Source organism: Psychrobacter sp. NPDC078631 (genome assembly GCF_050268165.1).
In the GTDB taxonomy this organism is placed as follows: domain Bacteria; phylum Pseudomonadota; class Gammaproteobacteria; order Pseudomonadales; family Moraxellaceae; genus Psychrobacter.
The window spans coordinates 1-57,671 of record NZ_JBNNGG010000006.1 but is presented as its reverse complement, the minus strand read 5'-3'; the positions used below and the strand labels follow the sequence as shown (position 1 = coordinate 57,671).

At 43.5% G+C, this 57,671-nt stretch carries 51 protein-coding genes and 1 rRNA gene (1 of these 52 running past the window's edge); 19 read left to right on the top strand and 33 right to left on the bottom strand.

What is annotated here, in order from left to right; translation table 11 throughout:
• The 3 genes from phoR to dtd form a co-directional block, all read right to left on the bottom strand.
• Positions 1 to 642: the 5' portion of a phosphate regulon sensor histidine kinase PhoR gene (gene phoR, locus ACQKCP_RS12530; protein WP_191114286.1), read on the bottom strand. The gene continues 450 nt to the left of window position 1, outside the view; only the first 642 of its 1,092 coding nucleotides appear in the window; it begins with the start codon at positions 640 to 642; its stop codon lies beyond the left edge, outside the window.
• A 58-nt stretch (positions 643 to 700) separates the two neighbouring features.
• Positions 701 to 1,405, bottom strand: coding sequence for a phosphate regulon transcriptional regulator PhoB (gene phoB / locus ACQKCP_RS12525; RefSeq protein WP_057761786.1), 705 nt, complete (start codon positions 1,403 to 1,405; stop codon positions 701 to 703).
• Between the two features lie 112 nt (positions 1,406 to 1,517).
• Positions 1,518 to 1,970, bottom strand: coding sequence for a D-aminoacyl-tRNA deacylase (gene dtd / locus ACQKCP_RS12520; RefSeq protein ID WP_427612542.1), 453 nt, complete (start codon positions 1,968 to 1,970; stop codon positions 1,518 to 1,520).
• 274 nt (positions 1,971 to 2,244) lie between these two features.
• On the opposite strand from dtd, the gene asd reads away from it, so the two are divergent.
• Positions 2,245 to 3,081, top strand: coding sequence for an archaetidylserine decarboxylase (gene asd, locus ACQKCP_RS12515; protein WP_101205332.1), 837 nt, complete (start codon positions 2,245 to 2,247; stop codon positions 3,079 to 3,081).
• A 94-nt stretch (positions 3,082 to 3,175) separates the two neighbouring features.
• Here asd and ACQKCP_RS12510 read toward each other — a convergent pair whose 3' ends face one another.
• The 4 genes from ACQKCP_RS12510 to fadB form a co-directional block, all read right to left on the bottom strand.
• Positions 3,176 to 3,805 (bottom strand): HD domain-containing protein, encoded by a 630-nt coding sequence (locus ACQKCP_RS12510; protein WP_427612541.1) that lies wholly within the window; start codon positions 3,803 to 3,805, stop codon positions 3,176 to 3,178.
• Between the two features lie 233 nt (positions 3,806 to 4,038).
• Entirely contained in the window at positions 4,039 to 4,614 is a 576-nt protein-coding gene (locus tag ACQKCP_RS12505; protein WP_101205330.1) for an isochorismatase family protein, read from the bottom strand.
• A gap of 283 nt (positions 4,615 to 4,897) precedes the next feature.
• Positions 4,898 to 6,070 carry an acetyl-CoA C-acyltransferase FadA gene (fadA, locus tag ACQKCP_RS12500; RefSeq protein ID WP_057761795.1) on the bottom strand — a complete coding sequence of 391 codons (1,173 nt, stop codon included), beginning with the start codon at positions 6,068 to 6,070 and terminating at the stop codon, positions 4,898 to 4,900.
• A gap of 230 nt (positions 6,071 to 6,300) precedes the next feature.
• Entirely contained in the window at positions 6,301 to 8,460 is a 2,160-nt protein-coding gene (fadB, locus tag ACQKCP_RS12495) for a fatty acid oxidation complex subunit alpha FadB (RefSeq protein ID WP_427612540.1), read from the bottom strand.
• A gap of 880 nt (positions 8,461 to 9,340) precedes the next feature.
• Here fadB and ACQKCP_RS12490 point away from each other — a divergent pair.
• The 4 genes from ACQKCP_RS12490 to ACQKCP_RS12475 all read left to right on the top strand — a co-directional run bounded on the left by ACQKCP_RS12490 (position 9,341) and on the right by ACQKCP_RS12475 (position 13,220).
• Positions 9,341 to 10,417, top strand: a complete 1,077-nt coding sequence (locus tag ACQKCP_RS12490) for a polyprenyl synthetase family protein (RefSeq protein ID WP_427612539.1) — start codon at positions 9,341 to 9,343, stop codon at positions 10,415 to 10,417.
• A gap of 71 nt (positions 10,418 to 10,488) precedes the next feature.
• A complete protein-coding gene (locus ACQKCP_RS12485) occupies positions 10,489 to 11,307 on the top strand; it encodes a DUF72 domain-containing protein (RefSeq protein WP_427612538.1) in 819 nt (272 codons plus the stop codon).
• 73 nt (positions 11,308 to 11,380) lie between these two features.
• A complete protein-coding gene (locus ACQKCP_RS12480) occupies positions 11,381 to 12,187 on the top strand; it encodes an HNH endonuclease (RefSeq protein ID WP_427612537.1) in 807 nt (268 codons plus the stop codon).
• Positions 12,188 to 12,479: 292 nt separating this feature from the next.
• Positions 12,480 to 13,220 (top strand): SDR family oxidoreductase, encoded by a 741-nt coding sequence (locus ACQKCP_RS12475; protein ID WP_427612536.1) that lies wholly within the window; start codon positions 12,480 to 12,482, stop codon positions 13,218 to 13,220.
• A 127-nt stretch (positions 13,221 to 13,347) separates the two neighbouring features.
• On the opposite strand, the gene ACQKCP_RS12470 is transcribed toward ACQKCP_RS12475, so the two are convergent.
• On the bottom strand, positions 13,348 to 13,977 hold the full coding sequence (locus ACQKCP_RS12470) for a superoxide dismutase (protein WP_101205324.1): 630 nt from the start codon (positions 13,975 to 13,977) through the stop codon (positions 13,348 to 13,350).
• A 552-nt stretch (positions 13,978 to 14,529) separates the two neighbouring features.
• Between ACQKCP_RS12470 and rdgB the strand changes: the two genes are divergently transcribed.
• Positions 14,530 to 15,183, top strand: a complete 654-nt coding sequence (rdgB, locus tag ACQKCP_RS12465; protein ID WP_427612535.1) for an RdgB/HAM1 family non-canonical purine NTP pyrophosphatase — start codon at positions 14,530 to 14,532, stop codon at positions 15,181 to 15,183.
• Between the two features lie 545 nt (positions 15,184 to 15,728).
• A complete protein-coding gene (gene tig / locus ACQKCP_RS12460) occupies positions 15,729 to 17,072 on the top strand; it encodes a trigger factor (protein WP_427612534.1) in 1,344 nt (447 codons plus the stop codon).
• Positions 17,073 to 17,285: 213 nt separating this feature from the next.
• On the opposite strand, the gene ACQKCP_RS12455 is transcribed toward tig, so the two are convergent.
• The 7 genes from ACQKCP_RS12455 to ACQKCP_RS12425 all read right to left on the bottom strand — a co-directional run bounded on the left by ACQKCP_RS12455 (position 17,286) and on the right by ACQKCP_RS12425 (position 24,132).
• Positions 17,286 to 18,038, bottom strand: coding sequence for a HupE/UreJ family protein (locus tag ACQKCP_RS12455; protein ID WP_427612533.1), 753 nt, complete (start codon positions 18,036 to 18,038; stop codon positions 17,286 to 17,288).
• A gap of 50 nt (positions 18,039 to 18,088) precedes the next feature.
• Positions 18,089 to 18,778, bottom strand: a complete 690-nt coding sequence (gene ureG, locus ACQKCP_RS12450) for an urease accessory protein UreG (RefSeq protein WP_427612532.1) — start codon at positions 18,776 to 18,778, stop codon at positions 18,089 to 18,091.
• A gap of 57 nt (positions 18,779 to 18,835) precedes the next feature.
• Positions 18,836 to 19,630: an urease accessory protein UreF gene (locus ACQKCP_RS12445; protein ID WP_427612531.1), complete on the bottom strand. Its 795-nt coding sequence runs from the start codon at positions 19,628 to 19,630 to the stop codon at positions 18,836 to 18,838.
• Positions 19,620 to 20,270 (bottom strand): urease accessory protein UreE, encoded by a 651-nt coding sequence (ureE, locus tag ACQKCP_RS12440; RefSeq protein WP_427612530.1) that lies wholly within the window; start codon positions 20,268 to 20,270, stop codon positions 19,620 to 19,622. The genes ACQKCP_RS12445 and ureE overlap by 11 nt, the downstream gene beginning before the upstream one ends.
• Before the next feature lie 166 nt (positions 20,271 to 20,436).
• Positions 20,437 to 22,626, bottom strand: coding sequence for an urease subunit alpha (gene ureC / locus ACQKCP_RS12435; protein WP_427612529.1), 2,190 nt, complete (start codon positions 22,624 to 22,626; stop codon positions 20,437 to 20,439).
• Positions 22,627 to 22,682: 56 nt separating this feature from the next.
• Positions 22,683 to 22,985 (bottom strand): urease subunit gamma, encoded by a 303-nt coding sequence (gene ureA / locus ACQKCP_RS12430; RefSeq protein ID WP_057761815.1) that lies wholly within the window; start codon positions 22,983 to 22,985, stop codon positions 22,683 to 22,685.
• Between the two features lie 118 nt (positions 22,986 to 23,103).
• On the bottom strand, positions 23,104 to 24,132 hold the full coding sequence (locus ACQKCP_RS12425; RefSeq protein WP_427612528.1) for an urease accessory protein UreD: 1,029 nt from the start codon (positions 24,130 to 24,132) through the stop codon (positions 23,104 to 23,106).
• A 909-nt stretch (positions 24,133 to 25,041) separates the two neighbouring features.
• Here ACQKCP_RS12425 and clpP point away from each other — a divergent pair.
• From clpP to ACQKCP_RS12410, 3 genes are all read left to right on the top strand, one after another.
• Complete coding sequence (gene clpP / locus ACQKCP_RS12420; RefSeq protein ID WP_427612567.1) at positions 25,042 to 25,668, top strand: ATP-dependent Clp endopeptidase proteolytic subunit ClpP; 627 nt, start codon at positions 25,042 to 25,044, stop codon at positions 25,666 to 25,668.
• Positions 25,669 to 25,855: 187 nt separating this feature from the next.
• Positions 25,856 to 27,130: an ATP-dependent protease ATP-binding subunit ClpX gene (gene clpX / locus ACQKCP_RS12415; protein ID WP_427612527.1), complete on the top strand. Its 1,275-nt coding sequence runs from the start codon at positions 25,856 to 25,858 to the stop codon at positions 27,128 to 27,130.
• Between the two features lie 341 nt (positions 27,131 to 27,471).
• Entirely contained in the window at positions 27,472 to 28,458 is a 987-nt protein-coding gene (locus ACQKCP_RS12410; RefSeq protein ID WP_427612526.1) for an SDR family NAD(P)-dependent oxidoreductase, read from the top strand.
• 160 nt (positions 28,459 to 28,618) lie between these two features.
• On the opposite strand, the gene ACQKCP_RS12405 is transcribed toward ACQKCP_RS12410, so the two are convergent.
• The 3 genes from ACQKCP_RS12405 to argS form a co-directional block, all read right to left on the bottom strand.
• Positions 28,619 to 29,713: a PTS transporter subunit IIC gene (locus tag ACQKCP_RS12405; protein WP_427612525.1), complete on the bottom strand. Its 1,095-nt coding sequence runs from the start codon at positions 29,711 to 29,713 to the stop codon at positions 28,619 to 28,621.
• A gap of 125 nt (positions 29,714 to 29,838) precedes the next feature.
• The gene (locus tag ACQKCP_RS12400) at positions 29,839 to 30,642 is read right to left on the bottom strand and encodes an SPOR domain-containing protein (RefSeq protein WP_427612524.1); all 804 of its coding nucleotides are present in this window, start codon (positions 30,640 to 30,642) and stop codon (positions 29,839 to 29,841) included.
• An 87-nt stretch (positions 30,643 to 30,729) separates the two neighbouring features.
• Positions 30,730 to 32,559: an arginine--tRNA ligase gene (gene argS, locus ACQKCP_RS12395; protein WP_427612523.1), complete on the bottom strand. Its 1,830-nt coding sequence runs from the start codon at positions 32,557 to 32,559 to the stop codon at positions 30,730 to 30,732.
• Between the two features lie 378 nt (positions 32,560 to 32,937).
• Here argS and ACQKCP_RS12390 point away from each other — a divergent pair, with 378 nt between their 5' ends.
• The gene (locus ACQKCP_RS12390; RefSeq protein ID WP_057761830.1) at positions 32,938 to 33,156 is read left to right on the top strand and encodes a DUF2788 domain-containing protein; all 219 of its coding nucleotides are present in this window, start codon (positions 32,938 to 32,940) and stop codon (positions 33,154 to 33,156) included.
• A gap of 166 nt (positions 33,157 to 33,322) precedes the next feature.
• Here the strand turns inward: ACQKCP_RS12390 and ACQKCP_RS12385 are convergent, their stop codons facing one another.
• From ACQKCP_RS12385 to cmoA, 3 genes are read right to left on the bottom strand one after another with little or no spacing between them, the layout of a single operon-like run.
• Positions 33,323 to 34,450: a DUF1176 domain-containing protein gene (locus ACQKCP_RS12385; protein WP_427612522.1), complete on the bottom strand. Its 1,128-nt coding sequence runs from the start codon at positions 34,448 to 34,450 to the stop codon at positions 33,323 to 33,325.
• A 34-nt stretch (positions 34,451 to 34,484) separates the two neighbouring features.
• Positions 34,485 to 35,531 (bottom strand): tRNA 5-methoxyuridine(34)/uridine 5-oxyacetic acid(34) synthase CmoB, encoded by a 1,047-nt coding sequence (cmoB, locus tag ACQKCP_RS12380; RefSeq protein WP_427612520.1) that lies wholly within the window; start codon positions 35,529 to 35,531, stop codon positions 34,485 to 34,487.
• Positions 35,532 to 35,581: 50 nt separating this feature from the next.
• Positions 35,582 to 36,379, bottom strand: coding sequence for a carboxy-S-adenosyl-L-methionine synthase CmoA (gene cmoA / locus ACQKCP_RS12375; protein ID WP_102093509.1), 798 nt, complete (start codon positions 36,377 to 36,379; stop codon positions 35,582 to 35,584).
• Positions 36,380 to 36,639: 260 nt separating this feature from the next.
• Here cmoA and msrA point away from each other — a divergent pair, with 260 nt between their 5' ends.
• The 4 genes from msrA (at position 36,640) to ACQKCP_RS12355 (ending at position 40,476) form a co-directional block, all read left to right on the top strand.
• On the top strand, positions 36,640 to 37,161 hold the full coding sequence (gene msrA, locus ACQKCP_RS12370) for a peptide-methionine (S)-S-oxide reductase MsrA (RefSeq protein ID WP_057761837.1): 522 nt from the start codon (positions 36,640 to 36,642) through the stop codon (positions 37,159 to 37,161).
• Positions 37,162 to 37,331: 170 nt separating this feature from the next.
• Positions 37,332 to 38,024 carry a thiopurine S-methyltransferase gene (gene tmpT / locus ACQKCP_RS12365; RefSeq protein WP_427612519.1) on the top strand — a complete coding sequence of 231 codons (693 nt, stop codon included), beginning with the start codon at positions 37,332 to 37,334 and terminating at the stop codon, positions 38,022 to 38,024.
• Between the two features lie 50 nt (positions 38,025 to 38,074).
• The gene (locus tag ACQKCP_RS12360) at positions 38,075 to 38,788 is read left to right on the top strand and encodes a DUF1499 domain-containing protein (protein ID WP_427612518.1); all 714 of its coding nucleotides are present in this window, start codon (positions 38,075 to 38,077) and stop codon (positions 38,786 to 38,788) included.
• 227 nt (positions 38,789 to 39,015) lie between these two features.
• Positions 39,016 to 40,476: a lytic murein transglycosylase gene (locus ACQKCP_RS12355; protein WP_427612517.1), complete on the top strand. Its 1,461-nt coding sequence runs from the start codon at positions 39,016 to 39,018 to the stop codon at positions 40,474 to 40,476.
• Positions 40,477 to 40,592: 116 nt separating this feature from the next.
• On the opposite strand, the gene ACQKCP_RS12350 is transcribed toward ACQKCP_RS12355, so the two are convergent.
• The 4 genes from ACQKCP_RS12350 to ACQKCP_RS12335 all read right to left on the bottom strand — a co-directional run bounded on the left by ACQKCP_RS12350 (position 40,593) and on the right by ACQKCP_RS12335 (position 44,241).
• Positions 40,593 to 40,892 carry a hypothetical protein gene (locus ACQKCP_RS12350; RefSeq protein ID WP_057761845.1) on the bottom strand — a complete coding sequence of 100 codons (300 nt, stop codon included), beginning with the start codon at positions 40,890 to 40,892 and terminating at the stop codon, positions 40,593 to 40,595.
• 204 nt (positions 40,893 to 41,096) lie between these two features.
• Complete coding sequence (locus ACQKCP_RS12345; RefSeq protein WP_427612516.1) at positions 41,097 to 42,107, bottom strand: DUF4062 domain-containing protein; 1,011 nt, start codon at positions 42,105 to 42,107, stop codon at positions 41,097 to 41,099.
• A gap of 171 nt (positions 42,108 to 42,278) precedes the next feature.
• Positions 42,279 to 43,274 (bottom strand): glutamate racemase, encoded by a 996-nt coding sequence (gene murI / locus ACQKCP_RS12340; protein ID WP_427612515.1) that lies wholly within the window; start codon positions 43,272 to 43,274, stop codon positions 42,279 to 42,281.
• Between the two features lie 199 nt (positions 43,275 to 43,473).
• Positions 43,474 to 44,241 (bottom strand): DUF1285 domain-containing protein, encoded by a 768-nt coding sequence (locus ACQKCP_RS12335; protein WP_427612514.1) that lies wholly within the window; start codon positions 44,239 to 44,241, stop codon positions 43,474 to 43,476.
• A gap of 551 nt (positions 44,242 to 44,792) precedes the next feature.
• On the opposite strand from ACQKCP_RS12335, the gene ACQKCP_RS12330 reads away from it, so the two are divergent.
• Complete coding sequence (locus ACQKCP_RS12330; protein ID WP_201579865.1) at positions 44,793 to 46,430, top strand: electron transfer flavoprotein-ubiquinone oxidoreductase; 1,638 nt, start codon at positions 44,793 to 44,795, stop codon at positions 46,428 to 46,430.
• Between the two features lie 136 nt (positions 46,431 to 46,566).
• Here the strand turns inward: ACQKCP_RS12330 and ACQKCP_RS12325 are convergent, their stop codons facing one another.
• A complete protein-coding gene (locus ACQKCP_RS12325; RefSeq protein WP_427612513.1) occupies positions 46,567 to 48,063 on the bottom strand; it encodes an alanine/glycine:cation symporter family protein in 1,497 nt (498 codons plus the stop codon).
• A 774-nt stretch (positions 48,064 to 48,837) separates the two neighbouring features.
• Between ACQKCP_RS12325 and ACQKCP_RS12320 the strand changes: the two genes are divergently transcribed.
• From ACQKCP_RS12320 to ACQKCP_RS12310, 3 genes are all read left to right on the top strand, one after another.
• On the top strand, positions 48,838 to 49,098 hold the full coding sequence (locus tag ACQKCP_RS12320) for a DUF4212 domain-containing protein (protein WP_057761855.1): 261 nt from the start codon (positions 48,838 to 48,840) through the stop codon (positions 49,096 to 49,098).
• A 3-nt stretch (positions 49,099 to 49,101) separates the two neighbouring features.
• Positions 49,102 to 50,970 (top strand): sodium:solute symporter family protein, encoded by a 1,869-nt coding sequence (locus tag ACQKCP_RS12315; RefSeq protein ID WP_057761858.1) that lies wholly within the window; start codon positions 49,102 to 49,104, stop codon positions 50,968 to 50,970.
• Between the two features lie 169 nt (positions 50,971 to 51,139).
• The gene (locus ACQKCP_RS12310) at positions 51,140 to 51,688 is read left to right on the top strand and encodes a hypothetical protein (RefSeq protein WP_427612512.1); all 549 of its coding nucleotides are present in this window, start codon (positions 51,140 to 51,142) and stop codon (positions 51,686 to 51,688) included.
• Between the two features lie 63 nt (positions 51,689 to 51,751).
• On the opposite strand, the gene ACQKCP_RS12305 is transcribed toward ACQKCP_RS12310, so the two are convergent.
• From ACQKCP_RS12305 to rrf, 7 genes are all read right to left on the bottom strand, one after another.
• Complete coding sequence (locus tag ACQKCP_RS12305; RefSeq protein ID WP_427612511.1) at positions 51,752 to 52,357, bottom strand: rhomboid family intramembrane serine protease; 606 nt, start codon at positions 52,355 to 52,357, stop codon at positions 51,752 to 51,754.
• A gap of 41 nt (positions 52,358 to 52,398) precedes the next feature.
• Positions 52,399 to 53,451, bottom strand: a complete 1,053-nt coding sequence (locus ACQKCP_RS12300; RefSeq protein ID WP_347164016.1) for a 5'-nucleotidase — start codon at positions 53,449 to 53,451, stop codon at positions 52,399 to 52,401.
• A 240-nt stretch (positions 53,452 to 53,691) separates the two neighbouring features.
• Positions 53,692 to 54,981: a TRAP transporter large permease gene (locus tag ACQKCP_RS12295; RefSeq protein ID WP_427612510.1), complete on the bottom strand. Its 1,290-nt coding sequence runs from the start codon at positions 54,979 to 54,981 to the stop codon at positions 53,692 to 53,694.
• Complete coding sequence (locus tag ACQKCP_RS12290; protein ID WP_057761870.1) at positions 54,978 to 55,505, bottom strand: TRAP transporter small permease; 528 nt, start codon at positions 55,503 to 55,505, stop codon at positions 54,978 to 54,980. The genes ACQKCP_RS12295 and ACQKCP_RS12290 overlap by 4 nt, the downstream gene beginning before the upstream one ends.
• A gap of 18 nt (positions 55,506 to 55,523) precedes the next feature.
• Positions 55,524 to 56,582, bottom strand: a complete 1,059-nt coding sequence (locus ACQKCP_RS12285) for a TRAP transporter substrate-binding protein (protein ID WP_298811632.1) — start codon at positions 56,580 to 56,582, stop codon at positions 55,524 to 55,526.
• Positions 56,583 to 56,963: 381 nt separating this feature from the next.
• Complete coding sequence (locus tag ACQKCP_RS12280) at positions 56,964 to 57,311, bottom strand: hypothetical protein (RefSeq protein WP_427612509.1); 348 nt, start codon at positions 57,309 to 57,311, stop codon at positions 56,964 to 56,966.
• A gap of 275 nt (positions 57,312 to 57,586) precedes the next feature.
• Positions 57,587 to 57,671 (bottom strand): 5S ribosomal RNA (gene rrf, locus ACQKCP_RS12275); the annotation flags it as partial.

Here is a 57,671-nt window from a genome sequence, read left to right as displayed (position 1 = left end):
TAGTAGCTTAGTCATATCTATGTAATGCAGCTCATGTGACTCTTCGATTTCAATCTTAGACAATAGCAGCAAGTCGTTCACGATTCTGTTCATACGGGCAGTTTGCTGCGTCATCAGCTCAAAACCGCGACGCCATTGCGGCGGCATATCTGGCTGATCAGAGAAATTCTCTAGATAGCCCATCATTACCGTCAATGGTGTTCTAAGCTCATGCGAGACATTCGCCACAAAATCCTGACGCATTTGCTCTAAGTGCCGCAGGCGGGTCACGTCATATACAAACAGCAATTTTTCATCACCGAAAGGGGTCAGTTCGCACTTCAAGTAGCGACTAGGATCTCGCCATGATTCTATATGGACGCCATCGTTGGGTATCGTTGTACCTTCATAGTACTGGCGGAACTCAGGTACAGTAATAAAGTCAAAAATATTTTGACCTTTGTCCTCTGGCTGTAGCAGCAATAAGTCTTGTGCTGCCTGATTCCACCACTCTAAACCGTCAGTATTATTGAGCAAAATCACTGCATCACGCAGGGCTCGTAGTGCACTGCCGATTTTTTTGAGTTGCTCCGCTGTACTTTGAGTAGATATTTGCTCTAGTAGAGCTGATTGCTCACTTTGTGCTGGCGCTATCTTGTCCATTTCTTATCCTTACCACTATCCGCTGCCTCAATATTGCTGCGGCATTATTTGTACAAGATTAACTTGGCTCAATCAGGCTAGAAAATCGGTAGCCTGTTCCACGTACCGTCTGTATCAATGTATCACAGTCATAAGGTCGCAGTAATTTACGTAGACGTTTGATATGCACATCGATGGTTCGGTCTTCGATATATACATTGCCGCCCCATACCTGATCAAGCAGCTGCGTTCGTGTATAGGCGCGCTCAGGATGGCTCATAAAAAATGCCAATAGACGGTACTCTGTGGGCCCAACATCAACGATTTTACCTGCAGCTGTCACGCGCTGACTCTTGGTATCTAAACTTAACTGTCCAATTTCGATAGGTTTGTCGCTGCTCATCGCGCTACTGCGGCGTAGTACGGCTTTGATTCTAGAAATCAGTTCACGAGTCGAAAAAGGCTTGGTCATATAATCATCTGCACCTGCATCAAGACCATGCACCTTACTGTCTTCTTCACTTTTTGCTGTTAGCATAATGACTGGTATTTCAGAGAGCAGCTCATCGTTTTTGAGCATACGACAAAAATCCACACCGCTCTTGTCACCCGGCAACATCCAGTCTAACAGTATCAGTGACGGTCTATGATCGACCACTTGCTGATGCGCCTCTGACACATCTGCCGCTTGCAAGCTATCAAACCCAGCCATCTCTAGCGTCATGACAACCATTTCACGAATCGCAGGCTCATCTTCAACAATCAAAATTTGTTCATTATACATAGGACATTCTCGGTGTTAGAGGACAAAATCTAGCATGTAAAAAGGCAATATATACTCACCAGTCTCTACCTATTAAACGGATTAATTATGACAGCTTGATGACACTCTAAAATCAGATTTCTAGTAAAAAATTGAGCGGCCCATCATTGACGCTCGACACTTGCATATCAGCACCAAACTGACCAGTTGCCATATTTGGATGCTTAGTTTTGGCATAACCGACCAACTGTTCAAATAATGCTTGCGCCGCAGCAGGTGCCATCGCACCACCAAAGTCTGGTCGGCGACCTTTGTCTGTTTTTGCCATTAAGGTGAATTGTGAAACTAAAAGCAATCCACCAGCAACCTGTTGGACATTTTTATCCAGTTTACCAAATTTGGCAGGATCATCGTCATTTTCAAAAATGCGATAGGTCAGTATTTTGTCAATCATACGCTGGGCAGCGGCAAAATCGTCTTCGTGCCCTAAGCCAATATATGCCAATACCCCATGCCCAATCTCGCCAATACATTGCTGATCGACGACCACACTAGCCTGCTTCACCCGTTGTATGAGTGCTTTCATTTACTAATTCCTTAACAGATTATGGCCATACAATAATATGCTGTCCATGATAAAATACCGTCATTAACTTAACTATTATTAGGGCGTGTTTGATATTCACAAATAGGTACTGCGGATCGCTAAAACTGTTCCAGACAAGGCGTAAAACGACGATAATGCTCATGCCTTATCTAGATTTACAACGTAGTATGGCGCAATTTTAGCCACTGTCAGTGCCATGGTCGAATCTCCAACACGCCCTTATTACATTACACCTTATTTTGGTAGCCTTATTATGAATGTATTTACCACCTTACAACAGCTTGTGCCGCAGCAAAAGCTCAGTAAAGTCGCTGGACGTTTGGCCGCCAGTCGTCATCCTTATGTCAAACGCACCTTTATCCGTAGCTTTGCCAAAGCTTATAATATCAGCTTAGACGAGTACGAACGCCAAAGCCTTAACGCTTATGAGAGTTTTAACGACTTTTTCACTCGTGAGTTAAAAGAAGACGCTCGTACCATCGACGCCACTGCAAATGGTATCGTGAGTCCTGCGGACGGTATTATCTCTCAGCTAGGACAAATAGAAGACCATAAACTATTACAAGCCAAAGGTCGTCACTATGATGTTGGCCAACTACTTGCTGATAGTGAAGATGGCAGTTATTTCGCTGATGGTAGTTTTGCGACTATCTACTTGGCGCCTAGTAATTATCACCGTGTGCATATGCCTTTTACTGGCACATTGACCAAGACTCGCTATGTACCTGGCACCCTATTTTCGGTCAACAATACTACGGCGGCTAACGTGCCAGACTTGTTTGCGCGTAATGAACGTCTGGTCTGTATGTTTGATACCAAGTACGGCAAAGCAGCTGTTGTGATGGTTGGCGCTATGATCGTCGCTGGTATTGAAACTGTCGCCACTGGCAAAATTGCTCGTACTGACGACATATTCGAGTCCGATCATGACATGCAGTTTGCAGCAGGCGAAGAGCTCGGACGCTTCTATCTAGGCTCAACGGCTATCGTGGTATTACCAAAAGCAGCAAAGGCTGACTGGCTAGATAGTATGCAAGCTAACAGCGTTGTGCAAATGGGTCAATTGCTAGGAATGGCAAACGCTCAATAACACGCCTGTATAAGAGTACTGAAAATATCAGCCCAGTTAAGCGTAAATCATAATGCTTAATTGGGCTTTTTTTATGCCTGCTACTTACGCAGATTTATGCGTCAATTAACCAACCTTGCTGAGTTGCGTATGCGATATTACGTGAGAGCCAATCATGGATAGGAGGAAAGCTGTCTTTGATAAATACATGCGCACCTGCCACCTGTGAGCGCGTAACACCAAGCTCAATCCACGTTTTACCATTGGTATTTAGGTTGAGTAAAAACGGCAATAAGCGATCAACGACTCTGAGCAGCTGACTCTCTTTGCTACTTCCTGTTTCCTGCGCTTCCCAAACCTCACCCAAATCACTAATGCCATTGCCTCGCTCACGTTGTAATCTGGCAATGCCTGCACGCTCTTCGACGTGTGCATCAGTACGCGTATCGGCATATAAAAAAGTATCGCCTGCATCAATCTCACCCAAATCATGAACCAGTGCCATCTTCAGCAATTTTTCATGATTGACGTCTAGCGCAAATAATTCAGCAATCGACCAACAGGCCATCGCTAAATGCCAAGAGTGTTCGGCAGAGTTTTCTTTGCGAGTAGTCTGTGTCACATAGCTGCGGCGATTCACGCGTTTGAGCGCATCTAACTCCAATAAGAAATGAGTGACATCGTCGATGTCGATATGTGAAGTAGATTCGGAATTAGTGAGTGATATAGAGCTGGCTTGCGACATTGATTTTCTCTGGCTTTCTCTAGTAATTGGTTTTAATGCTTATAAGTTCTAGCGATTTTATGTTTCATTGCTCAAGGTATTATAGTTAGTTTGCTATCTAGCAATGGTTAAAAGACTATTATCGTTATCAAAAAAATAGCGCTTATTTTACCAAGCGCTATCTATTATAAATTAGAAGATAAATGGTTAAATTGACATTTATCCAATTCTTTAAGCACCTAAATATTAACCACCTACTTAATCAAATTAATAATGGTTTTAAACGCAGGATCTTCGCTGCTACGGCACAGCTCAAATAAGATTGATTCTACAGTACTGATCACCCCACCTGCACGGCGAATACGGCGAATTGCTTGCTTTTTGTCATAAGGAAAACGAGAACCCACCGCATCCCCAATAATGACAGGCTGCATACCATTATCCAATAAATCCAGTGCCGTTTGCATAATACAGACATGAGCTTCAGCACCGAAAAGCAACACGGTACTACGGTTTTGCTGCGCCAAATGGTGCCATGAATCATTATTATCGCAGGCACTAAAGGTGACCTTTTCAAAGCTCTTGGCATTGTCTCCTTCGAGTACATCGCGCAGCTCTGGTAAGGTATCGCCCAATCCTTTTTTATATTGTTCATTAAGCATGATTGGAATATTGAGCGCTTGCAGCCCTTTAATCAAGGTAACGGTTTTTTTGACGATATTTTCGTGGTCATAGATATGCGGCGTTAAGCGCTCTTGCACATCGACAATCATTGCTTGGGTATTCTCACGAGCGATTCGATAGGTGCGATCATTAATCATAGTAGACATAGTACACTCCTTGTACGGCTGACAGTTGCAACTAAAAACTATTTTAGAATTATCATAAACAGTGCCATGGTTCATCTTCCTCTTATTTAGTCATAGTTTCATGAATGCGTCAATGGAGATAATTTTTAATCGCCGTAATACTGTGCTTTCGACTCTGTGATTTACTAACTGGCTAACTATTAATTTGACCATAAAAAAACCTCCAGCCATGATGACTAGAGGTTTTTCGTTAGCGAGTAGCTACTTATTAAGTGTTCAAATAATCTTGTTTATATAAATAAGATTAAACACGCTCAATAATAGTAGCGATACCTTGGCCAAGACCAATACACATTGTCGCTAGACCGATTTCAGTATCTGACTGCTCCATTGCGTTTAGCAATGTCACTGTGATACGAGCGCCCGAACATCCTAGTGGATGACCTAGAGCAATGGCACCACCGTTGATGTTAACGATGTCTTGCTTGTCAGATAGGTTCAGGCCTTTCAATACTGATAGACCTTGAGCAGCAAATGCTTCGTTTAGCTCGATGGTTTGCATGTCATCGATGCTCATGCCAGCACGCTTCAATGCTTTTTGGGTAGCAGGTACAGGACCATAACCCATGATAGCGGCATCACAACCAGCCACAGCCATACTACGGATACGGGCACGTGGCTTTAGACCTAGATCTTTGGCTTTTTGTGCGCTCATCACTAGCATTGCTGACGCACCGTCAGATAATGCAGATGACGTTGCTGCTGTTACTGTACCACCTTTTGGATCAAACGCTGGACGTAGCTTTTGCATTTGCTCCATCGTTGCATCTGGACGAATCACTTCATCAACCGTACATAGTTGCAGACGACCAGCAGCATCATGACCTTCGATACCGATGATTTCATTGTCGAAACGACCTTCAGTAGTTGCAGCCCATGCACGGCGATGTGATTCAAGACCAAACGCATCTTGCTCTTCGCGCGTGATGTTGTTCATACGACCTAGCATTTCAGCAGTCAAGCCCATCATGTTTGACGCTTTTGCATAGTGCTTAGAAGCAGCAGGGTTCAAATCAACACCGTGCATCATGCCGACGTGACCCATGTGCTCGACACCACCGATGATGAATACATCACCTTGGTTGGTCATGATTTGTGCAGCAGCAGTATGTAGTGCCTGCATAGAAGAACCACATAGACGGTTAACTGTTTGGCCACCAGCAGTCTTTGGGATACCAGCTAGCAAACCAATGTTACGACCGATGTTCAAGCCTTGCTCTAGCGTCTGGTTTACGCAACCCCAGATAATGTCTTCGATATCATTGGTATCAAAGTCATTACGTTCTACTAGCGCACGTACTAGTTCCGCTGACATGCTGTCAGCACGTACATGACGGAACATACCGTTTTTGGTTTTGCCCATTGCCGAGCGTACGCCATCTACGATGACCACATCTTTTGGACTTAAAGTTGTCATACCATATTCCTTTTCAATTTTTATTGTCAGTGTAGTCAGCCCAATTTACGACTATTACCTTGTTAACCCCGCTCAAAGTACAATAGGTACATTTGCGCTTGATTTACTCGTACTAGCATTAAACTGAACCAACTATAATCGTACGTTCGCTATTGGAGACGATTCATGTCTCAATTGCTTTCATGCAAAATAGCAAACGTACTGCACTTCATCCTAGTAATGACTGACTATTACGCTGTTGCGTAAAAAGTCTCGCCTGCGGCTGCCATGTCGCGAATCTTTTGTGGCGCTTCATAAGCTTTGCCAAGATGTGCGTATTTTTCACATAGTGCCAAGTAGTTATCTAGACCCATTTGGTCGACATAACGGCAAGGGCCACCACGGAATGGAGGGAAACCTACGCCCATAATCATCGCCATGTCGGCCTCGCTTGGTGTGCTTACGATGTTGTCTTCTAAGCAGCGAACCGTTTCGTTGCAGAAAGCAATCATAGTGCGATCAATGATTGCTTGATCGTCAAACGTTTGCTTTTCGCTGTCAGTCGTGGCTTTTAGCAACTCGTAAGTGGCTTCATCAGCAACTTTCTTTGGCTTACCGCGCTTGTCCATTTCGTATTTATAGAAACCGATACCGTTTTTTTGACCTAGACGCTCATTGTCATATAGATGCTGAATCGCACCTTTATAATCAGGCTTCATGCGATCAGGGAAACCATCAGCCATCACTGCTGCGCCATGTACACCTGTATCTAGACCGACCACGTCGATTAGGTATGCAGGGCCCATCGGCCAGCCGAATTTTTCCATCACTTTATCGACATGAGCAAAGTCAGCACCTTGCTTCAGTAGCAAGTCAAACGCGCCAAAGTATGGGAACAATACACGGTTTACGAGGAAACCTGGGCAGTCGTTAACTACTACTGGCACTTTACCCATTTTAGAAGCAAGTGCAACGGTAGTCGCGATGGCTTCTTCAGATGACTTCTCACCGCGGATAACTTCTACCAATGGCATACGATGTACTGGGTTAAAGAAATGCATACCGACGAAGTTTTCTGGACGCTCAAGCGCTTCTGCTAGGAACGTAATAGAGATAGTCGAGGTGTTTGATGCTAGGATACAGTCGTCTTTTACTAGACCTTCTACTTCTTTTAGTACCGCACGCTTCACGTTTGGATTTTCTACAACAGCTTCGATAACGATATCAGTCTCAGCAAAGTCACCATAGTTAAGCGTTGGACGGATACGGCTTAATGTTTCACCCATTTTTGCTGGGGTCATTTTGCCGCGATCGACCATTTTACCAAGCAGTTTGCTCGCTTCGCCCATACCAAGGTCTAATTGCTCAGACTTGATATCTTTCATGATGATTGGCAAGCCTTTGCTGGCTGCTTGATAGGCAATACCGCCACCCATGATACCAGCGCCTAGTACAGCGGCTTCACTGATGTCGTGTGCTTGCTTGCTGTGTTTTTTGGCCAGTTTTTTGACTAGCTGATCATTTAAGAATAGACCAACCAAGCTCTCTGCTTGTGGGGTTTTAGCGGCTTTTGCAAAACCAGCAGCTTCTACTTCGATTGCTTTGTCACGTGATAAATTGACGTGCTTTTCAATCGTTTCGATAGCGATTGCTGGTGCTGGGTATTGCTTAGGATTGGCTTTAGCGAAAATAGCACCTTTGGCACTGTTAAACGCCATCGCTTGCTCAAGCTGGTTTAGCTTAACTGGAGCCAGTTTTTCTTCACGTTTTGCTTTCCAATCAAGCTCACCTGAAATACATTTTTTGACTAGGTCAATTGCGGCATCTTGCAAGTCATCAGCAGGTACAGTCGCGTCAACCAAGCCTAGCTTCAATGCTGCCAATGCTTTCTTTGGGCTACCAGTCGCGATCAGCTCAAGTGCGTTATCGATACCGATGATACGCGTACTACGAACTGTACCGCCAAAACCTGGGAAGATACCTAGCTGAGTTTCTGGTAGACCGATGATGGCTTTGTCACTCATGACACGGTATTCACAAACTAAAGTCATTTCACAACCGCCGCCCATTGCCGCGCCATTGATAGCCGCAACTTTAGGGAATGGTAGGTCTTCAAAACGATTGAAAGCGTCATTAACATGAACGACCCAATCTTTGATCTCGCTTTCTGATTTTTTGAAAGAACCGACGAATTCTGTGATATCAGCACCAGCGATAAACACGCCTTTGGCTGAAGTAACGATAAGACCTTTTACGTTGTCGGCTTTTTCTAACGCACTAACTGCTTCACCAAACTGTTTGTTGGTTTCGGCATCAAATTTGTTCACGCTCTCATTTTCGGCGTTGTACTGCATGTTGGCGATGCCATCCTCTAGCATTGTCACCGTGATGCGATTTCCTTGGTATACCATTTGAAACTCCTTTCTATATAACGAAAGCTACGTTTTGAATTAAAATAAATAGCCAGTTACTGTTAGTAAAATGGGTAATAGCACTGTGCGCTTGTCATGTTATAAAGACAAACATATAACTAGCTCACAAGTGAAGATGTCTTTATTATCTAGCGTTCATCATGATGCACGTATTTTGCGTCTCTTGCATGACATCATATGACGCTTCATTTATATACTGCTGTTGCAAGTACTGATGTTCAAAATATTGACTGAGACTTGGTCTAACACTCGGTATCGACGATTGAACATCCTGAGAAAAAACCCAGTAGGGTCACCATCAGACCATTTTCACGTCAATTAGTGTAGGGGATTATGCCCCTAACTGTCACAAGCTAATACCATACTCGCAAGTCACTCTTAAATCACTTGCAGGCATTTACCTTACGGTAAAAGTGTTTTAGTGAATAAATGTATACTGAATTGTTATTTTAGATTTATTTCGTGTTGTTGACTTCATGCATACCGTCTTTGGAACGACAGTCCTTTAGCGCTACTTAATAAGTGTCAATTGATCGATGCTACTTGGTCAGTGCTAGCTATTCAGTGTAAACATTCAGTACCATTTTTCTACGGTAATAAAATTAACGTGCCAGCCTAGCTTGCTCTTTTATCAGAACATATTCAACCAGAGAGTGACATCATCCATCGGTAACGAAATCTTGTCGTTATATTGCAGCTAAGATTGCTCTACTTTCGAATGGACTTCGGTAGAAAAATGCAAAAAACAATCAATTGATACCGTGTGTCACATAAGCAATATGACCTATCATGCTACACTAATAGCGTTTTTACCTTATCCCTAATAAGTTTTACTGTATCCCTGATAAATGGTTGGATTATGACTGTTTCCCTTACTTCTAGTACTACCTCTACTGGCATTATCCCTTCTAACGTTGTCTCTTTTCAAAGCACTGAGCAGTTTCATTGTGCTGTACGCGAGCAATTGGCGCAAGATATCGAGGTCTTGTTTGATTATGCCAAGCTTCCTAGCCCGCTAGTAGATGCCTGCCGCTATGTGATGACTGGACAAGGCAAACTGGTACGCCCACTGATGGTTGCCAGCGCTTTTGCCAGTATTAATAGCAGTAATAATGCACGTACAGACGAGCCTAATGATGATATCGATACTCTCGATGCTGATCTGGACACGCTACTAGAAAACGACTCAGACTACGATATGTCGCGCCGTGCTGCATTGGCGGTAGAGCTACTGCATACCTATTCGTTGGTACATGATGATTTGCCCTGTATGGATGACGACGAGCTGCGCCGTGGTCAGACGACTGCTCATATTGCCTTTGATGAAGCGACGGCTCTGCTGGCAGGAGATGTATTGCAGACACTAGCGTTTGAAGTATTAACTGCAGAGATGCCAACCTTTGCGCCATTCGATGCAAATATCGCAAGTCAGCTCATGGCAATATTTGCGCCGCGCGCCAGACGCATGGTGTCAGGTCAAATGCTAGACCTCAATGCCGAAGCCAGTACCAGTATTGCGCAGGATAATTTGGAAGCCATTCACCGTGATAAGACAGGTGCGTTGATTGAAGCGGCAATGCTCATGGGCGGCGTCTGTGCTGGTGCAACGGCCCCACAGCTCATGGCACTACAAGAGTGCGCCCAATATATCGGTCTAGCCTTTCAAGTCCAAGACGATGTGCTAGACGTCACGATGACGACTGATACGCTTGGTAAGCCTGCAGGTAGCGATGAAAAACTAGACAAATCTACCTACGTAAAACTGATGGGTGTCGATGACGCGACCAGCTATGCGCAATCACTATTTAATGACGGACGTGCAGCCATTTCTCATGAACTAGATAGTCGTGAGCTTAGCGACAATGAAGATGTCATTGGCACAGATAATGATGCACTACTAGCACTGATTGAATGGCTCTGGTCGCGTAAAAAGTAGCTTGTCAAATAGCAGCCGAAAGCAGATATCGTAGTAAATTTCATTACCCAAAACGGCAGTGAGTGGTCAACATGGACAGTTCCCCTACCCCGCGCATTTATCTTGGCACTGGTGGCTATAGCGATACCGATTTGCTCGGTACGCTGTATCCCACCGGTACCAAAAAAACCGACTTCTTACGTGAATATGCCAAGCAATATGGCGCAGTCGAAATCAACAGCACGTTTTATGCGCCTATCGGACAGAAAGCCTTTGCTGGGATGGTTGATAAAGCTTATGTACAAGCTGAAAGCGAGTTGAAGTTCGCCGTCAAATTGCATCAAGACTTTACTCATGCACGCAAAGGCACTGCTGAACATGCACAGGCATTTCTAAACGCCTTATCTCCACTTATCGAAGCAAATGCTTTAGCGCCATTATTACTCCAGTTCCCGCATGGCTTTGATCGTACTCGCGAGCATCGTCTCTATCTGGCCAATCTCGTTAGTTGGTTTCAAGACTATCCACTCGCTATTGAGTTTCGTCATAACGGCTGGCATACCCCGCAAGTGGTCGATAGTTTCCAGCAGCAAAGACTCATTTGGTGTAGCGTCGATTATCCCAAAGTCAACGGGTTGCCACCGTCACGATTGATATTCACTGAGCGCACTGGATATTTGCGTATGCATGGCAATAATCTAAACTGGTGGGATGCGATGAGTGCGGCTGACCGCCATGACTATCGCTATAGCGAAACGGAGATGCAGGACTGGGCGCAAGCGATTGCCAATCAGCGACAGCATTTTGATACGCTCTATATCTTCTTTCAAAACACCGTCAATGCGCATGCTTATTATAATATTGCGATGCTACGTGAAGCATTAGGTACGTTTGGGTTTGAGGTTTTGTGATAGATATAATTAAAAATTAAGCTACTTATATAGAAGCCATGATAATGCGGAATTTAAAATATAAGGAAATAGAGTGTACGCAATAATAACTGAAAATGATGAATCTGCTTGGGCTGATGAAACTGGTATCCTTTACCACTTTCCTAAAAGATATTTAAAATATCTAGAGCCAGGCACTCATGTTATTTACTACAAGGGAAGTCTTAAAAATAAATCTTTCTCGAAAAATAGACTATCTGATGCTCCTCACTATTTCGCTATCGCTAAAATCGGTAAGACCTACCCAGACAAAAAAAGTAATAAAAATGACTTTTTTGCTACCATTACTGACTTTATACCCTTTGAAGAAGCAGTTTTAGCAAAAGATGATTCAAATTATCTAGAGATAATTCCTGATTCGAGAAAATCTAACTATTGGCGCGATGGAGTAAGAGCTATCGTTGAGGAAACTTACCATCTTATTATCTCTAGAGTCACTCCTAGCAAAGTTTCAGAGCAAAAGAAGGCTTATATTTCAGATGAAACTGTAGGAAAATTTCAGGATTCACTTGAATCTTTCAGTGAAGGCAAAAAATCAAAACGTTATGTAACTACATATGAAAGAAATCCTAAATACAGAAAGCAAGCAATTGCCATCCACGGTAACTCTTGTGCTGCTTGCAGATTTAACTTTGGAAGTTTCTATGGAGAATATGCTGAAGGGTTTATTCATGTCCATCATATAGTTCCTGTATCGGAATTTGAAGCACCTAAAGACATAGATCCCGAAACCGATTTAATTCCTCTATGCGCGAATTGCCATTCTGTCGTCCATAGAAAAAAAGACAAGACATTATCAATTCTTGAAATAAAAAATCTAATAGCTGATAACTCTATTTAAGTATTATAGCTGTGATTGAGACTCTGCATTAGTGATAAATACTGTATAAGCATAATTACCTATTTGCCGAAAAACATTTAGTCATCAAGTCTTACCTTCAACGAGCATCCTTATTTATGCACTTTACATCCGCATAGACACAATAGATAAACTTATCTAAAAACAAGCCTACAGAATCGCTCTATTTATTCGTTTTACACACTGGTAACTTATATCCTACTAATCAAGAGACATCAGTCAAAACGCCGTATAAGCGTACTGATATCCACTCATAATATTGGAGAAAGTATCGATGACAACACTAAAAAATAAAGTCGCGATTGTAACCGGTTCATCAAAAGGTATCGGCGCACAGATAGCCTTATCACTTGCAGAATCAGGGGCTAAAACCGTCATTAATTATGCAAATGATGATTCAGCAGCGAATGATATCGTCAGCCAAATCAAATCGGCAGGTGGTGAAGCCATTGCCGTGCAAGCGGATGTCAGCAATACCAAGCAAGTCGAAGCAATGTTTGATGCCACTATCAGCGCTTTTGGTAAGCCAGATATCTTGATCAATAGCGCAGGCATAATGATTAATAAACCCATTGCCGAGACTACCGATGAAGACTTTGACCGTATATTCGCTATCAATGTAAAAGGCACGTTCAATACATTGCGTGAGGCAGCGACTAAACTCAATGACGGTGGTCGTGTCGTAAATCTCTCAAGTACGACCACTCGTATGCTGCTACCTAGTTACGGCACTTACTGTGCAACCAAAGGTGCAGTCGATCAGCTGACCCGTATATTTGCCAAAGAAGTTGGCGAGCGCAACATCACGGTCAATGCAGTATCTCCCGGTCCTACTGACACTGAGCTATTTCATCAAGGTAAGGCGGATGACACGGTAGAGAGACTTGCTAGTATGTCACCGTTTAACCGTATTGGTGATCCACTCGATATCGCTCGTGTAGTGGCGTTTTTGGTCAGTGAAGAAGCAGCTTGGGTTACTGGACAAAATATCGGCGCAAACGGCGGTATTGCCTAATATCGCTACTCTATTAAAGATATATGTTGATCAGATATCAAAATAGAAAGTTATATATAAAATTATCACATAAAAAAGGACACCTCGCGGTGTCCTTTTTTTCAATCAAATACCTAGTCGTTAAAGATTACTCTTCAACGCCAGCATCTTGACCTTTATATTTTGCGTTTGCGTAGTCCCAGTTCACTAGCTTGTCTAGGAACGTGTCAACATAGTCAGGACGACGATTACGGTAATCTACATAGTACGCGTGTTCCCATACATCGCAAGTCAATACCGCTACTTGGTCATGTGCCAATGGGGTATCAGCGTTAGCAGTTTTGGCGATTGATAGTTTGCCACCGACTTTGTCAGCGACTAGCCATGCCCAACCTGAACCAAACTGAGTCAATGCTGCGTTTTTGAACTCTTCACGGAATTTGTCATAGCTACCGAAATCTTCTTCGATTTTTGCTTTTAGATCGCCAGTAGGTTCGCCGCCGCCGTTCGTTGGCGTCATGCAGTTCCAGTAGAACGTGTGGTTCCATACTTGGGCTGCTTGGTTGAACATACCTTGCTTGCTGTCATCTTTAGCAGTCGCTACGATGATTTCTGGCAATGTTTTGTCTTCTAGACCAGAACCTGGCAACATGTCTTTTAGCTTGTTTACATAAGCAGCATGGTGCTTGTCATGATGATACTCTAGCGTTTCGGCACTGATATGTGGCTCTAGTGCGTCTTTTGCATATGGTAGGTCTGGTAAAGTAATGTTTGACATAATTATTTTATCCTTGCTGTTTAGCCGTTAGTTTATAAAAACTTGCTTATAGAAACTGAATTTTACGCTATTTTTACACCGCAAAAAACACTATAAAATAGCGGACTAAATTGGCTGAGTTTATTGTTTGAAATGAACTTTATCGCTTGATACACGGTACTGCTCAATACAATATCACGTATCATTATGAATCCAAAATTAACCTAGCGGTTACTTATTGCTATTATTCTTCGCCAAAAAGCCAAGTCTCTGACTTTATAGACTTTTATTAACTTAATATTCACAAGCTATAAGATATAATTCACTGTAGCTTGGTATCTATTATAGCAACAGCAACCAATAATATCAGTTACCAAATGTTATAGCCCGTACAATCTGTATAGCGATTGGTTATTTATTAAGCGGTAACTGCATTCACTCTAAACTCATGCGTTATCATTATTAGTATAACTACTTCAATCGACAAACAATTTACCGATTAGCGCTACAGAAGATAAGTAAAGCCCATTCGAATAATAATTTTTCATCATTTTCATATAACGGACTGACTCTATGAGCATCACTGATACTTCGTTAACTGCTACCCATCCGACATCTGGCAACCAATGGGTACTGGCCAGCAACAATAAAGGCAAATTGGCTGAGTTTAAACGGCTATTTGCCGAAGCGAACTTGGATGTGACAATTGTCCCGCAAGGTCAGCTCGATATCGAAGACGCCATCGAGGATGGCTTGAGCTTTGTAGAAAACGCCATTATCAAAGCCCGTCATGCCAGCCGTATCAGTGGACTGCCTGCTATTGCTGATGATTCAGGACTGTGCGTGCCTGTACTAGGTAATGCGCCAGGTATCTACTCTGCTCGCTACGCTGGTGAGCACGGCAACGATAGTAAAAACAATGCCAAGCTCATCGCCGACTTGCAGCCTATCCGCGCAGTAGAGCCAGATGCTCCGATCAAAGGTATGTTCGTTTGCGTACTGGCAATGGTGCGTCATGCTGATGATCCGCTACCGATTGTCGCCCAAGGATTATGGCATGGCGAAATTTTGGATACGTTACATGGTGACGGCGGTTTTGGCTATGATCCACTGTTTTGGTTACCTGATTTGCAAGCCAGTGCGGCTAGTCTAAGCGCTGCTGATAAAAACAGCATCAGCCATCGTGGTCAGGCAATCCAGCAGTTATTGGCACAACTGCCTTTATAAGTACTTTATAGCTGTTCTATTTATAACTATCCATAACTATCCGTAAGTGCGCTTAATGTTCATAGTGCGCTTGCAACCTTATCGCTGTTTCTTATCCGTTATTTGATTTACTGATTATGAATATGGCTAAATCTTTATATAAAATTAAGCCATACAAGAGCAAGCAACATAAGGAAACATGCCATCAAAGAGATAATTTTTACTTTAATAAACAGATAGATTATACTGTTCTACTTTTAAAATTTTGTTGAAATCCGTTATTTGGCTGTATAATTCACCAAAAAGCGTTATTATGCGGTGCATTAACGGTTTATTATCGATATTTGATAGCATGGACAACCTCAGCAGGTTCACCTTTTGGTATCAGCGGCGATTGCTACTGGCACTGAATTTGACTTTGTGCGCTATCGCTATCCCCCTATTTATTTCAACGGCAGCCCGTCGTACATGCCCGTAATTTGAGGCGCGGTCTGTCTATTACAATTTAACCCTAAGTACTATTTCATTAATCAAACGTACTACTTAATCCTAAAGGTGTAATTAACATGGCTACAGATTTACAAGTCACAACCAACAAGCTATCTAATAAAGAAACCCAGCTAACGGTTAAAGTGCCCGTTGAAAAAATTCAAAACAAAGTTGAAGGCCGTATTCGCCAAGTTGCGAAAACTGCCAAGATTGACGGTTTCCGTAAAGGTAACGTCCCTATGTCACACATCCGCTCTCAGTACGGTGCTGGCATTCAACAAGAAGTTATCAACGATGTCATCCGTGATACTGTATTTGAAGCGATCAAATCTGAAGACATCCGCGCTGTTGGCATGCCTAACATCGACGACGTAAAACTTGAAGACGATTTCTTAGTATATCAAGCCACTGTTGAAATTTTCCCAGAAGTTGACGTACAAGGTATTGATGAGATCGAAGTTGAGCGTCACACTGCACAAGTGAGTGAAGAAGACGTTGACACCATGATCGAAAACCTACAAAAGCAACGTGAAGAATTCGTTGAGAAAAAGGGCATGGCTGCGAAAGACAACCAAGTGACTTTTGACTTTGAAGGCTCTATCGACGGCGAAAAATTTGAAGGCGGCTCTGCTGAAGACTTTAAACTAGTTATCGGTAGCAACCAGATGATTCCAGGCTTTGAAGCTGGTATCAAAGGCATGAAAGCTGGCGAAGAAAAAATCATCGACGTAACTTTCCCAGAAGATTACCAAGCTGAGAACCTAGCTGGTAAAGAAGCTCAGTTCAAAATCAACGTAAAATTGGTTGAAAAATCTAAGCTACCTGAAATTGATGATGCGTTCCTAGAGCTATTCGGCGTAAAAGAAGGCGGCGTTGAGAAGTTGAAAGAAGACGTACGCAAAAACATGGAACGCGAAATCAAAAACGCTGCGCGTAGCCAAGTTAAGCAAGCGACTTTTGACGCATTGCTAGAAAAGAACGAGTTTGATGTACCAAACGCGATGCTAGAGCAAGAAATCGAGCGTCAACGCAACATGATGATGCAACGTTTTTCTCAGCAGTTCGGCGCAAATGCTGATAGCTTCGATAAAGACATGCTGCCAAATGAGCTATTTGAAGAGCAAGCGCTACGTGCTGCCCGTCTTGGCATCATCGTTGCCCGTGTTATCGACACTAAAGGCTTAGAAGTAGATCAAGAGCGTGTAGAAACCTTCATCAAAGAAGCCGCTGAAAACTACGAAGATCCAGCAGAAGTAATCGAGTACTACACCAATGACAAGCAGCAGCGCGCTAACATTGAGTCTGTAGTACTAGAAGACCAAGTAGTAGATTACTTGATCGCACAAGGTAAAGTAACTGACAAAGAAGTTAGCTACCAAGACTTGCTAGCGGCTCAGCAACAACAGCAGCAAGCAATGTAATTGATACGACAAGCTGTCTTTTTAGATATGCTGTAGTCGGTTATCAAAACTAAAATGCGCCCCCGATTAAAAGGTCGGGGGCGCATTTTTTATGGCGTTCGTTAACTAGATAAAATCAGCTACAATTATCGACTCTACAAACATCGAACCTATAAACATCGAACCTATAAACATCGATTCTATAAACATCGTACCTGTACTATAAAGCGCGTTTTACACCAAAATAGGCGCGAATACGGCGCTCAATCCTAGCAGCACTAGCCCGCGCTGTAACCACAAACTATCACTAAAACGTTGCTGCAACTGCTGACTAACCAGCGCACCAACTGCATATAGCGCTAGCATCGTGATCATCATCCCTGCATAAAATCCCAGCTGACCGCTTACACCGACATTCGCTGGTACTTCCATCGCGTGTGCCATGCCATGAAACACTGCCAGACCACCAAAGCCAAATAGTGATAGCTGCTGAATGCTTGGCGTGCGTGCTGTATGAGTCTGGGCAGAGAATACCTCTTGTCTGCTTTTTTGGCTCATCAAGACCATAGCCAATACGACTACCGACAGTGATATCGCCACTTCAATCAACCCAGATGATGCAGCAAACCCAACACCGCCAATCAGCACGCCAGCCGTGCCCAATATCGCGCCTAATGACAATCCTGCCGTCAACGACATCATGCCTAAGCGCTGCTTTTGTAGCCCATAAAACAACATGCCCATACCGACTGCCAAAAACAGATGATCAAGGCCAGTCACTGGATGCGTCAGTCCTGCTTGCAACGTACCTAAAAACGACGGCGCTTGCGTGGTAGTCGAGTGAATATGCCCTGAATGCGCCTGCGCCAATGACGGTAGCATTAGTGATGTCATCATCACAGCCGAACCAGACACGATATGAGGAGCTGAGAACGCTTGTGAAAAGCGAGAGTTTTCGGCGTGAAGACCTTTTGTATACTGTGTCATGCGGTTTTTCCTTATTCTTTATATTTTAATGGTAAAAGCTCATCTGCTATTTAGGCAAGCATGCCATGTTCTTTAATAAAGGCGATAATCTCATTTAGCCCATCGCCTGTTTTCATATTGCTAAAGACAAAAGGTTTGTCACCACGCATTTTTTTGGCATCGCGTTCCATCACTTCCAGCGAAGCACCAACCATTGGTGCAAGGTCAGTCTTATTAATAATCAACAAATCAGACTTGGTAATGCCAGGACCCCCTTTACGAGGTATCTTATCGCCTGCAGAGACATCAATGACGTACAAAGTCAAATCAGACAACTCTGGGCTAAATGTCGCGGCTAGATTATCGCCACCTGACTCAATAATAATCAACTCCAAACCTTCAAAAGTCGCTTGTAGCTCAGCAATCGCAGTCAGATTAATAGAAGCATCTTCGCGGATAGCCGTATGCGGACAGCCGCCCGTCTCTACACCGCGGATACGCTCAGCGGGCATAGCATCATTGCGGGTCAAAAACTCTGAATCTTCTTTGGTATAGATGTCATTGGTCACCACTGCCATATTGACCGTATCACGCAGGTTTTGGCATAGCCTTAACGTCAAAGCAGTCTTACCACTACCAACTGGCCCGCCAATACCAAGGCGTAAGCACGATAAGGCAGAAGACGGTTTCTGGCTATTACTATCAGTTTGTACGTCTGATGCAGCGTGAGAGTTTTTTGATTTGAGCGGAGTTAGAGACATATTAATTTCCTAAAACAGTTTGTATATTAATAAGTATAAATAGAAATAAGGGTACAGTTACGAGCGGAACAACCGACTGTATTGCTCCTCATGCATACTCGAGAGGATAGCCAAATTGGGCAAGTTATTAGAAATATTAAGCGATTCGTAGAGGTCTTGGCATAGCTGCTGGCAGTCTGGTTCTTCACTTGTATCTAAGGTATCCATAGTATTTGTCGATGTGATTAAAGCATCGAAAGCCTGTTGCACATCAGCGCTTAGAGCATCGACCTGAACACCCAAATCGCTTTGCAATTGCCACAGAATACGCTGACCTGCCATCTGTCCTAGCGGCACTGTCTTCACAGCGGCGAGCACCATGTTCTCTAATTGCGCAAATCCATAAGTAATTATCGACTGCGCTAATGGCAGCTGCCAATGCTGAGCAACATGAGCGAATAGCGGCAAAAAGCCATCTTCAGGTATTTCGGCCGGTATGCCAAGACTCAGCACTTCGTTGAGCCAAGACACCATTGCCTGTGCCAGCTGTTGCGACTCCAGTACAAACTCCTTACTCTCGAGACCAGCGTGATAGTCGTGTGCTAGATTTGCCGCTAGTGCTTCATGACCTTGGCTAAGCGCACACATTATCAGCCCTAACACAGGCAGCTCGTAGCCAACCACTGCAAGCGCTAGATAGTCCTGCATAAATATAAGCGTACTGGCTTCATCAGAGACAACCCCTGACTCAATCGCTGACTCCACACCTTGCGAATAGGTATAGCTACCAATCGGCAAATTGCTCGATGCCAGCATCAGTAGCTGTCCAAGTTGGGCAGATTGAGTAGGCTGAGCACTGGTATTAACCATCATTTGAACGACCTACAGGCGCATCATGATGACTATGGCTATGTTGATGTCCGTGGCTGTGGCTGTGGCTTTCATCATGGCTATGACTTTTCTTATGACTATGAGATTCACCATGCGAATGTGCATGTGAGTGAGAGTGAGAGTGGCCATGCGCATGCCCTTGGCCCGTTTGATAAGCCCCTGTCTCAGGCTCAAACGGCACCGACGTAGACTCGATATGTAGACCAAGATTTTCTAACATTTGTGCCAGCACATGATCGTTTTCAAAGTACAGCGCATAGCCTGCATCACCCTGATCAAAACTTTGGTCAAACATCAATGGCACGTGCCGATTGCCTAAATGATAAGCGCCTTTCATTAGTAGAAAGTCATCGTCAGCAGTCACTTTGGTCACAGCTTGTGGCTTGGCGATGACTTGCATCAGCTCATCAGCTGCATTAATAAGGACATCATCGCCTTTTAAGACGCCTGTACGAGGTAGATCCACACCGACCGCCTCACCTGAAACAGTGATGGCTCTAAAGCGAGAATGCTGACGAGTATCAAAGTCTAATAGCAGGTAATCGTCGGCTTGATACTGTTCTGCCAATTGCGCTTTTTGGGTATCGCTAAGCGTACTTAAACGGGTATTAAATATTTTCATTATTATTCTCTGGCTGTTGTTGCTCAAACTATTGGTCAATAGTATTGACGGTAAAAGTATTGGGAATAAAGACACGATCTCATTAAAGAAACCAACTGACTATTGGCATACATGGTTTATGGCTCACTGTCTGTCCTAGAAATCCTATAAACGTGTATCATAAGCTCTAAAATAAAAAATAACGCTGTGCCATGGGTAGTACATCAGCTGGCTCACAGGTGAGTGTCTTACCATCAGCGCGTACTTCATAGGTCTCAGGATTGATATCCATATCTGGACAATAGCTGTTAAAGCGCATATCACTTTTACGAATTTTACGGATGCCGTGTACTGGCTGAATAACTTTGGTCAGCCCAAGCTGCTTATCTACTTGTTTGTCGATCGCCGCTTGCGACATAAAGGTAATGCTGGTCTGAGCAACCGATTTTGGATATGTAGCAAACATAGGACGATAATGCACAGGCTGAGGGGTGGGAATAGAGGCATTGATATCGCCCATTGGCACCGCAGCGATGAGCCCACCTTTTATAATGCACTCAGGTTTTACCCCAAAAAACTTGGGCGACCATAGCACCATATCTGCCCATTTTCCCACTTCGATGGAGCCAACCATATCGCTGATACCGTGAGTAATCGCAGGGTTTATTGTATATTTTGCGATATAACGTTTGATACGGAAGTTATCGTTGTCCGCGCTTTGGTCATAGTCTGTCAAAGTGATGTACTGTTGCTCATCTTCAATGATAGCCGTTGCATCTGGTGCTAGATGGCCACGTTGAACTTTCATTTTGTGCGCGGTTTGCCATGTACGGATGACTACTTCACCCACCCGCCCCATCGCTTGTGAGTCACTACTCATCATCGAGATTGCGCCCAAATCATGCAAGATATCTTCTGCGGCGATGGTTTCCTGACGAATACGGCTCTCAGCAAAGGCCACGTCTTCAGCAATAGCAGGACTCAGGTGATGACAAACCATCAGCATATCGAGATGCTCATCAATGGTATTGACGGTGTATGGTCGAGTTGGGTTGGTTGAAGATGGCAGCACATGCGACTCGCCAATAGCCTTTAGAATATCGGGCGCATGGCCACCGCCTGCCCCTTCAGTATGAAAAGTATGAATACAGCGGTTTTTAAAAGCAGCGAGCGTACTTTCGAGATAGCCACTTTCATTTAAAGTATCGGTATGAATGGCCACTTGCACATCATAGTCGTCAGCGACACTCAAGCAATTATCGATGGCTTGCGGCGTTGTACCCCAATCTTCATGTAGTTTTAGCCCTACGGCACCTGCTTCTATTTGTTCAGCAATAGGTTCTGGTACACTCACATTACCTTTACCCAGTAGTCCAATATTCATAGGGATACTATCAGTAGACTTTAGCATCGAGGCAATATGATACGCCCCCGGTGTACAGGTGGTGGCAAGTGTACCTTGAGCTGGCCCCGTGCCGCCGCCCAGCATCGTAGTTACCCCTGACATAAGCGCCGTCTCACACTGCTGGGGCGCGATAAAATGAATATGGCTATCGACACCACCTGCTGTCAGGATTTTGCCTTCGCCAGAGATGATTTCGGTAGCACCGCCAATAGGAATATCAATGGCAGGCTGAATATCAGGATTGCCCGCTTTGCCAATGGCACTGATACGACCATCTTTGATGCCGATATCCGCTTTATAGATTCCTGTATAGTCAACGACTAATGCATTGGTAATAACTGTATCGGCAACTTCCGCGCCTAGCAATTGTCCTTGACCCATGCCATCACGGATGACTTTACCACCGCCAAATTTAACTTCTTCACCTTTGATTTCGACAGATTCTCTGCTACTTCCATCACTTTGCGACGTATCTGCTTGATCAACAGCTGTATCTTTATGACTGGTTAAATCTGCTTCAACCTGTAGCCAAAGCTCGGTATCGGCTAAGCGGACTTTATCGCCTGTTGTCGGACCAAAATGCTCAGCATAAATACGACGACTGACTCGCTTTTGCGAAGTAGCGGTTACCTTTTTATCAGTGACGCTCTCTGATGCTTTGTCTGGATGAGCTGCGCCCATGACGCGTCCAGCAAAACCATATACATCTTGCTTACCAGCGTATGCTACCAATTCGACTTCCCGCGATTGGCCCGGCTCAAAACGTACGGCGGTGCCAGAGATAATATTGAGACGAAAACCCCGAGTCTGCTCTCTCTCAAAGCTCAAGGCATCATTAACTTCATAAAAGTGATAATGCGAGCCGATTTGGATAGGTCTATCACCAGTATTACTCACACTGATAGTCTGTACTTGTCGCCCTTGGTTTAAGATAATATCGCCATCTTGGATATGGTATTCACCTGCTTGCATGGTAGCCGCCTTATTTTATAGTGAGCATTTCAGTGCTATAACAATGGTATACAGCGTTACACGATGGGATTATGTACCGTGACCAGTTTGGTGCCATCAGGAAAAGTCGCCTCGATTTGCACTTCATCTACCATCTCTGCGACACCTTCCATGACATCGTCAGCCGACAGATAAGTGGCGCCCTCACTCATTAATTCGGCAACTCTTTTGCCATCTCTAGCCCCTTCCATCAGCAGCATACTGATATAAGCGATGGCTTCAGGGTAGTTAAGCTTAACACCGCGATTTTTGCGACGTTCAGCCACCATACCAGCCGTAAATAGCATGAGTTTGTCTTTTTCTGTTGGGGTCAGGTGCATGACAATTCCTTGTTGTACTTATCATTATATTTATAGCAGATTAGAGGTTTTCAAAGCATTTGATATCGATTAAAAACAGTCGCAATATATCTTAATCTCATTATTTAAAGTGGCCGTATTAAGTGTCCCAAATACGTGGACGACAAGGCTCAAGTTGCCACCAATGGTCTCGCAAGACTTCTCTCAGCTGATAAAACGCTTCAAAACAACCACGTACATCTGAGCCGATGTAGCGGATATTGATCGCTTGGCAATTATGAGTGCAGTAGACAGGCAGTTGTGCTTGAGCAATGACTTGGCGTAATGCTGCTATGGTGTTATCTAGATAGCGAGTTAATGACTGCTTGATAGTTGCTTGGGCAGTTTCGGTCGATTGCGTGGTTTGTGACGCGGAGAGTGCAAGATTGTCATGGACATCGCTTAAGCTTGGTACTGCCCAAAACGATCCATAAATATGCTGGTTTGCTAATCCTAAATTTGAGGTAAACCAGCGATTTTGTGCTGCCTGCGCCACTCGCTCAGCAACGATAACCTTACCATCTCGGTAGATATTCAATCCAGTATGATAACGCCCTTGCAAAAACTGCTCGTCGTAAGCTTGCCGCCCAAATACGCTAATCTCCCATGTCAGTAGGCTAGATGAATCTGTCAAATCGAAGCGACTCACTGCATGCATATTGGCTTCGTTATAAATGATACTCTCTTGCGGCAGCCATTCTAAACGGGTATGTGCTGCGAGGTTGGCCTGTACATGTTGACTAGCATAATCAGCTATCTCGTCTTGACTCATACTTTGGTGAGCAACATCGCTGCCCAATGAAACTTTATGTTTTTGACTGACACTGTCCTTGCCGTACCATTTGCCTGCCCCTGGTGTAGTGATAACAGCATGGCTACCACTATCCAAATTTAGGTCTATAGTCAGCGTATCGCCACCTGCAATACCGGCTGGCGGGTACAACATCAGTATGTGACAAATACCCTGCTGTACGCTTGGCTCAGGATACAGAGCACGCTGTACCATCAAGGCACCCGTATGCTTACGATGATAAAGCCGCGTCTTTGAGTTATCAGCCGTACCTTCTTTGGCCGTACTTGTACTGCTAACAGTGTCAAAGCTTAATGCTAAAGAAGAGGCCCAACTCATTTTATATACTCATTTACCAATTAAATATGTTTCAGTATTTTGTATGACAGCTATCATTTGCTATGTGTTAAGAACTCTATTGCCAATCGTTAATTACAGTTCACTAGCGACAGCAATATCAGAATAATAACGGAGAAATACAGCGTACACCATTTATCGTGCCTAGCGCACCACGATAAATAAAAGCGTCAATGTTTTTATTGATACAAGCACTGTGCCAACTCTTGATAGCAGATAGTCAAATAAAAACCTTAGCAACTCAAAACTTTGATTTGTCTGTGCTTTTTTCTATTTAACCTAAATGATAAAAACAATCATATATTTCCAGCTATTTTATAAACGTTTTTTGAGCCTCAGTCATTTATAAAATCAGCAGACACTTGCACCAAAACAGTACATTTTGTCCATAACAGTGCATTTTTTAGCGTTATTGTGAGCGCAATACCCTCTGAGGACATTAGATAAGCAAAAATACTAAACGCATAACTATTTGCAGGCTTAGTCAGTAAGATAGGTGGATTATAGGGCTATTAATCAGGTATTCTATGTTAAAAAGTCAGGTCGGACATGATTTACGCTATTTGTATCGATATAGATACTATCAATATCTGTACGACTTGATAATAGATAAGATAGTATTTATCTATTTCTAGACGTATTTTTAGTGCAAGCTTCAATGTAAGTAATGAGTCCTAGCAATATCGTAGGGTCACTTTTTCACCTATTTTATGCACAAACCCGTTTTATAGGCTTGAATAGTGAGCGCAGCCCCCTTATAAACAACCCATTAGTCAAAAACTACTAGACAATAAAATCATTCAATTCATTTTTATTTTATACATTTATCGATAGGACTTTTCTATGACAGATTATGATCGCATCACTGCCAACCCGCATTTTGATATGCTGATGAGTGCGCACAAAGAAGTACAGACCACACAAGCGGCATTAGTACCTATGGTGGTTGAACAGTCCTCACGCGGTGAACGCTCGTTTGATATTTTTTCACGTCTATTACGTGAGCGCGTTATCTTTTTGACCGGTCAGGTCGAAGACAACATGGCTAACCTTATCGTTGCCCAGTTGCTATTCTTAGAAGCTGAAAACCCTGACAAAGATATCCATTTGTATATCAACTCACCAGGTGGTTCAGTAAGCGCTGGCTTGGCTATTTTTGATACCATGAACTTCATCAAACCTGAAGTGTCTACTATCTGTATGGGCGGTGCTTACAGCATGGGTTCATTCCTATTGGCTGCTGGTCAAAAAGGCAAGCGCTATTCACTTGCTAATGCTCGCGTTATGATTCACCAACCATCAGGCGGCGCGCAGGGCCAAGCAACTGATATCGAAATTAACGCTCGTGAAATCCTTAAAACTCGTGCACGTCTAAATAGTATCTTAGCTGAGCGCACTGGTCAGCCATTAGAAAAAATCGAAAAAGACGTTGAGCGTGATTATTGGTTAGATGCACAAGAAGCCAAAGAGTATGGTTTGGTTGACGAAGTATTAGAGCGTCGTCCTGAATCTTTGTAATCTAAGCATTAACGTGATGCCTCTTAATTAAGAGTGCAATCATAAGACCTTTTATAGTTTATTTGCCGTACAGTAAACCATTATCAATGTCATACCTGACCTATTGAAAGGTATGATCATTGAATTGATACGATAATCGACATACTACAAATAAACTAACCAGTTTTAAATTTTAGGAGCGCCTTTTATGGCAGAAGATAATACCCCGCAGTGTTCGTTTTGCGGTAAAGCCAAAAGCGATGTACAGCAACTGATTGCTGCTGACGATGCCAATATCTGTAATGAATGTATCGAGCTATGTACTGACTTAATCGCAGACAGCGCAGAGCACGGTGATGACGATAGCGAAGTAGATACCTCTTGGGTCAATAAAAAACTACCGACGCCAAAAGAGCTGCGTGCCAAGCTTGATGAATACGTCATCGGTCAGGACGCTGCCAAAAAAGCATTGGCTGTTGCCGTCTATAACCATTATAAACGCCTAAAAGTTAGCCAGACGTTAGCCAACGACAGCAAAAAAACCAAGATCGGCGCTGACGATGCAATGGTAGAATTGGCTAAAAGTAATATCTTGCTAATCGGTCCAACTGGTTCTGGTAAGACATTACTTGCCCAAACCTTGGCTCGTCTGTTAGATGTACCTTTTGCGATGGCTGATGCCACTACCTTAACCGAAGCTGGTTATGTTGGTGAAGACGTTGAAAACATCGTACAAAAGCTACTCCAAGCTTCTGACTATGATGTAGCCAAAGCTGAGCAAGGTATCATCTATATTGATGAAATCGACAAAATCAGTAAAAAAGGCGACAATCCATCTATCACGCGTGATGTTTCAGGTGAAGGCGTACAGCAAGCGTTGCTAAAGCTGATCGAAGGCACTGTGGCTGCTATCCCGCCGCACGGTGGTCGTAAGCACCCGCAGCAAGAGCTGATACAGGTTGATACTAGCAACATCCTAATCATCGTTGGTGGTGCATTTGCTGGACTTGATAAAGTCATTCAGCAGCGTACCGAAAAAGGCGGTATCGGCTTTAACGCTGATGTCAGCTCAAAAGATGATAGCCGTCGTAGCTCAGACTTGCTACAAGAAGTCGAGCCAGAAGATTTGATCAAGTTTGGTCTGATTCCTGAGCTAATCGGTCGTCTGCCAGTACTTGCGGCACTGCAAGAGCTAGATGAAGCAGCCCTAGTACAAATCCTGACCGAACCTAAGAACGCACTGGTAAAACAGTACAAGTACTTGTTCGATATGGAAGGTGCTGAGATTAGCTTTACTCAGGAAGCCCTAGATGCCATCGCCAAAAAAGCAATGGAGCGTAAGACTGGTGCTCGTGGTCTACGTTCTATCGTAGAAAATGCGCTGCTTGAGACCATGTATGAATTGCCTTCTATGGAAAATGCTAAAACTGTAATGGTTGATGCGGACGTTATCAATGAAGGTAAAGTACCTAAAATTGCTTAAGTTATAGTTAGTTTAAATACTCCGTTATCATTAACGGACTACTAAAAAGCGTCTGGCTAAATTAGCTCAGGCGCTTTTTTTATGCCTATTATTTAACCAATTTATCTGTTAGATAGCTTGCCCGTTAGATAACTTGATACTATATAACTTGCCTACTGAAAATTAGGGACATTCATTACTTCTGTCCTGAAATGACAGCAGCGTTTATTAATCGCGAGTAAGCATCAGCACAAACCATGCTAATGTAGATAGACTATTTTGACTTTTATACTTTATTTCTATATACCGCAAGATATAGCCTGTACAACCCATATGATTAATTAGACAAAGGATTGTTTATTATGCTCAACCATGTGACCGCTATGGCGACTTCATTGCGCCAACATTTACCGTTCTCCTCTAACCGTACCTCGTTGGATGACTCAAATGTTGCATCCTACTATCGCAACCACGTCGCTGCTATCACAGGCGCAGGCTCTGGTATGGGACGTGAGCTGGCCATTCATTTAGCAAAAATGGGCTGTCATGTTGCACTATCGGACATCAATCCTGAACAGCTAGCAGCGACCAAACAGTTACTTGCCAATTATGATGTCAACGTCACTATGACCGTACTCGATGTGTCAGACAATAAAGCCGTGGAAGCATGGGCTGATAGTGTGATGAGCGATCATGGCAAAGTAAATTTTATCTTTAACAATGCAGGTGTCGCACTCTACTCTACTGTCGAAGGCAGTAGTATTAGTGAGCTTGAATGGGTAATGAATATTAATTTTTGGGGCGTGGTTTACGGCACTAAGGCGTTTTTACCGTTAATCAAAAACAGCGTTAAACAAAGTCAATTTGGCGAGCATGGACATATTATCAATATCTCAAGTCTGTTTGGTTTGACCGCTCAGCCATCACAGTCAGCCTATAACTCTAGCAAATTTGCCGTACGCGGCTTCACAGAGAGTTTACGCCAAGAGCTAAACATTCAGAACTGCGGGGTATCAGCAACTTGTATCCATCCGGGCGGCATCAAAACCAATATTGCCAACAGCGCACGCGGTAATGAGAGCATCCATGATATTGGCATGAGTACTGGGCCCAAAGCCATCAGAAGTTTTAATAAATTCTTAAAATTCGATGCCAATGAAGCGGCTTGGATTATCCTACAGGCAGCAGCGACTAATCAGCAGCGCTGCCTGATTGGTAACGATGCAAAGATGATTGATGCCATCCAACGTGTATTTCCCTCACATTATAGCCAAGTGCTGAACGACTTCCATCAACTGTCCCGCAAACTAAAACCACGTCGTCATAAGAAGCTAAAGACCGTTAAATAGTATGTTATCAATATTCCCTATTTCATGGGAAATTGATGAATTTATATATAAAAAGCCCAGCTATAATCGTAGCTGGGCTTTTTAAGCGTTGTTGTTGCTGATTAAGGATAAGACTGAGTTTTGAGACTTTTGATGATATTTTAACTCAATACTTCAAAGATTAAGGAAGCTTCATATCACCAGCGACCAACCAACCCATACGGCGCATAATATAAGCCACTAACCCTGCAATCACCGCAGGCAACACAAACATCAATAGAACAATCGCTGTCCATAATTGTCCAGTGCTCATAATCTCTTGTGATGCCTCGATGACTCCAAATACACCGACCAAACCAGCCGTACCCATACCCGCACCCGTTGCCGTACAAGCTAACCCAAACCCGACAGTCGCGATAGGACCAACGATAGCACTAGCAATGACAGCAGGCAGTAAAACGATGGGCTTTTTGAGCACGTTAGGGATTTGCAGCATACTGGTACCCAAGCCTTGAGAGATAACGCCACTAACGCCATTGTCTTTAAAACTTGCAACAGCAAAACCAACCATATGCGCGGCACAACCCACCACTGCTGCCCCGCCCGCCAATCCACCAAGTCCAATAGCGATACAAATAGCTGCACTCGACGTTGGTAGGGTCAATAAAATACCAACCACTACAGCGATGACGATACCCATTAAGAGAGGCTGTAATTCAGTAGCGGCATGAATACCCTGACCGATAGCTGCGACCCCTGCTACGATAGGCGGATTGAGCAGCGCACAGACCAATAGCGCGACGCCGCATACAACCAATGGCACCAATAAAATATCAAGCTTAGTCTTACCAGCGACCCAAGTGCCAGCACGATAAGCAAACACAGAAGTCAGATAAGCGCCGATGGGATTGCCTGGCAGTGCTACAAAGGTTGCAGGCCCACCCACTTGCGGCGTAAAGAGCGTGCCTGCCATTAGTGCTTCGGAATGGGCACCAAGCATACCCGCTACGAGGCAGCTAAGCATCACTAGCGTTGGTGCTTTGAGATAGTAAGCGATACCTACGCCAATACCAGCACCCATTAATATCGAGGCAAGTTTCCCGACCGCGACCAATGCTGGCAAATCTAACCAGCCACCGATTTGCGAGATAATTAGACCTGCGATCAACGTGACAAATAGCCCGAGAGCCATACCAGTAAAAGCATCGATAAAGTATTTTTGAAAGAACGCTTTAATAATGCCTGCTTGCGGTGTTACTGAGTTAGATACGGTCATAGCCATACTCTTAATGGACGTTTAATAGGATAAAACAGCTAGAAAGATTTTGATAAAATAAAGAGATAAAAAAAGCGTCATTACGACGCTTTTTTAATAAATACAATAACTTTAAACGACTGAACCTAGCGACGCTGCTCAACGATAATAGAGTCTATACCATTGTTTTGTAGGCGCTGCTGTGCTGTCGTTACTGCTTGACGGTTATTCAGTGGACGCGAGATGACTTGATAAATTGGCAAGCCATTGCCCGTCGTGTTTTTGACTACGCGAGCATCGACACCCGCCATCAGTACTTGCGCACGGCGACGATCCGCTTCATCTGCATCACTAAAGCTATTGATCTGCAAGATGTAGGTCGCCGCAGGTTTGGCAGCTTGGATGCTTGCCGTACTTGCTGCTGCATTGTTATTGCGGGTTGTAGCGTTGCTAGTAGCAGGCGGCGTACCATCATAGGTTGCATCTTCTTCAACGACAACGATATCCTCACTCGACCCAGCATTATTACTACCAGCAGGTTCGACAGTCGCATTTTCCGAACCACCGAAGCTGCCCGTTGCTGTACTGCCTGCATCGCTATCTGGTTGAGTCACGACGACGTCTGGTTCAAACGCACCGATATCGCCTATTTGATCATTATCAATGTCAGCGATATCTTCGTCAGGGATGGTTGCCATCTCTTGATTGGGCAAAATATCGTAGAACTCATAATCGCCATTATCGGTATCAGTATCCACACGTGGCTGTACTTGGCGATCAGAATCGTTCTCAGCACTACCATCAGCGGGACTGAAATTGAATAGTGGTGAGAGGTAGATAAACACCCCGATCATAAGGGTCAATACGGCCCCAACAAACATCCACAATAAGCCTGATACGCTACTTGATTTGCGCTTTTCTGTTGCGCCTTTAGGTTTTTTGGCTAGCATGGATCTCGTTCTCCCTACTGGATTTAACTATCATCATCGAATTAATGCTATCAGCTGTCTATACTCATGTCACATATTAAAAAAGCACTACATGCTAGACGGTGCAGACAAGCCTAGCAGACTAAGCCCATTTGCCAATACCTGTCTAACGGCTTTGGACAAGCGCAAACGTGCTTGCATTAAGTCTAGCTCATCCTGACTTGGCGTTTCACCTGACGTCAAGCTCATCGGCAAGATACGATTGGTGTCATACCAACCATGGAACAAGGCCGCTAGCTCTTTTAGGTAGTTGGTCAATACATGCGGCTCGTAACCAGTCGCTGCGCGAAGTAACGTCGCTGGATATCCTGCTAACAGTTTAATCAGCTCGTCTTCATTTGGTGCACTTAACAAGTCTTGATGTGCCAAACCAACAGCATCATCTACGGTCAAATCGTAAGTTGCCAGTTTTTCTAACACACGGCAAACGCGCGCATGAGCATACTGAATATAATACACTTGATTGTCTTTACTTTGTGATTTGGCAAGTTCTAAGTCAAAATCAACGTGCACTTCAGGCTTACGCGCTACGTAGTAGAATCGTGCAGCATCGTTACCGACTTCTGCACGTAGCTCACGCAAGGTCACAAACTGACCAGAACGCGAAGACATTTGTACCTTTTCACTACCACGCCATAACGCGACAAACTGTACAAGTACCACATCTAGACGTTCTGCATCTATACCAAGAGCTAGTAGAGCGGCTTTTACGCGTGGGACATAACCATGGTGGTCTGCGCCCCAAACGTTAATGACTTTATCAAAGCCGCGATCAAACTTGTTTTTATGATAAGCGATGTCAGAAGCAAAATACGTCGACTGACCATTGGCACGGCGTACCACACGGTCTTTTTCATCGCCAAAATCAGTCGATTTAAACCAGATGTTGCCGTCTTTTTCGTATAGATAGCCTTTGTCATCTAGTATCTGTAGGACAGGCTCAATCTCGCTATCGATAGATCTTTCGCTAAACCAGTATTCGTAGCTCACACCAAAGTCGTTTAAGTCGTCTTTGATATCCGCCAAAATACTGCTCAATGCTGCGTTTAAAAATAGCGCATAGCTGTCACCTAGCAAAGACTTACTATTGGCAATCAAACCATCAATATGCGCTTCTTTATCACCTGAGATGACGGTTTTTTCGCCATCAGCATTAATCTCAAACTTAGCATCTTCTGGCACATCCTTGGCAACGTCTGCAAAGCTATGTACGTAGCTATCGCCATGCTGTGTTTTTAGTGTTTGGGCGATATCACTGACATAATCGCCTTGATAGGCGTTGACTGGGAAAGTTATCTCTTCACCATTTAGCTGTAGATAGCGCAAATATGTACTGGTGGCTAAGATGTCCATTTGGCGACCAGCGTCATTGACATAATACTCACGCGTGACGTCGTAGCCGATGGCTTCTAGTAAGTTAGCGACACTCATGCCAAATGCAGCACCGCGACCGTGACCGACGTGCAGACTTGACGTTGGGTTAGCAGAAACGAATTCAACTTGGACTTTTTGACCGTCAAACTGATTACTTAAGCCAAAGCGATCTTGCAATGTGAAGATATCGTCCAATACAGAAAATTTAGCTTCCGAGTTTAAAAATACGTTGATAAACCCTGGGCCTGCGATTTCTACTTGGCGAATATCTTGATTGTCAGGCAATGCGCTGACGATTTTTTCAGCAAGTTGACGCGGATTGGCTTTAGCTGCTTTCGCTGCCGTTAGTGCGATATTACTGGCAAAATCACCGTGACTTAAATCTTTCGTACGGGTAATTTGACTGTTGTTTTGCCAATCGCTTGGTAGCGTACCATCTGCTTGTAGGGTTTGAATTGCATCGTTAAATAGGGATGCAAGCGTATCAATTTGGGCTTGTGACATAGGAATTTGAACTCAATTAAATAAACAACAAAAACGGTGCGAATGCGAGCAATCGATAACGGCTTATTATAATAGCGACCGACATTGCAGGGATAGAATAATGTAAAAAGATAAGTAACCTGTAAATATAACAATCTTTGCGCTTTATTGCACCATTTGAGCTAAAATTAGCACTAAAATCTTACCGTTATCAGGATTTGGGCTGACTAATATCAATGATCCAAAACTGATAAATAACTCATAACGTGAATTGTAGCGTTACTGTTGCTCAATACTGGGCAGTCGTTTATACCTGACTGCTTCCACGTTATAATGATGGTTTGTACGGCTCTTCTAAAATATAGAAGACGCGTTACTACTCTATTATAGGATTACGCCATGTTTGCTATTGCCGCCAGTACTGTCACCAGTTGGGGACTGTACGTCTTGTTGCCGATATTCATCGCTTTTTTGTTTTTTATTATGTGGGATATCTCTAAAAAGTCTGATGCTGGGCGCGCTGGTACTTTTTGGATATTCTTAGCCCTAGGCGCAGGTTCTGTTGGTTTTATCCTTAAGATAGTCATGGAAGTCGCGTTCAAAAAATGGTTAATCTAGTTAGACATTTTTATCACTATTCTTTGATATCGCTTAAGACATGAGTAGCAAAACTAAAAACGTAATATATGGCTTATGACTGCTGCGCTTGATAAGGTGTCAGTCATTTAAATCAAGGCCTCTTAAATCAAGGCCTCTTAGATCAAAACCTTCTAAATAAAAGAAGCTACTGAGCCTTAGTATTATTTTTTATGACCTGACTCACATACGTTGGTAGGTCCCACGCTCCACCAGCAAAACCTCGGCACATTCCCGTACTAGACTCTTCGCTCTTAGCAAACGTTTCACCATTCCATATCCATGCAGTACGATTCCAGCAGTCACCGATACCTCGGTCTTTGTGAGTGGCCAAAATCTCACCATCAAAATAATCATTTCCTGCTGTCGTGATAAGCGTAGGTTTGCTAGGTTTTGCATTATCAATGAGCCAATAGCCATTACTAGAATTGTAAGCGCCTAGCCAGCAAGTATGCGCGGCTAACGTATAGCGATCATCAACTGGTATAAAGTCCCAACTAAGCATCGTAGAGCCATACTCTGACATCCGCTGATATGTTTCAGTTTTTGGGTTGATCAGCTCACAGTCGCCCATTATGTCTTTGGACCCTATAAGCTGCTCATCGTTAATATCAACCCAGTTATCAACATTTCTCTGAAAATACGCCAGCTTTAATGGAGCAAGTGTTTTGTTGTCTTTTGCTGAATACGCAAATGCTTTTTGAATGATTGGTTTTGGTAGAGCTGCTTTAGGACGTTGACGATTTGGATTATTCTTACTGACCAATGCTATCGGCGTCCCTACCCGACCTTGTACATCGTCTAGTTTAAGCAATACTGCCGACATGCCTTTATCGCTAATCTGCCAGTAGTTATCGCCTGCTCTAATTTCTATCTTAGTCACTATACGAGCATGATCAAGGAGGGTCTGCGTCTGCTTGGCTGACAGGTCATATAGAAGACTGTCTTCTTTATTAGGTTTCAGCAGTCCATATTTTTTATTATTTAACCGAAGCTCAGCAGGCTTAAGGTCATTTAGCGGCGCTTCTGATATAAACTGAATTTGCGCTTTTGGCAGAGCTACTTTTGGCAACGCTGTAAGCAATATTGAAGCAGGCTCATCTATCAGCGCTTCACTGGCGTATCCAGCAGCTCGACAAGTCCGCGTATTATCACAAACCACTTGCCAGTCATCTTGTACAAAGCCCCAGCCTTCGGATACAGTTCCATAACCTGCCATAGCAGGTAGCGATAGCAAGCTGATGGTAGCTACAATCAAAGTCTTTGATGTCTTCATAATGCTTTCCTTACGTTAGCTACCACCATTAATGCTATTTTTTGGCAATCAAAGTCGCACGCATGGGGGCAGGATATCCTTCGACGGTCTTAGTCGAGTCATTAGGATCTAAGAAGTCTGCTAACGAATGATAGGTCATCCACTCGGTTTGTCTTTGTTCCTCAGTCGAGGTGACTGCTACATCAACGCAGCGCACATCTGAAAACCCTGCTTTCTCTAACCAGCCAATTAATGCCGCCACCGATGGCAAGAAGTAGACGTTATTCATCTGAGCATAACGGTCATGCGGCACCAGTACAGTATTGGCATCACCTTCAATCACTAGCGTCTCAAGTACCAGCTCACCACCTTTGACTAACTGTCCTTTAAGCTGTTGTAAATGCTCAAACGGTGACTGGCGATGGTACAGCACTCCCATGCTAAATACAGTATCGAACAGCTGACTGTGTTCAGGTAACGCTTCAAGCGGTACAGGAATATAATGCGTCCGATAGCTACCTGTATCACTAGCGTCTGCAGCACCAACAAAGTGACGAATCGCCATAAATTGATGATAAAACAAACATGACGGATCAATAATAATAACGGTATCCGCGCCAGCCCCTGCCATGCGCCAGCCGTGATAGCCAGAGCCACCGCCCACATCCAATACGCGGCGACCGTCCAATCTACTTAAATGCGGCGCAACGCGTTTCCATTTCCAATCACTATGCCACTCGGTATCAATCTTAATACCTGACTCATCATCGCCGATTTGACCGCCAATCTGAAATGGCCCTTTACGCCACGGCATCAACTGCTTTAATAGTGCCGTTGTTTGTTTGCGCTGAGACTCATTTAGATCTGCCTCAATCGTCAATGTATCGCTGTTTAGATCGACATGATTGACAGCTAAGTTTGGCAAACGAGCGACTGACGCTTGGTAGGCAGGCGCATGCGCATAGTTAGCTTTGTCTTTTATATCACCTAGCCACATTGGTAATTGCTTGAGCCATTCATAAGCGCTCGGCTGCTGCTGTGCCAGCTCTAGTAGGGTTAGATATAATTCGCGTTCGGCGTTAATGATAGTGTCGTTGAGCATAAAAGCAGATTACCGTATTGATTAAGAAATAACTGTGTTAAAGGTAAGGATTATTTAAACGCCACAATAGAGACAAAGTTCAAAAACTGAAACCACGTCAGATGACGTTTAAAGCCAACTTGATCTAGCCGTGCATGATGCTCATCTAACGTGTCAGTAATAAGGACATTTTCTAGTGCATTACGCTTGCCGCTGATTTCCATTTCGGTATAGCCATTGGCACGTTTAAAGTCATAATAACGCTCAACCAACCACGCATCATACTGCTCATCAAAGGCATGAGTTTTTTCAGTCAGTACCAATATGCCGCCTTCGCTCAATGCCGCATAAATCTTCTCTAATACTGCTACCCTATCTGCAGCTGGCAAAAACTGTAGCGTCAAGTTCAAAATCACCATATCGCACGGCTCAAGCTCAATATCGCGGATATCTGCTGTGATTACTTCGATGTCATGCTCAGGATAATTTTCACTCAGTAGCGTGGTCGCCTCGGTCGTCATCGCTGGTGATATATCAATTGCTTTAATCTGTAAGTCTTGTGGGTCAAACTCACCCGCTAGCGTCATACTGGCGGCACCCAATGAACAGCCCAAGTCATAAACACGACTAACGCGTTGACCGCTATCGCTCTGCTGGCGATACTTGCAATGACGACGGGCGAATATGGGTAGCATCGCCAATACCTGTCCATAACCAGGTACACTGCGGCGAATCATATCAGGAAAACAAGCCACCACTTGTTCATCAAATGAAAAGCGTGCGGCCTTATCCAGCGGCGTGGTAAACGGTTTATCAAATAGGGTGTCATGTTTGATAGCAGGCTGGGATTGGCTCATGGGACGACTCATTTTTTAGAATAGAACTGAAATTAAGAATTACTTGGTGAATTTTGCTTAGTAGTTTCGCTTGTCATTATCAGTTGATAAAGAAGTAAGATAGCAAAAGCCCATTATAACATTACTGTTTGTTACTTATCGCCTTTGGCTTGCCTGCTAAGCTGAATAAATAGTGCCAAGGGTAATGAGACGTTTGAAAGAAGCATTGAAAAACGAGAGCATCACTACCAAATATAGCGCTTAACCCATATTTATAATAATAGGAAAAAATTATGCAAACGATCGTATTAGGTGGCGGCTGCTTCTGGTGCACCGAGTCTGTATTTTTATCAGTAAAAGGTGTGCAATCTGTCGTCTCAGGCTACATGGGCGGCGATGCTGTCTCTGCCAATTATGAAGCTGTCTGTAGTGGTACAACTGGCCATGTCGAAGTCATCAAAGTCGAATTTGATGAGTCTATCGTCCCGTTAGAAGTGATACTCGATGTCTTCTTCGCCACGCATGATCCCACCACGATGGATCGTCAAGGCAATGACGTTGGTAGTCAGTATCGCAGCGTGGTCTTTTACACCGAAGACAGTCAAAAACCGACCGTTGACCGTACCATTAATAAGTTACGCGATATGGGTGTCAATGTGGTGACGGAAGTACACCCTGCCGTTGAATTCTATCAAGCAGAAGACTCACATCAGGATTTCTTCAACAGAAACCCAGGACAGGCTTATTGCAACTTTGCAATACCGCCAAAGCTTGCCAAACTGCGTAAAGAATTTAGCAAGTATATGGTTAGCTAAATTGAATAAGACATTATTTATTCAAAAAAACTTTTAGCCTAATGTTGGATACCAGCCAAACACTTATACTATAGGTGTTTGGCTTTTTGCTATTTATACATTTGACATAACCAATCAATATTATTAAAGCTAAATCTATATATAAAAACTTGCAAATAGAGGATCACAGCATGAACCCTGAGTTTTGGCAAAAACGTTGGCAAGAAGGTCGCATTGGATTCAATCAATCTATGGTCAATCCATTGTTGACTGAGTACTTTAACCGCCTCAATCTAACTGCGGGTAGCCGCGTCTTCGTTCCGCTTTGTGGCAAATCTATTGATATGGTTTGGCTAGCGACGCAAGGCTATGACGTGGTGGGCGTTGAATTGGTCGAAACAGCCGTACAAGCATTTTTTGCTGAGCAGAACATACAGCCTACGGTCTACCAACAGGCAGACAATCCAACGATTAAATACTATCAAGGTCAGTTGTCGGGACAGACCATCACTTTATGGGTCGCTGATATTTTTGCACTGACTTTTGAAGATGTTGGCTCTATTGATGCAGTATATGATAAAGCGGCATTAATCGCCCTACCAGACGATATGCGTGTGAGATATAGTGAGCAAGTGCGGAAACTTAGTAGCGATACCAGTAAAGTCGATGATACTGACAATAAAGTAACACCACAGCTTTTACTCACGCTAAATTACGATCAGCATAAAAAGAATGGACCACCCTTCTCTATTAATGGCGAACAATTAGAGCAGTATTATAGCGCTCACTACCAAATCTATGAGCTAGCAAGCGTGCCTTCTTCTATAGGTTCTGCACCTGATATCACCGTCACAGAACAGGTTTGGCTATTGAGCAATAAATAAAAAAATCATATAACCTTTAACAAGCCGTTAAATCGCAACGGAGAAACTGAATGAAAATGATAGTCAGTCTAATGAGTTTAATTGCTTTTCTACTAGTCGCTCTGGCAGGCCCATTGTACAAGTTTGGCGTTGTAGAATTAGGCACTGCGTTTACAGGGTTTAAATTTGGGTTATTTGCTGGTATCGCAGCATTGGTATTGTTATCTATTCAGCTATTATTTAAACGAAATACAGCCAGTCTTGGGAGCGCATTAGCCTCAGCCGTACTTGCTGTCGCTGCAATTGCTGTCCCGCTCGGCATGATGAATACGGCCAAAAATGTACCGCCTATTCACGATATTTCTACCGATTTGGTGAATCCGCCTGAGTTTGTCGCAATTGCGCCACTACGTGCAGATGCGTCAAATCCTGTTGAATACGCAGGCGCAGAAGTAGCTGAACAACAACGTACTGCCTACCCTGATTTGCAGACATTGGCCTATGCTCAGTCAAAGCCTGAATTAGTTAAGGCATCTAACCAAGCCATAGAAAATTTAGGGTGGGAGCTAGTCAATACTGATGCCGATAAAGGCATCATCGAAGCAACAGAGACGACTGCTTGGTTTGGCTTTAAAGATGATGTGCTCATTCGTGTGACTGACAACGATAGCGAGCGCTTAGTTGATATTCGTAGTAAGTCGCGAGTTGGACAGAGCGATTTGGGCAAAAATGCGGCGCGGATCCATAGCTTTATAGAAGAACTAGATAGTGTGCTAGCCAAATAAACAGGTTATACCTTCTAAGGAATAGTCCTCGAGTTGAAATACTGTCTGACGCTTTGCATTTTCAGCTCTATGAAATCCTCTTCTAATCTCACGGCAGCGTCAATTTATCGTAACCATTTATAACCTTGGTACTTCGACAGCTTTTCTTTACTGTTTAGATTGGTTACTCTACGTTAATATCACTTTTTGCCTTTCGATAACTATTTTAACGTTTATAGGATATTTTCATGCGTTTGACTCCTTTTTCTACTTTGTCGCTGCTTAGTGTTGCTGTCGGCATCAGCCTTGCTACCACTGCTCAAGCCGCGCAGCCGCCAGCACCTGATTTATCCAATAGCGAGTTTCAGCAGTGTTTGGACAATCTAAAAAACTCTAGCAAGTTTAGCGGTGTTGATGGTTATACTTTTAATAACTATCGCCCAAGCCAGCCTGATCCTAGTGTCATTCAGTCACTCAACTACCAGCCAGAGTTTCAAAAAGACGTCTGGGACTATTTATCAGCATTGGTAGACAAAGAACGTGTCGAGGACGGTATCCGAGCCAAGCGTCAATGGGGCTCGACGCTACGTCAAATCGAATCGCGTTATGGCGTAAAAGCTGAGCATGTACTGGGTGTCTGGGGCGTAGAATCTAACTTTGGCCAAACGCTAGGTAAAAAACCGTTATTTGAGTCTTTAGCGACCTTATCTTGTTTTGACCGTCGTCAAAGCTATTTCCAAGGTGAGTACGCCAATGCGCTAAAAATCGTGCAAAACGGTGATATTGCACCAAACGATATGACAGGCTCATGGGCAGGTGCCTTTGGACAGACACAGTTTATGCCGAGTACTTTCTTAGAGTTGGCCGTGGATTTCGATGGTGATGGACGTCGTGATTTGGTCAATAGCGTACCTGATGCACTCGCTTCTACGGCAAACTTCTTGGACAATCGTGGCTATCGTACTGGTGAGCCTTGGGGCTATGAAGTAAAACTACCTGATGGGTTCTGGGCTGCTTCTAATCGCAAAGACAAAAAGTCGATAAGCCACTGGCGCGACCAAGGCCTGACATTGGCTAATGGCAGTCCGCTACCGTATGACTTGAGCAGTGCAGGCTTGTTATTACCAGCTGGGATGGAAGGCCCTGCTTTCTTGGTGGGTAAAAACTTCGACACTTTCTACTCTTATAACGCCTCAGAGAACTACGCGCTGGCTATCGCACACTTATCAGATCTAATCACTCGCGAAGACAGCAGCAAAACAGACTTTATCACTGCGTGGCCGACCGACGATCCTGGTATCAGCCGCCAGCAGGCCAAAGACATTCAACAAGCGTTGCTAAATGCCGGTTATGATATCGGCGGTGTAGATGGCATCATCGGAGACAATACTCGTACCGCTATCCAGCAATACCAGACTAGTCGCGGTATTTTCCCAGCTGACGGACGCGCAGGCCAGAAGTTCTATCGCGCCATCGTTGGCAATGCAGCGCCGAGTCAAACTCAATACAGCCAGCCTGCAAACAGCAAACCTCTGAATCCTGCACCTGCCGATCGCATGGGACAATTGATTCAGCAGCAAACGACTGTTCCTAGTAGCTATTCATCTCAGCCATCAGTGAGCTCATCAACTTCTGGCAATACACGTTATCGCCGAGTTACTGACGCCGATGGCACTATCAAACTTGTTCGTATAGACCAAGGTTCATAGTAGCAAGATAGGTGATACTATTTGAACGCATCAAAAAAGCCACGCTAATAGTAGCGTGGCTTTCTTATTTATAAATAGTTATTAAAAAACTTATCTCATTTTCTCAAAATATGTGTTTAGACAATAGGCGGTGGCTTAGGTTGACCATTGTCACCATTCCAATTTTCACGAGCTTTGTCGTCTAGATCGGCTGCCGTTTTTGGCTCCCACTTACCATTTTCTTTCCAAGTCGCATCACCCCAATCTTCATCTTCGGCTTTACTATCTAAATCTTTATAGGCCTTACTAGGATCTATACCGCGACGTTTCATATCTGCTACTTGCTCTTCTAACGTATGAAACTGATCAGCATCATGCATAGACTTTTCTAGACCATCAATCTCTCTCTTTAGTTCGTCATTTTTAGCATTGCTCATCGTACGCTCTCCCTAATTATTAATATTATAGTTCTCATTCTCAAACAACTAACGTTGTTAGCATAGTTAACTGACTGACTTTATTATTACGGGTCTGAAGAAGATTCACAAGCATCGCACGTATGCTTTGTATTACAAAACGTAGTCGTGATGCCTAAGTGGACGTTTTAGATGGCTATTATTGAGCACGCTAGCAAATAACAATTACTCTTCTTGTTTGTTTGTACTTGAGGTATGATTTTGCAGTAGGTTTTTTGCGTAGAAGGTAAGCTTCCATAGCTCTTGTGATACCCGCGTGCCATAAGTCATCAGTTGTATCCAATTTGCACCGACTAGCTTACGTTGCAAATTATTGATATCAGCTTGAGAGATTTGGCAGCGTGAGACAGCATGAACGTTTGGCATCTCTTTTTTGATGTCTACTTCCGCTTTAGCGGTAATCAAACGATTAATGGCATTTTGCAAGCCATAGCTTGAAAAAGTAGACGGTATTCTCATGAGCGTCATAAGTATCTCGTGCCACGAGAGGGTTAGTGATCGGGTCACGTCCGTTAGATTGCCGCCCTCATAAGCTTGGGCACTATATTGAATCTCGAAAAACTCCGTTAACTCAATTGGCTCACTAACCTTGTCCGATATAAAATCTTCGTCATCAGGGCTGTTGTTCTCTACCTCGGTAGTACTAGGTAATACATCGACTGGCTTCTCATACACGACCTTTTTACTAGTCGTATTCTCTTCGTCATTCGCTCTGACCCAGCCACCTACCATTTTATTATTGGCGACGGCATTATAATGAGCCTGTACTAGCAATGGCTCAATATCTTCTTCCGTATCATAGTAATGTAGCTGGTTATCTTGCTTGGTGACTAACTTAATAAACTCTTGAAGTTGTCGACTGATAACAGCGTCTGGAGAGTGGTTTTTGACCAGCACAATTAGCGGCTTAAGCTTCGCTTTGGCATTTAGATAACTCAAATGCATTTGGCTAACGCCGTTTTTTTGCACAGTCCCGTAGCTGTCGCCAACGATCATGACTGCGTAATCACAAGAGTCAATACACTGACGCCCATAAAAAGAGGCTTTAGATAATTTACTCGAAACATCATAGGTCAGAAATGCGCGCGCCTGAAAAAATATCGCTAAGCTGTCTAAAACCAACAACTGGTCGTTGTCAGCGCATATAATATGAATATGATAGCGACGATTCGGCACAATTACCTCTAAGCGTAGGTCGTGACATAAAAAGGATAGGGTGTGAGATAGAACACAAAAATCTTGTCTTGCTCAGCCTAGCATACTCTTAGCTTGAAAAGATGCACTCAATTTATTTTAACTGAGTCAGCGTTGCATACAGCGTATTGATATCGCTAACTTTGATAATAACTAGTGAGAGTAATATTGCAATGCCATTTCTGTACCGAGTAAGCGCTCGACTAAAGCGCATAGTCTATCACTATATTTAGTGGCGTGAAAAGTTAATGGCGGTCTAGTAATGGTATTTTTATTACTAGTTTTTTGTGACAGATTTTCTCGTTTTTCACTCATCAATGATGCAGACAAGTTGTTTGCAATCAATAGCTGTCTAACCCGTTCAGCAATTGCTTGACCAGAATCAATGACCTGTATCGATAGCTGCTGCTGTGCAATCTCATCTAACAAGAATGTCTTAAAAAATGGATAATGTGTACATCCCAGCACCAACTGATCAACACCTTCATTAGCAAATATTCGTACCTGTTGACGTAACCTTTCGGCTGTTTCGTCTTGTTCTGACATACCTGCTTCTACCCAAGGCACCAGTTGCGGATCAAAATACTTAGTGACTACTGTATTATTAGGTTGAGCAAAATTGATGATAACATCATTTAATAAGGTGCCATTCAACGTCGCTTTGGTTGCTAGCACCGCTACATGACCACTCTTACTCGCCAATACCGCAGGCTTTAATGCAGGGACAAGACCAACAATAGGTATATGTGGATAGCAACGTCGGGCAGTATCTAGCGCATATGCTGAGGCACTGTTGCAAGCAATAACTATTAGCTTACAGCCTTGCTGATGTAACCATTCTACGGCTTTTAGCGTTAGCGTTTCAATATCTTCGCTGTCGCGATTGCCATAAGGTACATTTAGCGTATCGGCATAATATACATAACGCTCAGTAGGCAGCTGCTGTGCCAAATGCAAATAAACAGACAAACCGCCAACACCAGAATCAAACACGCCAATGGGCGCGCTACGGTTTTTATCGCTTACAACTGTGTTACCAGCATGTTTATTGACATCTACTAGATCAATAGCTTTGAGACTCTGGTCAACAGATATATCAACACACGGTCTGAGTTTTTCGACTGTCTGGTTTTTGATATCCATCTTCATGCTAATGCCATTATCATATTATTCATTAATTTCATTACTCAGTTAAATGCTATATATGTTGCATGTATGACGTTACTCTACGTCGGCTCTCTATCGACTCCCTTTATACGATAGGAATTTTTCAGACCAATAGAATCAGGCGACATTGTAAAATTATAGCACTCATCGGCATACAGCAATTAATAGATAGACATAATACTTACTCAGTAGGCATCGATAATGAGTAAGATTGGCCACCACTCTGTAGCGTCAATAGCGTCTTACCATTGTCTTCTGATAATGCTCCAATTTCAGTCAGGTGATAAAAAGTATTGCGGCCAATAAGCGCAGTCAATCCATTTCTGACCATCATGTAAGGGCGTACCTGCTCTGTAGACGCTAATTCCTGAGAATCTGCAACATCGTCAGCGGTACTCACTTGATTCGCTTGATCGCTTTTACTAAAGTCACTGTTATTAGAGTCGCTGTCATTAGAATTATACGCCTTTAATACAATCGAATGCTCATCGTCTAAACGAACCACATCCCCTGTCGTCGTTGTAAACTCCAACCAACTCATATCATCTTCATGGACAATACCAACATCATTGATCAGAAGTGGTACATCTTCAACTTGGATACGGATTTTCTGTACAGGGGTCTTCAAAAAGTACTCAGTAGTGCCATTATTTTCTTCTTTCCATAGTATTGTAGCAAACAAGCTGACCAATGACTCACGGGTCATTTGCCCGCCTTCATGCCACCACTCTCCGTTTGCCTTGATAGTCAAATCCATATCAGCAATATCTTCAGGATGCCATTTTTCAAGTGGTGGTATCGCACGCCCTTCGCGAGTCCCTTTCGTAGACTTGATGTACTGGCTTAGTGCATCTAAATTATCTAAGCTACCTGGGCTAGAAGGCTTACTGGTTGGTGCTTCCACTATTCTCTCATGGCTGTCTTCAGTGCTATTATTATCGTTATTCATTATTAATTCCTTTATTTAGTATTCAAAGTTTGGCTTATCTATTATTACTATAAATTTTTGTTTCAGGTATGATGAAACTTTATCGTTATAACAACCTCATATTCTTAACATTACCTTAGCATCGATACTCATAAATGCGTATCGTGTTTGTAGGACTTTTCTTTTATAATGAGTAACGATTTTTTATTGAAATGGTCAAGTGGGTGTTGTATTGATGACACATCTTACGTTATGCGTTGATATCCTTAGATAAATCGGTATTAACCATGACGGGTCAATTGATGCCGCAAAGACAGTTTTATCGGGCAGCCATATGTCTGAGTGACGTTAGCGCCGCAAGTCTATTATTCAGTTGTTAAGCTAATGATGCCCTGAGATAAGCCACTAAAAGTTTAGGAGTAGGTATGCAAGAGCAAGACAATCAAACGCCAGTTATTGATGGTAATACTGTGAATGCTGACGCACCAGTAGCGACAGAGACCGCAACGCTAGATAAAGCAGAACCAGTCGTAGCGCCAGTTGCCGCAGAACCTGAAGTCGAACGCGAATCAATGGAGTTCGATGTCATCATCGTTGGTGGTGGGCCTGCAGGTCTGTCTGCTGCCATACGTTTGCGCCAGCTCGCTATTGAAGCTGGTAATGATGAGTTTATGGTTTGTGTGGTCGAAAAAGGCTCTGAGTTTGGTGCCCATACCTTGTCTGGTGCAGTCATCGAGCCACGCGCTCTAAATGAGCTAATCCCTGACTGGAAAGAAAAAGGCGCACCGCTTAACGTACCAGCGACAGAAGATCGTTTCTATTATTTGAACTCTGCCACACGCTCAACTAAAGTGCCTGACTCTTTGATTCCAGGTCCGATGCACAATGATGGCAACTATATTGTCTCACTAGGTAATGTCGTTCGTTGGTTGGCCGTACAGGCAGAAGAGCTTGAAGTCATGATGTTCCCAGGCTTCCCTGCCGATGACATCTTATACAACGACGACGGTTCGGTCAGAGGTGTGTTAACTGGTGATATGGGTGTGGCCGCCAATGGTGAAGCCAAGCCGAGCTTTGAGCCTGGTTATGAGCTTCTTGCCAAATACACTATTTTTGCTGAAGGTAGCCGTGGGCATTTAGGCAAACGCTTAATCAGCCGTTTTGATCTAGATAAAGATTCTGATCCTCAGCATTATGGTATCGGTCTAAAAGAGCTATGGGAAGTTGAGCCTGAAAAGCATGAGCAAGGCGTTGTCATGCATGGTCTTGGCTGGCCATTGACTGAAACTGGCTCTACTGGCGGCTGGTGGTTGTACTTTGATGAAAACAACCAAGTAAGCTTTGGTCTTGTGGCAGATTTGTCTTACCACAACCCTTACGTGTCTCCATTTGATGAAATGCAGCGCTTAAAAACGCACCCTGTTATCAAAAACGTTTTAGAAGGCGGTAAGCGCATCTCTTACGGCGCACGTGCGTTGACCAAAGGTGGTCTAAACTCACTACCTAAGTTCACCTTCCCAGGTGGCGTATTGGTAGGTGACGACGCTGGTTTCTTAAACCCAGCAAAAATCAAAGGCACGCATACCTCAATGAAGTCAGGCATGCTCGCAGCTGAAGCTATCTTTGAGGCGCTGCAAGCTGAACGCCAGCATGATGAAGTGGTTGCTTATAGCACAATGTATAAAGAGTCATGGTTGTATCAAGATAACTATGAGTCGCGCAACTTCTCACCTGCGATTCACCGTATGGGTCTGTTCATGGGCGGCGCTTTCACCTTTATCGAGCACAATTTGCTAAAAGGTAAAATGCCATTCACTTTGCATGACAATATCCCAGATTACGATCAGTTGGAGCGTGCTAATCATGCTTATCAACCAACCTATCTTAAACCTGATGGTAAGCTAGTATTTGACAAATTGTCGTCAGTATTTATATCTAACACCAACCATGCAGAAGATCAGCCAACGCATCTAAAACTTACTGATCCAACGGTACCTATTTCAATCAACTTACCGTTGTATGCTGAGCCTGCGCGTTTATACTGCCCAGCGGGTGTGTATGAAGTGGTTAAAGACGCTGAAGGCGCTAAGTTTGTTATCAATGCGCAGAACTGCGTGCATTGTAAGACCTGTGATATCAAAGACCCTTCACAGAACATCACCTGGGTAACGCCAGAAGGTGGCGGTGGTCCTAACTATCCAAACATGTAAATCAGGATAATTCTGATTTGAGCTGGTACAGTTAATATCATTAAAACTGTACTCCAATAAAAACCGCCCTTCTCTATATAAGAGTCGGGCGGTTTTTTAATGCTTAGAACAAGCAACTTTTACCAATCAATGCTGCTTAGTCTGTCCAAGCATCACGGTTGGCTTCATCTCTGAGTTTTACAAAGTTATCAGGATCAAACTTAATCTGATCGCCTGTTTTACCCTCTTTTACCTGACGCTCATAGTCACGTAGTATTCTTAGCGCAACAGGAGACAAGAGCAAGATAGCCACTAAGTTGACCAACGCCATCAGACCCATAGACAAGTCAGCGAAGTTCCATATAGCAGGTAAACTTGCAACAGAGCCAATAAATACCATACCCAACACTAGAAAGCGGAAAACCATGATCATCACTTTAGCGTTTTTGGTACCAGAGATAAACTCAAGATTTGACTCACCGTAGCTATAGTTGGCGATAATAGACGTAAACGAGAAGAAGAAAATCGCAATCGCCACGAACACTACGCCTAGGTCACCCACATATTGTGATAAGGCTAACTGAGTTAACTGAATACCTTCTTGCTCGACATTAGGGTCGACCACGCCAGACAAAATAATAATCGACGCCGTCGCGGTACAAATGATAAGGGTATCCATAAATACACCTAGCATCTGCATAAAACCCTGCACTGCTGGGTGATCAGGATGACTCTTTGCCGTTGCTGCAGCATTCGGCGCTGAACCCATACCTGCTTCGTTAGAGAACAAACCACGTTTGATACCGTTAATCATCGCCTGCGCAATACCATAACCGATGACACCGCCTGCTGCCTGCTCAAAGCCAAATGCTGATTTTACAATCAACGCGATCGCTGCTGGAAATTGACTGAAGTTAGTCACGATAATGAATAGCGCTAGTAAGATGTACAAGATAGCCATCACTGGTACGATTTTACCCGCGATACGAGCTACTGAGCGCAAACCACCGAATACCACTGGCGCTACCAGTACTACCAGTACCAAACCTGTCATCCATGTTGGCACACCAAAGGCTTCATTGGTCGCTTGAGCGATGGTGTTTGACTGCACGCCGTTGAATGCCAAACCAAAGGCTACCAACAAACATAATGAGAAAAACACAGCAAGCCAGCGTTTGCCTAGACCTTTTTCGATGTAATAAGCTGGGCCACCGCGGTACACATTATCATTGTGCGGTACTTTGTACGCCTGTGCTAAGGTCGACTCGATAAAGCTGGTCGACATACCGACCAGTGCCGTCATCCACATCCAGAATACAGCACCTGGACCACCTAGATAGATGGCGATTGCCACACCTGCCAAGTTACCAGTACCAACACGGGCTGCCAGTGATGTCATCAAAGCTTCAAATGAGCTGATACCACCATCTTTGCGTCCTTGGTTGGACACGCGTAGCAACTTCCACATATGACCAAAATGACGAAACTGAATAAAACGTGTCACGACGGTGAAGTAAAGACCCGCACCAATTAGTAAGAACATCAGTAATCCATACCAAGGGTTACTAGCAATCAGCCAATCATTGTTACCCCAGATAATACCGACACCATAATTTACGATGTTATTAAACCAACCTACTATCCCTTCGTTCATATGGGCTCCTTATTCATTCTTTATACGCGTTACTTAAATTTCATATCGATATCATATTTTGATTGCCATGGACTATATAAGCCTCTGTGCAAAATACCTGATACCAAAAAGACACGTGCATGATATAGATATTGAGCGACATGCGACCATCACGTTTGCTTATCGACTTCATATAATTATTTTTAAAATAAATAATGCTTATGTTTCATCTTATATAGAATAGATTAAGTGATAATTTAATCGCACAAATTACACGGTTGCCGTACCGTTTCCGTAACGTCGGGTTTTTCAATGAAAGCTAAGCAAACTAATTTTTAGTAATTTATCTATTATTCATGCGCAGTAGTTTGCAATTATCTATATTAAACCGTGCTAATATGAATTCTATATCCGTTTAGACTGTTTTATGGTTATTGAAGCTATCAGGCAGTGCAAGCAGCTATCAAGCAGTACAATAGGTTAGCGTGTTAAAAACATTAAAACTCTTGTCAGGAAGACGAGATTGTTAAAAAGACACTGGATAGTCCACCCTTCTGTCTTCCTCAAGAAACGTTATTTCTACCATTCGATGGTTTAGGTCAATACGATGCTTAAATAGTTAACTACTTTTATTTGAAGTAGAGAACTACCGAGCATTAAACGTACTATCACGCATCATCGTTTTCACTATATAAAGCAGTACCTGACTATTTTTTATACTTTTCGTGGTAAAAAATAATCGCAGTTCTTTTTATATTGTTGGTATTTTTTAGGGAAGACAAAAGGAGTTGTCCTATGAAAGATCATAACGATCCATCCGGTTATTGGCGTGCCAATGTCCGTCTCATCTTAGGTAGCCTAGTAGTTTGGGCACTATGTTCTTATGGTTTTGCTATTTTATTGCGTCCTCTTTTAGCCGGCATCAAAGTCGGCGGCACTGACTTGGGTTTTTGGTTCGCCCAGCAAGGCTCCATCGGGGTGTTTATCATTTTAATTTTCTTCTACGCATGGCGTATGAATAAGTTAGATAAACAATATGGCGTAGATGAGGAATAGACCATGAGTCAGTATTTAGTTAATATTATTTTCGTAGGCCTATCTTTCGCTTTGTATTTTGGTATTGCGATTTGGGCTCGGGCTGGGACAACCAGTGAATTCTATGTGGCGGGCGGCGGTGTACATCCAGTAGTTAACGGTATGGCGACAGCTGCTGACTGGATGAGTGCAGCATCTTTTATTTCTATGGCAGGTTTGCTTGCTGCTGGCGGTTATGGCGCATCGACCTACTTGATGGGCTGGACAGGTGGTTATGTACTACTAGCCATGCTACTGGCGCCTTACTTACGTAAATTCGGCAAATTCACGGTGCCTGATTTTATTGGAGATCGCTTTTATTCAAAAACGGCTGCAATGATTGCCGTGGTTTGTTTGATTATTGCCTCTACCACATACGTTATCGGTCAGATGACAGGTGCTGGGGTCGCATTTTCACGCTTCTTAGAAGTAGATAACAACACAGGTCTTATTATTGCGGCGGTTGTTGTATTCTTTTACGCAGTTCTTGGCGGTATGAAAGGGATTACCTACACGCAGGTTGCGCAGTATGTGGTTCTAATGATTGCTTATACCATTCCTGCTGTCTTTATCTCACTTGAATTAACCGGCAATCCAATTCCAGGTTTGGGCTTATTCTCAAACCATATCGAATCTGGCGTCCCTATCTTAACCAAGCTTGATCAAGTCGTAACCGATTTGGGATTCACGGCATATACGGCTGACGTACCTAACAAGCTAAACATGGTGCTATTTACTTTATCACTCATGATTGGTACGGCTGGTCTACCTCACGTTATTATTCGCTTTTTCACGGTTCCTAAAGTTGCCGATGCACGTTGGACTGCTGGTTGGACGTTAGTATTTATCTCGTTATTGTACTTCACAGCACCTGCTGTTGGCGCAATGGCACGTTTAAACCTTATCGACACTATCTATCCACAAGGTGTTGCAGAGCCTGCTATCGACTATGATCAACGTCCAGACTGGATGAGAACTTGGGAAGATACTGGCCTGATTAAATATACTGACCTTAACAATGATGGTCGTATTCAGATGTATAACGATAGTGGACTGGGCGCTGCAGAAGTTGCACTGACCAACGCACAGACTGAAGGTGGTGACGTAGGCGCTGCGACGACTGCGGTTGAAACAGCACGTGCTGCACATGACCTAGAACTTGATGGCCGCTTTGCAGATGCAGGTTGGGCTGGTAACGAGCTCGACGTCAATGCTGATATCTTGGTATTGGCTAACCCAGAGATTGCACAACTGCCATCTTGGGTAATTGGTTTGATCGCCGCAGGTGGTCTCGCTGCTGCACTATCAACTGCTGCTGGCCTATTGCTCGCTATCTCGTCAGCGATTAGTCATGATTTAATCAAACGAAACCTCAATCCAAACATCACTGACAAAGGAGAGCTCAAGGTCGCACGTATCACGATGGGTATTGCGATTGTGGTTGCTACTTATTTAGGTATGAATCCACCAGGGTTTGCGGCACAGGTAGTTGCATTGGCATTTGGTATCGCTGGTGCGTCCCTCTTCCCTGCACTAATGATGGGGATCTTCTCAAAACGTATCAACAACCTTGGCGCTATCGCCGGTATGTTGACAGGTTTGATCAGTATCTTGGTTTACATCTTCGTCTTCAAAGGTTGGTTCTTCATCAGCGGTACTGCCAACTTCCCTGATACAGCGGAGTACTGGCTATTTGGTATCTCACCACTATCATTCGGTGTGATTGGTGCCCTGCTTAACTTTATCGTTGCATTCATTGTTTCTTATGCAACCAAAGCGCCACCGCTACACATTCAAGAGTTGGTTGAAAGCGTTCGCTCACCACGCGGTGCAGGCGGTGCGGTCGACCATTAATCTGACGAATGATGATATGTCTTCTGTTACTATATATCACTCACTGGCAGCCACTGCTGGTGAGTGATTTTTTATCTAAGACTTATTAAAATAATAGTTAGACTATAGTTTTGCTTTGTCCAATTGAACATACCTGACTAAAAGTGCCTAGCGCATTAAGGAATATTTTATGCTTTTTGAGTTTATCGCTACCATCGCTGCCGCATTTGGTATGGCTGGACTAGCACTTATCATAACTCACCTCAGCAAACTGGCAGGCAAACGTGCACCTAAATGGCTGATTCCCTTATTTGCTGCGATTGGTATTTTTGGGTTTCAGGTACATCAAGAATATAACTGGTACGGTCAGCAAGTCCGTCAGTTGCCGGATGGTGTCGAGGTCGTAAAAACTGCCGAAAGTACAGAATGGTTTCGCCCATGGTCTTATGTTAAACCACAAATATTACGTTTTATCGCTGCCGATACTGGAAATACTAGTGTGCAAGTAGACAACCCAAATATATATTTATTCAATTTATATTTATTTGAAAGACGAAGAAGTGTAGAGAAAGTTCCACAAGTTATCGATTGCAGTGTTCCTGCGCGTGCAGATTACGTTATACCAGAAAAAGGTAGCACGCTCACGGTGGATGAACATGTCAAACAGACCACTGCATGGCGAGAGCTAACTACAGATGACCCTTTATTTATCAAAATCTGTACTGATACAAGCGTCTAACCCAATAATGCTTAGTACGGTTATAGTTATGCTGGTTCATTAAATACTGATATCCAGTTGCATTTAATAGCGTTGAGAAGCGGCTGAATAAGTATGCTTCGAGTTGGCTCCCAGCAATAGCCCAGCACACAAACCACCAAAATGTGCCGCAAACGAGATACCTTGCTGCGGCATCAATCCTTGCTTAATGGTCAGCCAATAGCCAGTTCCCATGACGATACAAGCTATCAGATAACCCCAACGCCGCGCAAATATAGCCCCGCCTATCATATAACCTAACATTGCAAAGCAAAGCCCTGATGCACCAATATGGATAGAAGATGGTGACCCGATAACCCAAGTGACCAGTCCTGAGGCAACCACCAGTTTAATCACTGTGCGATAAGCATTTTTCTCAAATAGTCCAAACAAAAACAAAATCTGTAATAGCGTCACCGTATTGCCAGTCAAATGCGACAAGTTGCCATGCATGGTCCACGAAGCAAACACCCCTATCATACTACCTACATCTAAAGCACGTGGCACGATACCAAAGATATTCCATATACCAAATAAGGCCACTTCATTTAGAAAAAACATGCCCCACATCGGTATAAGTACAAAAGCATACAGCCCAATGACCTGCTTTATCCGTACGACAATTAAGTGAAGCAACTGCTGCCAATTCATATACCGTCCTATCCTTATTACCTAGATTTTTTATGCCTATCTTAATGATTTACAGCAAATAGTGGGTGCACAGCAGGTTTGAACGATAATAATGATGCATCTTCATCAGCAGTGAGATAGTTATCCCCATGCAATAATGACGTTGAATGATACGGGACCAAGGCTGTAGGAATAAAGCGACGTGCCGCATCAATATGCTTGATTGAATCATCAAAGAAGATATGCGGCGCAAATGTTCTGAGTACGGCTGTTTTCTCTAGTCCTCCCAAAAAAAACGCCATATCAACATTCACGCCCCACTCTCGTAGTGTCTTGATAGCACGCAAGTCAGCTGGTGCATTACGCGCGGTCACCAGCGCAATTTTTACTGGTGAGTATTTAAGACCAGCAGGGAGGCGCTCTTGCAGGTTTGATAATTTAATCAACAATTCAGCATAAGGGCCTTTTTCAATCGGCAAATCACGCATTTGTACTTCACGATCATGAAAGGCTCGTAGCCCTTTTTGTTTGTATAGCAGTTCACCTGAATCATCAAAAAGCACTGCGTCCCCATCAAAGGCAATGCGCAGCTGCTCAGTATCCAGCTCATAAGTATTCACAGGTGTGGCGTCTAGTATGGCACAGGCACAGATATTGGCATCCGCAACTTGTTGAGCATCGTCGCGATTGGTGGTCAAGAATAGGTCAACGTTAAAGTCTTTGATATAAGGTGCAACAGGGCTACCTGAAACAAAAGCCGAACGGGAGATATTAATACCATGTTCTAGAATTGCATTAAGTACCTGAATACCAGTGTCTGGACTACTTTTTGACACGATAACGACTTCGACCAATGGTGTTTCAATGTCTGAATCCTGTCCATCGCTATTATCAGAATACTTATTTAGGTTTAGTAACGCTTTGATCAACGGATAACCTGCACCAATATTCAAGGGGTCATTTTCACGCTCGGTCATGTACTCCCTAAATTCTTTTATAGCACTTGCAGGTCGTTGCTCTAGCAGCTCTAGCAAATAGTTTTCTGACTCAGTCAAATCAAAAAGTGCCGTCGCAGAAATTGCGACGATAAGCGTATTACTAAAATCGACAGCCATGACTATCTCTACTTATAAAATTATATAGGAAAATGAATGAAAACCAGTTTACTACATTCATAAGCCTTTATAACACTAAGAAAAGTTACCATCACGCAGCGTCATAGATTGTGAGTTTGTAAAATATCCCTCTCTTAATTCTTAGTCAAAATATCAGCCAATAAAAAAGCCACACTGCTTTATTAGCAATATGGCTTCATACAATAACTCTATAAGCTATGGTTTAAGTTTAGGTTCAGCCTACCCCAACAGCACAAGCGAGATGGCAGGGAACATCACCAAGATAACCAAACGAATCACATCAGAGACAATAAATGGAGCCACCCCGCGGAACATCTCACTCAGCTTAATGTGCGGTGCCATCGCCTTAATCACAAAGATATTCATCCCCATCGGCGGCGTAATCAAACCAAGCTCCACCGTCAATACCGCAATGATGCCAAACCAGACTGGATCAAACCCTAACGCTAGAATGATGGGATATACCACGGGAATGGTGATTACCAACATCGCTAACGCATCCATGAACAGTCCTAATAGGAAGTACATGAACAAGATACAGATTAGGACAATCATTGGACTGACCGCCAACCCACCGATCCAAGATGCCAAGGTATAAGACAAGCGTGAGACTGAGATAAAATACCCCAATGCCTCTGCACCCAGTAGCATAAAGAACACCACTGCAGAGAGTGCTAGTGTCTCAATCAATGACTGCTTAAGACCATCTAAACGCATACCTTTAGCAAGGGCATAAGCCCATGAGACAAAGGCCCCTACTGCGGCGCCTTCTGTTGGGGTAAATAGTCCAAAGAAGATACCGGCAATAATCACAATGAAGATAAAGCTAAACGGGATCAGACCAGTCAGCGACAGCAGCTTGGCTTTCCAAGACGTTTTCTCACCACGTTTTGCTAGATGCGGTTTCCAGCGTACCATCACCATGACGGTGAGTGAGTACATTACCATACCGAGCATACCGGGTAGGAAACCAGCGATGAACATGTCACCTACTGACTGCTGGGTTAAGATGGCGTAGACCAGTAGAGCAATACTGGGCGGAATCATAATACCAAGTGTACCGCCAGCGGCTAAGATACCGCAGGCAAAGCCTGGCTGATAGCCGTACTTCTCCATTTGCGGTAACGCCACTTTGGTCATGGTAGAGGCAGTAGCAAGCGATGAGCCTGAGATAGAGGCAAAGATACCGGATGAACCAATACCAGCAATACCAAGACTACCCCTTACTCCGCCAAATATGGTTCGGGTGGCTTCAAAGAGTTTACCTGCCATGCCGGAGTGAGTGGCAAACACGCCCATAAGAATAAATAAGGGAATGGCACTAAAGTCATACTTTGCTAAGACATCGACTGGGATGTCTTTGAGCATTTGCAGAGCACCACTAGGCGCGGTGACCGCACCAAAACCGACTAAGCCTACCCCTAACATGGCAAGTGCGACGGGTACGCGTAAGACGACAAGCAGGATCATGACCACTAGGCCAATCGCACCGATAATTTCTGGACTCATGCGCCTGTCTCCTCGGCGTCAAAGAATTCGCCTGTCTTAAAGATGTTGATGGATTCGATCAATGAGCGAATGGCTAGTAGGATGCTTAAGAATGCACTAACCATATAGATAGGCATCATAGATATGCGAAGATCTTGGGTGACTTTGCCGTACTCTAAGGCGTCAATGGCGCTCTCGTAGAGTCCCCATGAGAAGACGATGCCGATGACAAAGAAGCCCATCATAAAGATACCCATAAGGTAGCCTTTGATAGACTGTGGCATTTTCTGGGTGAAGACGTCGACGATGATTTGTGAGCGTTCGACAAACGCGGCAAAGGCAGCTAACAATGCAAATAGCATAAAGTAGGAGACAATCTCTACACTGCCTTTGACGGTGAATCCAAACTCACCGCCGGTGAGTTTGAATATGTAGCGTGCGACGACGTCGAGCATGGTGGTTAGGACGATGATGATGAGACTCACCCCACCGATAAACTGGCATAATCTAGAGATTAAAACACTGAGCTTGACTAAAAATGCCATGTGACACCTCCAATTAGGTTAGACCTTACAGGCAGCACTGGCAGCTTTTGCTTTTTCATAGACGCCATCAGCATCTAAACCCAAAGCGTTAACGTCACTTAGATATTTTTGGGTTCCTCTTTCAAGTGGCCCTTTCCAATCTGGATCATTTAGTGGATCAGGAATCTCGACAATTTCATCACCTTTATCTTTAGCAGCTTGAATTGCCATCTGGTCATGCTTATCAAATACTTCGCCAACTTTACTGGCCAACGCCATTCCTGAGTTTTTATCCAAAACTTGTTTTAGATCGTCAGGTAAATTGTCGTATTTGTCCTTGTTCATCGTGACCATAAGCGCTGAACTATAGAAAGGAATATTGGTATGATATTTGGTAATCTCATCGATTTTAAATGCTGTTACCGCCTCCCAAGGGAAACTCAAACCATCAACGACACCGCGCTGTAGAGAGGTATACATATCGTTTGCAGGTAAACCGACTGGTGAAGCGCCTGCACTTTCGATGATGTCACCTGCCACAGCTGAAGGACGGCGAATACGCATACCTTTCATATCTGCAGGCGTACGAATTAACTTATCCGTTGTATGAAGTGCACCAGGTCCCCCACCATACATAAATAGTAAATGCGTATCTTCGTACTCACTCGCCAAAGTACCGTCATCATATAGGGTCTGTAGCATACAGCCCATTTGGGTTGCTGAGTTTGATAAACCTGGAAGCTCAGTAATCTGAGTCAGAGGAAAGCGACCATTGGTATAACCATGCGCTTGTGAACCGATATCGATCGTACCTTTGGCAGCAGATTCATAAGTAACATCTGCTTTAGCAAGACCTGCTGATGGATACAGCTCAACTTTTAGACGGCCGTCAGAATCTGTTTCTATCTGTTTAGCCCAAGGCTCAAAGACTTCTTTGCTAATAGATGAGGTTGCTGGCCAAAAATGTGAAAACCGTAGCACGGTAGTTTCTTGAGAAGTCGCTGATGAGCCATCAGTCGTATCAGCAGATTGGTTAGAACAGCCAAGAAGACTAATAGCGGCTAAAGCACCAATTGAAAAAAGAGGAGCTAACTTCATTATCAATTCCTTTTGATAATTATGAGAATAGGAGTAAGGTATTACGAGCAGACAATCCGATTCATCCTAGATTAAATTGGCTACAAGGTTTAGAGATATTTTTTACATACCTGTAATAAAAGTACTGTTTAAAATTAGCAGCTATAATGATAGAAGTCAAATCATTTTGAGCAGATTATGAAGGATATATTCATATTATAGATATATTTCTGATACTTGAATTGTCTACATAAATAATAGAAAAAAGTAAGCAGACTAAAATAATTTTTCATAAAAAAGCTCTCAGCCTGTTATCCAGTTGAGAGCTTTTTTGTATAAATATTTTATGAGCTTATAGAAGCTGCTCTAGGCAGTTATACAAATAATAATAGTGATAAAGCGTTATCCTTCCATCTGCCATTTATCATCTACCCATACAGCATCGTTATCATCTAGATGCACATGCCATTCTGCATCAGTTACCGCAAGGCGAATCTGGGTCAAACACTGTAGCCAATGCTCTAGGGTATACATAAGATCTCCTACATCCATACTAGCAGGCAACTTCGTAGCTCCTGCTAGTATTACCTCTGACTCACTATCATCATATGCATAGAGATCGAAAGTCTCTGCATCATCTGCATGCTCGAAATTTTCATTATATTCATCGACTATTGACGCGATCTTTTCTTGCTCCTGTTGAGTCAAGAGAGTAGAACGTTCAGCAGTATAGTAGAGTGAAACGCCCATAATATGCTCCAAAATAAATGACAAATAGTAGATTCTAGAAGTGAATAAATAGTATCACATCAAACTGATTTGTAGGAAAGTTTGAATTCTTGACCTGAGCACCGCAAAAATTGCATGCCAATTTTAGGCAGCGCAAAAATTGCATGCCAATTTTAGGCAGCGCAAGAGCAAATCCTATTCAAAAGATTTGCTACGTAGGTCACTAGAAATAAAAGATAGACGCAAAGAAAAGCCCCCTCCGCGTTAGCGAAGGGGGCTTTTACTTTAGAATAGAGAGCTGACGATGACCTACTCTCACATGGGCGAACCACACTACCATTGGCGCTACGATGTTTCACTTCTGAGTTCGGGAAGGGATCA

Excerpts from the sequence above, each read along its gene's own strand:
- phoB (WP_057761786.1), bottom strand. The coding sequence starts at position 1,405 with ATGTATAATGAACAAATTTTGATTGTTGAAGATGAGCCTGCGATTCGT.
- dtd (WP_427612542.1), bottom strand. The coding sequence starts at position 1,970 with ATGAAAGCACTCATACAACGGGTGAAGCAGGCTAGTGTGGTCGTCGAT.
- asd (WP_101205332.1), top strand. The coding sequence starts at position 2,245 with ATGAATGTATTTACCACCTTACAACAGCTTGTGCCGCAGCAAAAGCTC.
- ACQKCP_RS12510 (WP_427612541.1), bottom strand. The coding sequence starts at position 3,805 with ATGTCGCAAGCCAGCTCTATATCACTCACTAATTCCGAATCTACTTCA.
- ACQKCP_RS12505 (WP_101205330.1), bottom strand. The coding sequence starts at position 4,614 with ATGTCTACTATGATTAATGATCGCACCTATCGAATCGCTCGTGAGAAT.
- fadA (WP_057761795.1), bottom strand. The coding sequence starts at position 6,070 with ATGACAACTTTAAGTCCAAAAGATGTGGTCATCGTAGATGGCGTACGC.
- fadB (WP_427612540.1), bottom strand. The coding sequence starts at position 8,460 with ATGGTATACCAAGGAAATCGCATCACGGTGACAATGCTAGAGGATGGC.
- ACQKCP_RS12490 (WP_427612539.1), top strand. The coding sequence starts at position 9,341 with ATGACTGTTTCCCTTACTTCTAGTACTACCTCTACTGGCATTATCCCT.
- ACQKCP_RS12485 (WP_427612538.1), top strand. The coding sequence starts at position 10,489 with ATGGACAGTTCCCCTACCCCGCGCATTTATCTTGGCACTGGTGGCTAT.
- ACQKCP_RS12475 (WP_427612536.1), top strand. The coding sequence starts at position 12,480 with ATGACAACACTAAAAAATAAAGTCGCGATTGTAACCGGTTCATCAAAA.
- ACQKCP_RS12470 (WP_101205324.1), bottom strand. The coding sequence starts at position 13,977 with ATGTCAAACATTACTTTACCAGACCTACCATATGCAAAAGACGCACTA.
- rdgB (WP_427612535.1), top strand. The coding sequence starts at position 14,530 with ATGAGCATCACTGATACTTCGTTAACTGCTACCCATCCGACATCTGGC.
- tig (WP_427612534.1), top strand. The coding sequence starts at position 15,729 with ATGGCTACAGATTTACAAGTCACAACCAACAAGCTATCTAATAAAGAA.
- ACQKCP_RS12455 (WP_427612533.1), bottom strand. The coding sequence starts at position 18,038 with ATGACACAGTATACAAAAGGTCTTCACGCCGAAAACTCTCGCTTTTCA.
- ureG (WP_427612532.1), bottom strand. The coding sequence starts at position 18,778 with ATGTCTCTAACTCCGCTCAAATCAAAAAACTCTCACGCTGCATCAGAC.
- ACQKCP_RS12445 (WP_427612531.1), bottom strand. The coding sequence starts at position 19,630 with ATGATGGTTAATACCAGTGCTCAGCCTACTCAATCTGCCCAACTTGGA.
- ureE (WP_427612530.1), bottom strand. The coding sequence starts at position 20,270 with ATGAAAATATTTAATACCCGTTTAAGTACGCTTAGCGATACCCAAAAA.
- ureC (WP_427612529.1), bottom strand. The coding sequence starts at position 22,626 with ATGCAAGCAGGTGAATACCATATCCAAGATGGCGATATTATCTTAAAC.
- ureA (WP_057761815.1), bottom strand. The coding sequence starts at position 22,985 with ATGCACCTGACCCCAACAGAAAAAGACAAACTCATGCTATTTACGGCT.
- ACQKCP_RS12425 (WP_427612528.1), bottom strand. The coding sequence starts at position 24,132 with ATGAGTTGGGCCTCTTCTTTAGCATTAAGCTTTGACACTGTTAGCAGT.
- clpP (WP_427612567.1), top strand. The coding sequence starts at position 25,042 with ATGAGTGCGCACAAAGAAGTACAGACCACACAAGCGGCATTAGTACCT.
- clpX (WP_427612527.1), top strand. The coding sequence starts at position 25,856 with ATGGCAGAAGATAATACCCCGCAGTGTTCGTTTTGCGGTAAAGCCAAA.
- ACQKCP_RS12410 (WP_427612526.1), top strand. The coding sequence starts at position 27,472 with ATGCTCAACCATGTGACCGCTATGGCGACTTCATTGCGCCAACATTTA.
- ACQKCP_RS12405 (WP_427612525.1), bottom strand. The coding sequence starts at position 29,713 with ATGACCGTATCTAACTCAGTAACACCGCAAGCAGGCATTATTAAAGCG.
- ACQKCP_RS12400 (WP_427612524.1), bottom strand. The coding sequence starts at position 30,642 with ATGCTAGCCAAAAAACCTAAAGGCGCAACAGAAAAGCGCAAATCAAGT.
- argS (WP_427612523.1), bottom strand. The coding sequence starts at position 32,559 with ATGTCACAAGCCCAAATTGATACGCTTGCATCCCTATTTAACGATGCA.
- ACQKCP_RS12390 (WP_057761830.1), top strand. The coding sequence starts at position 32,938 with ATGTTTGCTATTGCCGCCAGTACTGTCACCAGTTGGGGACTGTACGTC.
- ACQKCP_RS12385 (WP_427612522.1), bottom strand. The coding sequence starts at position 34,450 with ATGAAGACATCAAAGACTTTGATTGTAGCTACCATCAGCTTGCTATCG.
- cmoB (WP_427612520.1), bottom strand. The coding sequence starts at position 35,531 with ATGCTCAACGACACTATCATTAACGCCGAACGCGAATTATATCTAACC.
- cmoA (WP_102093509.1), bottom strand. The coding sequence starts at position 36,379 with ATGAGTCGTCCCATGAGCCAATCCCAGCCTGCTATCAAACATGACACC.
- msrA (WP_057761837.1), top strand. The coding sequence starts at position 36,640 with ATGCAAACGATCGTATTAGGTGGCGGCTGCTTCTGGTGCACCGAGTCT.
- tmpT (WP_427612519.1), top strand. The coding sequence starts at position 37,332 with ATGAACCCTGAGTTTTGGCAAAAACGTTGGCAAGAAGGTCGCATTGGA.
- ACQKCP_RS12360 (WP_427612518.1), top strand. The coding sequence starts at position 38,075 with ATGAAAATGATAGTCAGTCTAATGAGTTTAATTGCTTTTCTACTAGTC.
- ACQKCP_RS12355 (WP_427612517.1), top strand. The coding sequence starts at position 39,016 with ATGCGTTTGACTCCTTTTTCTACTTTGTCGCTGCTTAGTGTTGCTGTC.
- ACQKCP_RS12350 (WP_057761845.1), bottom strand. The coding sequence starts at position 40,892 with ATGAGCAATGCTAAAAATGACGAACTAAAGAGAGAGATTGATGGTCTA.
- murI (WP_427612515.1), bottom strand. The coding sequence starts at position 43,274 with ATGAAGATGGATATCAAAAACCAGACAGTCGAAAAACTCAGACCGTGT.
- ACQKCP_RS12335 (WP_427612514.1), bottom strand. The coding sequence starts at position 44,241 with ATGAATAACGATAATAATAGCACTGAAGACAGCCATGAGAGAATAGTG.
- ACQKCP_RS12330 (WP_201579865.1), top strand. The coding sequence starts at position 44,793 with ATGGAGTTCGATGTCATCATCGTTGGTGGTGGGCCTGCAGGTCTGTCT.
- ACQKCP_RS12325 (WP_427612513.1), bottom strand. The coding sequence starts at position 48,063 with ATGAACGAAGGGATAGTAGGTTGGTTTAATAACATCGTAAATTATGGT.
- ACQKCP_RS12320 (WP_057761855.1), top strand. The coding sequence starts at position 48,838 with ATGAAAGATCATAACGATCCATCCGGTTATTGGCGTGCCAATGTCCGT.
- ACQKCP_RS12315 (WP_057761858.1), top strand. The coding sequence starts at position 49,102 with ATGAGTCAGTATTTAGTTAATATTATTTTCGTAGGCCTATCTTTCGCT.
- ACQKCP_RS12310 (WP_427612512.1), top strand. The coding sequence starts at position 51,140 with ATGCTTTTTGAGTTTATCGCTACCATCGCTGCCGCATTTGGTATGGCT.
- ACQKCP_RS12305 (WP_427612511.1), bottom strand. The coding sequence starts at position 52,357 with ATGAATTGGCAGCAGTTGCTTCACTTAATTGTCGTACGGATAAAGCAG.
- ACQKCP_RS12300 (WP_347164016.1), bottom strand. The coding sequence starts at position 53,451 with ATGGCTGTCGATTTTAGTAATACGCTTATCGTCGCAATTTCTGCGACG.
- ACQKCP_RS12295 (WP_427612510.1), bottom strand. The coding sequence starts at position 54,981 with ATGAGTCCAGAAATTATCGGTGCGATTGGCCTAGTGGTCATGATCCTG.
- ACQKCP_RS12290 (WP_057761870.1), bottom strand. The coding sequence starts at position 55,505 with ATGGCATTTTTAGTCAAGCTCAGTGTTTTAATCTCTAGATTATGCCAG.
- ACQKCP_RS12285 (WP_298811632.1), bottom strand. The coding sequence starts at position 56,582 with ATGAAGTTAGCTCCTCTTTTTTCAATTGGTGCTTTAGCCGCTATTAGT.
- ACQKCP_RS12280 (WP_427612509.1), bottom strand. The coding sequence starts at position 57,311 with ATGGGCGTTTCACTCTACTATACTGCTGAACGTTCTACTCTCTTGACT.